Source organism: Shewanella sp. SM95 (genome assembly GCF_025653595.1).
Lineage (GTDB): Bacteria > Pseudomonadota > Gammaproteobacteria > Enterobacterales > Shewanellaceae > Shewanella > Shewanella oncorhynchi.
On sequence record NZ_JAKKSE010000010.1, the window covers coordinates 115,343 to 163,923 of the forward strand.

At 44.2% G+C, this 48,581-nt stretch carries 36 protein-coding genes, 1 pseudogene and 1 riboswitch (1 of these 38 cut by a window edge); of the genes and pseudogenes, 22 read left to right on the plus strand and 15 right to left on the minus strand.

Translation table 11 applies throughout. The annotated features are described in order from the left end of the window. Positions 1 to 390, minus strand: partial view of a PLP-dependent aminotransferase family protein gene (locus L5M29_RS12690; RefSeq protein ID WP_263168087.1) — the start only. The gene continues 1,050 nt to the left of window position 1, outside the view; 390 of the gene's 1,440 nt are visible here — the first part of the coding sequence; the start codon lies at positions 388 to 390; its stop codon lies beyond the left edge, outside the window. Between the two features lie 158 nt (positions 391 to 548). On the opposite strand from L5M29_RS12690, the gene L5M29_RS12695 reads away from it, so the two are divergent. From L5M29_RS12695 to L5M29_RS12710, 4 genes are all read left to right on the plus strand, one after another. Beyond that, positions 549 to 1,883 (plus strand): cytochrome ubiquinol oxidase subunit I, encoded by a 1,335-nt coding sequence (locus tag L5M29_RS12695; RefSeq protein ID WP_011790509.1) that lies wholly within the window; start codon positions 549 to 551, stop codon positions 1,881 to 1,883. A gap of 60 nt (positions 1,884 to 1,943) precedes the next feature. Beyond that, a complete protein-coding gene (cydB, locus tag L5M29_RS12700) occupies positions 1,944 to 2,951 on the plus strand; it encodes a cytochrome d ubiquinol oxidase subunit II (RefSeq protein WP_168824951.1) in 1,008 nt (335 codons plus the stop codon). Between the two features lie 101 nt (positions 2,952 to 3,052). After that, entirely contained in the window at positions 3,053 to 3,187 is a 135-nt protein-coding gene (locus L5M29_RS12705; RefSeq protein ID WP_105250029.1) for a DUF2474 domain-containing protein, read from the plus strand. A gap of 597 nt (positions 3,188 to 3,784) precedes the next feature. Beyond that, entirely contained in the window at positions 3,785 to 4,189 is a 405-nt protein-coding gene (locus L5M29_RS12710; RefSeq protein ID WP_028759523.1) for a GreA/GreB family elongation factor, read from the plus strand. A gap of 775 nt (positions 4,190 to 4,964) precedes the next feature. Here the strand turns inward: L5M29_RS12710 and L5M29_RS12715 are convergent. Beyond that, on the minus strand, positions 4,965 to 5,741 hold the full coding sequence (locus L5M29_RS12715; RefSeq protein ID WP_263168088.1) for an AraC family transcriptional regulator: 777 nt from the start codon (positions 5,739 to 5,741) through the stop codon (positions 4,965 to 4,967). A 211-nt stretch (positions 5,742 to 5,952) separates the two neighbouring features. On the opposite strand from L5M29_RS12715, the gene L5M29_RS12720 reads away from it, so the two are divergent. Both L5M29_RS12720 and L5M29_RS12725 read left to right on the plus strand, forming a co-directional pair. Continuing rightward, positions 5,953 to 6,843 (plus strand): DMT family transporter, encoded by an 891-nt coding sequence (locus L5M29_RS12720; protein ID WP_263168089.1) that lies wholly within the window; start codon positions 5,953 to 5,955, stop codon positions 6,841 to 6,843. A gap of 153 nt (positions 6,844 to 6,996) precedes the next feature. Then, on the plus strand, positions 6,997 to 8,628 hold the full coding sequence (locus L5M29_RS12725; protein ID WP_173496925.1) for a methyl-accepting chemotaxis protein: 1,632 nt from the start codon (positions 6,997 to 6,999) through the stop codon (positions 8,626 to 8,628). Positions 8,629 to 8,909: 281 nt separating this feature from the next. Here the strand turns inward: L5M29_RS12725 and L5M29_RS12730 are convergent, their stop codons facing one another. Further along, entirely contained in the window at positions 8,910 to 9,755 is an 846-nt protein-coding gene (locus tag L5M29_RS12730; RefSeq protein WP_263168091.1) for an FAD:protein FMN transferase, read from the minus strand. Positions 9,756 to 10,477: 722 nt separating this feature from the next. Between L5M29_RS12730 and L5M29_RS12735 the strand changes: the two genes are divergently transcribed. The 3 genes from L5M29_RS12735 to L5M29_RS12745 all read left to right on the plus strand — a co-directional run bounded on the left by L5M29_RS12735 (position 10,478) and on the right by L5M29_RS12745 (position 13,407). Then, on the plus strand, positions 10,478 to 11,809 hold the full coding sequence (locus L5M29_RS12735; protein WP_263168092.1) for a Na+/H+ antiporter NhaC family protein: 1,332 nt from the start codon (positions 10,478 to 10,480) through the stop codon (positions 11,807 to 11,809). Positions 11,810 to 11,989: 180 nt separating this feature from the next. Continuing rightward, a complete protein-coding gene (locus tag L5M29_RS12740; protein WP_263168093.1) occupies positions 11,990 to 12,688 on the plus strand; it encodes a hypothetical protein in 699 nt (232 codons plus the stop codon). An 8-nt stretch (positions 12,689 to 12,696) separates the two neighbouring features. Next, positions 12,697 to 13,407: a 23S rRNA pseudouridine(2604) synthase RluF gene (locus tag L5M29_RS12745; RefSeq protein ID WP_263168096.1), complete on the plus strand. Its 711-nt coding sequence runs from the start codon at positions 12,697 to 12,699 to the stop codon at positions 13,405 to 13,407. 162 nt (positions 13,408 to 13,569) lie between these two features. Here L5M29_RS12745 and L5M29_RS12750 read toward each other — a convergent pair whose 3' ends face one another. Then, positions 13,570 to 15,027, minus strand: coding sequence for an OmpA family protein (locus L5M29_RS12750; protein WP_263168098.1), 1,458 nt, complete (start codon positions 15,025 to 15,027; stop codon positions 13,570 to 13,572). A 509-nt stretch (positions 15,028 to 15,536) separates the two neighbouring features. Between L5M29_RS12750 and L5M29_RS12755 the strand changes: the two genes are divergently transcribed. Both L5M29_RS12755 and L5M29_RS12760 read left to right on the plus strand, forming a co-directional pair. Further along, complete coding sequence (locus L5M29_RS12755; protein WP_263168099.1) at positions 15,537 to 16,307, plus strand: FRG domain-containing protein; 771 nt, start codon at positions 15,537 to 15,539, stop codon at positions 16,305 to 16,307. Between the two features lie 31 nt (positions 16,308 to 16,338). Then, on the plus strand, positions 16,339 to 16,644 hold the full coding sequence (locus tag L5M29_RS12760) for a hypothetical protein (RefSeq protein WP_263164258.1): 306 nt from the start codon (positions 16,339 to 16,341) through the stop codon (positions 16,642 to 16,644). Positions 16,645 to 17,378: 734 nt separating this feature from the next. On the opposite strand, the gene L5M29_RS12765 is transcribed toward L5M29_RS12760, so the two are convergent. The 3 genes from L5M29_RS12765 to gbpA all read right to left on the minus strand — a co-directional run bounded on the left by L5M29_RS12765 (position 17,379) and on the right by gbpA (position 22,990). Further along, positions 17,379 to 19,535: a S46 family peptidase gene (locus tag L5M29_RS12765; protein ID WP_263168101.1), complete on the minus strand. Its 2,157-nt coding sequence runs from the start codon at positions 19,533 to 19,535 to the stop codon at positions 17,379 to 17,381. Positions 19,536 to 19,804: 269 nt separating this feature from the next. After that, positions 19,805 to 20,980, minus strand: coding sequence for an aromatic amino acid transport family protein (locus tag L5M29_RS12770; protein ID WP_173248682.1), 1,176 nt, complete (start codon positions 20,978 to 20,980; stop codon positions 19,805 to 19,807). Positions 20,981 to 21,544: 564 nt separating this feature from the next. Next, positions 21,545 to 22,990: an N-acetylglucosamine-binding protein GbpA gene (gene gbpA, locus L5M29_RS12775; protein WP_168824930.1), complete on the minus strand. Its 1,446-nt coding sequence runs from the start codon at positions 22,988 to 22,990 to the stop codon at positions 21,545 to 21,547. A 123-nt stretch (positions 22,991 to 23,113) separates the two neighbouring features. Continuing rightward, a riboswitch (cyclic di-GMP riboswitch) is annotated at positions 23,114 to 23,213 on the minus strand. A 410-nt stretch (positions 23,214 to 23,623) separates the two neighbouring features. On the opposite strand from gbpA, the gene L5M29_RS12780 reads away from it, so the two are divergent. Continuing rightward, complete coding sequence (locus L5M29_RS12780) at positions 23,624 to 24,178, plus strand: TMEM165/GDT1 family protein (protein ID WP_131524629.1); 555 nt, start codon at positions 23,624 to 23,626, stop codon at positions 24,176 to 24,178. 50 nt (positions 24,179 to 24,228) lie between these two features. On the opposite strand, the gene norR is transcribed toward L5M29_RS12780, so the two are convergent. Continuing rightward, entirely contained in the window at positions 24,229 to 25,836 is a 1,608-nt protein-coding gene (gene norR, locus L5M29_RS12785) for a nitric oxide reductase transcriptional regulator NorR (protein WP_263168103.1), read from the minus strand. Between the two features lie 226 nt (positions 25,837 to 26,062). Here norR and norV point away from each other — a divergent pair, with 226 nt between their 5' ends. Continuing rightward, on the plus strand, positions 26,063 to 27,592 hold the full coding sequence (norV, locus tag L5M29_RS12790) for an anaerobic nitric oxide reductase flavorubredoxin (protein ID WP_263168105.1): 1,530 nt from the start codon (positions 26,063 to 26,065) through the stop codon (positions 27,590 to 27,592). After that, on the plus strand, positions 27,585 to 28,751 hold the full coding sequence (gene norW, locus L5M29_RS12795; RefSeq protein ID WP_263168107.1) for an NADH:flavorubredoxin reductase NorW: 1,167 nt from the start codon (positions 27,585 to 27,587) through the stop codon (positions 28,749 to 28,751). The genes norV and norW overlap by 8 nt, the downstream gene beginning before the upstream one ends. Positions 28,752 to 28,866: 115 nt before the next feature. On the opposite strand, the gene katB is transcribed toward norW, so the two are convergent. The 6 genes and pseudogenes from katB to fkpA form a co-directional block, all read right to left on the minus strand. Next, positions 28,867 to 30,342, minus strand: a complete 1,476-nt coding sequence (gene katB, locus L5M29_RS12800; protein WP_173246491.1) for a catalase KatB — start codon at positions 30,340 to 30,342, stop codon at positions 28,867 to 28,869. A gap of 334 nt (positions 30,343 to 30,676) precedes the next feature. Beyond that, positions 30,677 to 30,919: a YgjV family protein gene (locus tag L5M29_RS12805; RefSeq protein ID WP_028761593.1), complete on the minus strand. Its 243-nt coding sequence runs from the start codon at positions 30,917 to 30,919 to the stop codon at positions 30,677 to 30,679. Between the two features lie 82 nt (positions 30,920 to 31,001). Beyond that, positions 31,002 to 31,439, minus strand: a complete 438-nt coding sequence (locus tag L5M29_RS12810) for a PaaI family thioesterase (protein ID WP_028761594.1) — start codon at positions 31,437 to 31,439, stop codon at positions 31,002 to 31,004. Between the two features lie 105 nt (positions 31,440 to 31,544). Next, a pseudogene (locus L5M29_RS12815) lies at positions 31,545 to 32,001 on the minus strand (hypothetical protein). Between the two features lie 110 nt (positions 32,002 to 32,111). After that, entirely contained in the window at positions 32,112 to 34,724 is a 2,613-nt protein-coding gene (exeM, locus tag L5M29_RS12820; RefSeq protein WP_263168110.1) for an extracellular exonuclease ExeM, read from the minus strand. A 618-nt stretch (positions 34,725 to 35,342) separates the two neighbouring features. Further along, complete coding sequence (gene fkpA, locus L5M29_RS12825; protein ID WP_105250047.1) at positions 35,343 to 36,110, minus strand: FKBP-type peptidyl-prolyl cis-trans isomerase; 768 nt, start codon at positions 36,108 to 36,110, stop codon at positions 35,343 to 35,345. 154 nt (positions 36,111 to 36,264) lie between these two features. On the opposite strand from fkpA, the gene L5M29_RS12830 reads away from it, so the two are divergent. The 7 genes from L5M29_RS12830 to L5M29_RS12860 all read left to right on the plus strand — a co-directional run bounded on the left by L5M29_RS12830 (position 36,265) and on the right by L5M29_RS12860 (position 45,401). Next, a complete protein-coding gene (locus L5M29_RS12830; RefSeq protein WP_263168112.1) occupies positions 36,265 to 37,215 on the plus strand; it encodes a WD40 repeat domain-containing protein in 951 nt (316 codons plus the stop codon). A gap of 9 nt (positions 37,216 to 37,224) precedes the next feature. Then, on the plus strand, positions 37,225 to 37,437 hold the full coding sequence (locus L5M29_RS12835; RefSeq protein WP_006080410.1) for a SlyX family protein: 213 nt from the start codon (positions 37,225 to 37,227) through the stop codon (positions 37,435 to 37,437). Positions 37,438 to 37,502: 65 nt separating this feature from the next. Beyond that, a complete protein-coding gene (gene def, locus L5M29_RS12840) occupies positions 37,503 to 38,060 on the plus strand; it encodes a peptide deformylase (protein WP_263163753.1) in 558 nt (185 codons plus the stop codon). Continuing rightward, positions 38,060 to 39,463, plus strand: coding sequence for a COG3014 family protein (locus L5M29_RS12845; protein WP_263168114.1), 1,404 nt, complete (start codon positions 38,060 to 38,062; stop codon positions 39,461 to 39,463). Before def ends, L5M29_RS12845 begins: the two co-directional genes overlap by 1 nt. Positions 39,464 to 39,532: 69 nt before the next feature. Then, positions 39,533 to 40,126 (plus strand): penicillin-binding protein activator LpoB, encoded by a 594-nt coding sequence (lpoB, locus tag L5M29_RS12850; protein WP_173246506.1) that lies wholly within the window; start codon positions 39,533 to 39,535, stop codon positions 40,124 to 40,126. A gap of 251 nt (positions 40,127 to 40,377) precedes the next feature. Beyond that, entirely contained in the window at positions 40,378 to 43,011 is a 2,634-nt protein-coding gene (gene pepN / locus L5M29_RS12855; protein ID WP_263168116.1) for an aminopeptidase N, read from the plus strand. A gap of 497 nt (positions 43,012 to 43,508) precedes the next feature. Next, the gene (locus L5M29_RS12860) at positions 43,509 to 45,401 is read left to right on the plus strand and encodes a methyl-accepting chemotaxis protein (protein WP_263168118.1); all 1,893 of its coding nucleotides are present in this window, start codon (positions 43,509 to 43,511) and stop codon (positions 45,399 to 45,401) included. A gap of 134 nt (positions 45,402 to 45,535) precedes the next feature. Here L5M29_RS12860 and L5M29_RS12865 read toward each other — a convergent pair whose 3' ends face one another. Further along, positions 45,536 to 46,963 carry a GGDEF domain-containing protein gene (locus tag L5M29_RS12865; protein WP_212601310.1) on the minus strand — a complete coding sequence of 476 codons (1,428 nt, stop codon included), beginning with the start codon at positions 46,961 to 46,963 and terminating at the stop codon, positions 45,536 to 45,538. 281 nt (positions 46,964 to 47,244) lie between these two features. Between L5M29_RS12865 and L5M29_RS12870 the strand changes: the two genes are divergently transcribed. Continuing rightward, positions 47,245 to 48,198 carry a DUF72 domain-containing protein gene (locus L5M29_RS12870; RefSeq protein ID WP_263168119.1) on the plus strand — a complete coding sequence of 318 codons (954 nt, stop codon included), beginning with the start codon at positions 47,245 to 47,247 and terminating at the stop codon, positions 48,196 to 48,198. Positions 48,199 to 48,581 lie beyond the last annotated feature (383 nt).

The window sequence follows — 48,581 nt, forward strand, 5'->3', positions numbered from 1 at the left end:
TGCTTGTTGCGGAAATAAACTAGGATCGGGAAATCCTGAGCCAAAGGGCACTATGTCCGCCTGCTTCGAAGCCTGCAGAACATTGAATACAAACTCATTAATATCCACGCTATCGGAAAGATAAATCGGCTTTTGTCGCTCGGGATAACGAAAAGCTTCTCCCTGGCGCGCGATTAATTCCGGCTTTGGCGCCACTAAATAGCCAGACTTAGCCTGCGCCGAGATCACGCCTTGGCTTTCCAGTAACTGATAGGCATTGAGCACTGTCATCAGACTCAAGCCCGAATCGGCCACAGTTTGGCGCAGCGATGGCAACTTGTCCCCCGCCTGCCAGACACCTTGGGCTATTCGTGTCTTTAATTCCTGCGCTAACTGCTCATACTTCGTCATCTGTTATAGCCAACCCAAGATATTCTGTGTCTGTTATAGCTAGCATATCCCATGGTCTAATAGCACACAAGCTTTCACCGTCAAGCCAATTTAGGGTTCAGTGAACGCGACTAGAACAATGCCTTTGTAACGAGAAATGCCTATCGCTCGAGGAAATTATGTTTGATTTTGATGCCACAGTACTCGCTAGGATCCAATTTGCTTTTACCATCTCTTTTCACATTATTTTCCCTGCCATCACTATCGGCCTCGCCACCTATCTAGCAGTATTAGAAGGTTTATGGCTGAAAACAGCGAATGAGGTTTACCAACAACTCTATCAATTTTGGTCGAAGATTTTTGCCATAAACTTTGGCATGGGCGTGGTCTCGGGCATAGTGATGGCCTATCAATTTGGTACCCATTGGAGTGCTTTTTCCGCCTTCGCGGGCAGCGTAACTGGGCCACTACTCACCTATGAAGTGCTTACCGCTTTCTTCCTCGAAGCGGGGTTTCTGGGAGTCATGCTATTTGGTCAGCAGAAGGTAGGTAAAAACCTGCATTTCTTCGCCACTTGTATGGTCGCCACGGGCACGATTATCTCGACCTTCTGGATCTTAGCTTCAAACAGCTGGATGCAGACGCCCCAAGGTTTTGAAATCGTGAACAATCGCGTTATTCCAGTGGATTGGTTTCAGATAGTGTTTAACCCTTCATTTCCCTATCGTTTAGCCCATATGACAGTGGCGGCCTTTATTTCATCGGCTTTCTTTGTGGGCGCATCGGCGGCTTGGCACTTACTCAAAGGTAACGATACACCCGCGATCCGTAAGATGTTGTCTATGGCGATGTGGATGGCGTTAATTGTCGCTCCGCTGCAAGCTGTAATTGGTGATTTTCACGGCTTAAATACCCTTGAATATCAACCTGTAAAAGTCGCGGCGATGGAAGGCCATTGGCGTAATGAGGGTGACAAACCCACACCGCTTATCTTGTTTGCGATTCCCGATATGGACGCAGAGAAAAACCACTTCAGCCTCGAAATCCCAGGGCTCGCGAGCCTGATCTTAAAGCATGATTTAAGCAAACAAGTGCCAGCCTTGACTGAGTATCCCGCCGAGGACAGACCCAATGTGTTGTTAGTGTTCTGGAGTTTTAGGCTCATGGTCGGCTTAGGCTTATTGATGATTTTTGCTGGACTGTGGAGTGCTTATCTCAGGCGCAAAGGCAGCCTCTACAGCAACAAACACTTTCTGCGATTTGTATTGGTGCTCGGCCCCGCCGGATTACTCGCCACACTAGCGGGCTGGTTCACTACCGAACTTGGCCGTCAACCTTGGGTGATCCAAGGGTTGATGCGTACTCAGGATGCCGTGTCTTCCCACAGCGTTACCCACCTGAGTATCAGCCTAGGGATTTTCATCGTCAGTTACTGCGGCATCTTCGGCGTGGGTTATCGCTATATGATGCGACTCATCCGCAAAGGGCCTGATATCGCGGCAACAAGCCATTAATTTTAAAGAAAATAAATCTAGGTTTACTTATTCAATCTTAAACATATTTAAGGGCTCACCATGGAATTCGATCTACCCTTGATTTGGTTCGGGATCATCATTTTTGCCACCTTAATGTATATCGTGATGGATGGCTTCGATCTCGGCATCGGCATACTGTTTCCCTTCATTCACGACGAGGACGACAGGGATATTATGGTTAATACCGTCGCCCCCGTTTGGGATGGTAACGAAACTTGGTTAGTGCTCGGCGGCGCTAGTCTGCTCGGTGCCTTTCCCCTCGCCTATGCCATAGTGCTCGAAGCGCTAACCATACCGCTGCTCATCATGCTGCTGGCATTGATTTTTCGCGGCGTGGCATTTGAGTTTAGATTTAAGTCGGGCGCAGAAGCTAAACCATTCTGGGATAAAGCGTTTATGTTCGGTTCTATCACGGCCACCTTTTCACAGGGCGTAGTGCTGGGGGCGTTTATCTCCGGCATTTCGGTGAGTAACCAACAATTTAGCGGCGGTAGTTTCGATTGGTTAACGCCCTTCTCACTTTTCTGCGGTTTTGGCCTTATGCTGGCCTATGCTCTGCTCGGCGCAACTTGGTTAGTAAAAAAATGCCAAGGCGAGCTTAAAACGACCATGCAACAACTCGGCAGAGCACTGACCTTATGCCTGTTGATGACCATAGGTTTAGTCAGTTTATGGACGCCTTTTGTGCAACCCAATATTGCCCTGCGCTGGTTTAGTTTACCGAATTTATTCTACTTCGCCCCAGTGCCAATACTGGTATTAGCCTGCAGTTGGGCCTTGATAAAATCCCTAAATCGTGATGATAACTATCAGCCATTTCTACTCACTCTAGGGCTGATTTTCTTAGGATTTAGTGGCTTAGGGATCAGCATCTGGCCACACATTATTCCACCCAACATCAGCCTTTGGCAGGCAGCAGCCCCCGACAGCAGCCTAAGCTTTATGCTCGTCGGCGCCCTGATGATCATCCCGCTGATTTTGGTTTATACCTTTTGGAGCTACTACGTGTTCCGCGGCAAAGTAACCAAGGATGCAGGCTATCACTAGCCATGACTCAGGTAAAAGAGGCTTCCCAAAACGCGACCTAAGCTAACTTGGCTTAGGTCGCTGATTCACCTTAGATGACTTTACATATGCAGGAGATCAACATGACGACCCAAACGAAATCCCTCGCCTATCGACTCGGCTGGTTAGTGCTGATTTGGTGTACAAGCGTAAGCTGTCTGTTCCTCGTCTCTATGTGTATCAAAATACTTTTAAAAGGTGCGGGCTTAACAACCTAAGTAAATATTGACTTTAGAAGCTTATATTAAGGCTTAATTCAGTTAGTGCCCATAGCATCTAGCAACAATGCACTAGAATATTCAATGGTTGAATTAATTTGCGCCAAATTAACAAGTGCTCAGTTTACTTTACGAGTGCTAGCATTAAATTGACGAAGACTAGCCCCCAATGTGGCAAAGTTAAAAAAATGTTAAATCCAACTTTACTGTTATCAGTATATTCAGCAAGATTAGCTTAGTTAGGCTTGCTTTATATTTTTACTTGACCTATGGTATCAGCCAAGCAATTACTTATTTAGTTAATGGCAAGACCGATATACTAAATCGATATACAAAAAAATAAATAATCAATCGAATATCAACTTTTGACTGGAGATGTAACACTATGTTTAGCACTGCATTTTCATCACTATTTTCCCATGTGTTAGCTAACACATCTAGTTCAGTAAGCTCAATCCGCCTCTCGCTCAAATTCCCAGTCTAAGCCGAGCGTCACTCGCGCTCGGCAGAATTATAACTTCTTGTGAAATAAGCACAGAGTAATACTCATTTTAATTTCTATGCTTATATTTTAACTTTGTTATTTCAGAGGCGGCAATGGCATATTCTTTTTTTAGTGGTCTTTTCCAGAATTTTATTCTAAAAACTGAAACCTATTATTTACAAAACAGTTTTAATGCCTCTCTACGCCCAACGGCTTTGGCAGGCGTGATTAGTAAGCTTGAGCAGCTAAAGCATGATACGACGAGTGATAAAGTGACTGTGGGACGAGAAATTCACTTAGTTAATCTGCAGGATCAGCAAGAGTACCAAATTGAACTCGTGTATCCACCAAGGCATAAACCCAGTGCAGGACGTTTCTCTGTCATATCAGATTTAGGCGTCAGCTTACTTGGGTTATCAAAGGGCGAACTGGCAGAGGTGAGCATTTTAGGCAAACCAGTTCTGTTTATGATTAAAGATGTCAGTTTAACGAAAAAACAACCTAAAAAGTCTGTATAGAAAAAATCATTTGGCATACTTTTTGTAAATGGCTATTGAGTATTGCTACTTGATAACATTTCAGAAAATTTTAAAGATATGATTATTAGGCTGTAAGCATTTTAAAATAAAGCATGTTCAATTCAGTGGCAACATGCTTTGAACTCGCTATTAGCGGCGGCTTATAGCGGCATTTTCAACATAATATAATAAGAGGGAATGTTATTTTGAAGTCATTAACTGGCCGCGATATTTATTAAAGAGACACTTTAGATAAATTTAACACTACAATTAACGACTCTTTGCAACTATTTACGTATAAGTCATGGCAGCGCTTTAGAGTAAAACAGCAAAGGGGTTAAGAGGTTTAGCACGGCACCTCAATCGTTAAATTTATTTTTATACTCTTTATAAATAAACCGTCTCAATTAAAGCCTGAAATAAAAAATTGAGCCCAACTATCGAAACCGATTTGCGGCGCGGGTTCGGATAGTAACCTTCACTTTGGAGTTTATATCTATGAGTAAAGAAAAAAACAAAAAACCGCCAATGAAAACCTTAAAAGAGAAGCGTCAAGATAAACGGAACCGCCAAAAGGCTTCCGACTAACTTATCTAACTCTGTAAAAAACCTTAAATCCTCTCTTTAAATAGGCCGAAAATAGGGTGTTAATACTTTAGCACCCTATCTTATTTCACAGCTTCCCCCCAATATTTTTAGTGCATCATCTAGCGCGACTTTCGCATAGGATCTCATCATCTCGCCCTTATTAAGCCTTGCTCCATCAGCCACTCAATCACAATCGGCGGCGATACTGCTCAGGTGAGCACTGAGCATATTTTTTAAACATCACGATATAAGGCGAAGTTTGGTTATAGCCGAGCGTCAATGCCACTTCTTTGATCGCAAGTCCCTGACGTAATAGTTGTAATGAATAGATAAACTTATGCCTTTGTCTTAGCTCAGTAAAACTCATCCCCAGAACCTCTTGGCAGCGACGAGCTAAAGTACGTTCTGTGGTATGTAATTCACTCGCCCAAGATTTAAAGGTTTTCGAACTCGCAGGGTCGGCTTCAAGTGCCAGCAACAACGGCTGTAACAGTTTATCTGAAACGGTGGGCAGAAATTGCGGTAGAGCTTTACCCAAGGTCAGCTGATCGAGTAAAACCTCAACCAGTCGCTTATCCGCCGCAGTTTCTGCCACAGTGACTTGCCGTTCCCGCAGATCGTTAACGATCGATTGGGCAATGGGTGTCACGGCTAAAAGACAGGTCTCTATGGGAAAAGCCGCAGCCCGCTCAGCAACTATATTCATCGAGCAATAATGAATACTGCGCCGAGTATAACTTTCATGTTCTATCCCCGCAGGAACCCAAATCGCATATTGTGACGGCGATAAAAACCTTTGCCCTGCAGCATGTAACTCCATAATTCCACCGCTGATTAACTGCAGTTGTCCCCAAACATGTTGATGTTTTGGCGTTACCGTATTTGGCAGGAAAGCTTCATAGTTGAAGAAGATATCTGCAGCAGGCTCTTGCTCTGCCGTGAGCGGATGGTAAACCGTGCGCATTTTGATGCCCTCAAAGCTATGGTGGTCCAAAACTCAAACGAAATCGCTAACCCAGATTACGCTTGTCCGTAGAGGAACTGACCTTGTCTGATAAGCGATATTTATATCATAACCGACCATGGATAATAGCCACTAATCTATTATCTGGATGCTTAAGTGATAAGCCATAAGCTATGGCCAGTCACTTTAGCCAGTACCTAAAGGCAAGACCATGCTGTATTTGTTTCCCCTGTTGGCCGTATTAATTTGGGCAGGCAATTCGATAGTCAACAAGCTCTCATTTAGGATTATCGATCCTGAAGCCATAGCGTTTTACCGTTGGTTTTTCGCTATGTTATTGTTAACCCCCTTTGTCGCAAGTCGCGTCTGGCAAAAACGCCAAGTGATACTACCTTTGTTACCTAAGTTTGCTACTTTGGCTTTGTTAGGTATGGTGCTAAACCAAAGTCTGGCCTATTTTGCAGCGGCTACCACCACGGCAACAAATATGGCATTAATCACCTCTCTCGTGCCTATGATCAGTCTGTTTTTAGCCGTGCCATTACTCAAGCAAAAATTATCACCGTTAGCCTTTGGTGGCACCTTAATCTCGCTATTTGGATTGATTTTTATGCTCAGTCACGGCGATATGATGAACCTTGCCATCGGCGTGACTCAAGGTGATTTACTGTTGCTCTTTAGCGCCTTTGTGTATGCGCTCTATGGCGTATTACTGAAACGCTGGCAACTGCCACTACCGACTTGGGAATCGGTTTATATTCAAGGACTCATAGCCGTATTCATGCTGACACCACTGCTGTTTACAAGTCCCAGCATGGCGATCAGTGCCCAATCGGCACCACTGATACTTTACGCTGCTATCGCTGCCTCACTTTTAGCGCCGTGGGCTTGGATCAATGGCATAAGCAAACTCGGCGCCGATCGCACCAGCGTATTCTTTAATTTAATGCCTATTATTGCGGCGATACTGGCGGCCATCATCCTAGATGAAACCTTAGCCATTTATCATTATATTGGCGGTTCTATGGTCATTATTGGCGTCATGCTAGTGCAGATAAAACCTAAGCCTAAAGTCATCCCTACCCTAGCTTGTCCTGAATAATCCAAAGTAATGCGTCAACGCCTTGGTAACAGTGACCAAGGCGGTTTCGCTTATTTCAATGTGTACAAAATCCCATCGCAATCTGCTGCATGCAAAGGCAATTCTATAAATAACGGCTAAGCTATTTATTAAGTTATTAATGGAGATCGTCCTATGTTTAACAGTATTCGCGTTAAGTTTTCACTGATGTTTGCCATTATGGCGACAGCGCTCATTGTCATGGCGGTCACCGATGCTATGCAAAGCCGTGCTACTGTGAAACAGATGCAGGAATTTAGTCAGTTATTTAATCCCGCAATTTCGGCAATTCTCAATGCAGATCGCGACCTTTATCAAGCGCAGCTAAGTGAAGAAGTGTTATTGAGGGAAGAATTATCTGCCGATAATCGCAAGAGTGAGATTGATAACTGGCAAGAGAATGTCGATCAAGCCCGTGACAGAATGGGCGAATTTAAAAAAATCCTTACAGATCACCTGCAAGTACTGCAATCAACTAATGGCTTTGAGGCGCAGTTTTCGCTCTGGTATCAAGCCTCATCAGAGGTCATTAATGCCGTCAAAAGTAATGATTTTGAACGCGCGAAACAACTCCACGAAACCAAATCCAAGCAAGAATTTAAGGCATTAAGAGATATCTACAATGCCGCGGGCGAAGCCGCCGATAACAGAGTAAAAGAGCTAGATTTACAAGCAACTGAACAGGCAACCACCCAAACCCAAATATCCTTAACGATAGCGAGCTTAGTCGCCATTGTGGCGCTGTTGATTGCCTACTTCGGCCCTAAAATTATAGTCAATGCAATTGAAGATATCACTAGCAGGATCAATGACATTGTCGATGGTGACGGTAACTTAACCCAAAGGATCCCTATCACACGTCAGGATGAAATCGGCGAGCTCGCCCATGCATTTAACTTATTTGTAGAGCAGCTACAGCAAATGGTCATCTCGATTATTGGTCAAACTAAAGATGTGAGCCAAACTGTTGAAAGCCTTGCAACTAAGTCAGCCACCACAATCAACATCAGCCATGAGCAAGAGCAGTTTGTCGATACTATTGTCACAGCAGTAAATGAAATGAGTGCAGCCGTAAGAGAAGTCGCTAGTAACGCTCTTCATACAGCCACCGAAATCACTAAAGTGAATGACCAAACAGTAGAGGGTAAGAATATCCTCGCCCAGTCCGTTAATCATATTCAGCAACTGTCTGAATCAGTTAAAAATGCAGTGACAGTTATTGAAAAACTTTCAGTCAATTCTGCCAATATTGCCTCAGTGCTTGATGTGATCCGCTCAATCGCTGAGCAAACTAACCTCCTTGCCCTTAACGCGGCCATTGAAGCGGCGCGTGCTGGCGAACAGGGCCGTGGCTTTGCCGTCGTTGCCGATGAAGTACGTACACTGGCGAGTCGTACCGAAACCTCAACCCAAGATATTCAGCGCATGATTGAAGAGTTGCAACGCGGAGTAAATGATGCGGTTAAAAGCATTGAATCGGGAGCTAGCCTGACCACATCAACCGTGACCCTCGCCAGCCAGACCCAAGATGCATTAGATGAAATTCTAAACTCCACCTCTAAGGTCAGTGAGATGTCCACTCAAACGGCGACTGCGACCGAAGAGCAAACCCATGTAACCGAAGAAATTAATCGTAACTTGACCGAATTATCCGATAAAACAAGATACTGCAACTTAGTGATCCAAGAAACGCAGCAAATAGTCGTCAACACTAAAGCCATTTGCAGCAACCTACAAAAAGAAGTTGCGCGATTTAAAGTCGCTTAAGATAAATGACTAACGACACATAGTTAGCGATAAGCTATTGAAACGAAAAGAGTGCCCAATGTAGGCACTCTTTTTAATGGAAATAATACCAAGAAAAGCTTGAAGACAATAAAAGCCCACAACCGTATGCAAGTTGCAAATAACGGTAACGAAACCCAAGTTGTATCGATTCACCCGTTAAAGTGCGAATAACAGTACTAACTGCTTAATGTTAACTCACAGTAATGATTGAATTTCTAATTCAATCATCTGCAAAAGCTGTAAAACAACCAAAAAATACATCAATCAAAACTGACTAATTGACCACCCAAGTGAGCAATTTTTTCAGCGGCCAAGTCGGGATTAAGATAGCCTGCGACTTTCGTTAAGGCATCGGCGCGCCAAGCAAAAGAGGCGCTCACACTAACAATACGCTCGCTTTCAGCATCGACGTTCGTATCGGCAACATTGCCAGTTGGCAGTAATAGTGCAGGGTAATCATGACTTAAGGTTTGTGAGACCCTTGAGCTGGCGAGCGCCATATTGCTAACGCAGAGCTTTTGGCTCGCTCCTAATGGACCGCGGCACACTACATTTAAAGATGCACTGCCAAAAACTTTTAAATCGCCACCCGCATTGACCCAACCTCCGCTCACGCCAGCGCGACGCAGCTCACTCACTGCCATATCAACCGCATAACCTTTAGCTATACCATCTAAGGTTAAAATTAGCGGTCTAGCTAATCGCGCTTGATTACCTTTTATTTCAATATCTTGCCAGTCACCTTGCAATAACAATGGCATACCAAGGTAAGCAGGCAAAGCGCCGCGAGACATCATTTCGCCGCCAACGGTACAATTGAATAAGTTGTTGCTCGCCTTACCCAGCCCCTTAGCCAACTTGAGCACTCGTAAACTATCTTGGCTTAACGTTACCCAAATTCCAGGCTGCCGATTTAACTGATTTAACTCGCTGTCCTGTTGATGGAAGCTCAGCAACCGCCCAATATGGGTCACACGCGAAAAAGCCGCGCTAATAGCCGCTTCCAATGCTTTATCTTTAAGTTGTACCTCACCGCTTTGATTTGGCAGTGACTCGGCAGCAATTTCCACCAGCGTTCCGAGTAATGGCTTAGCGCGACGTATCATGATAATACCCACTGTAGTAGGAAGATCTGAGGGATCAGCAATAAACGCTTCATCCAGTTAAATTTAAACAAAGCACTAAGAGTAATTAACATAATTTGTGCGGATTCTATTAAAGTCTCTACTTCAATACAAATTGTTGCCATTAGTTTTTATGGGGATTTTAGATGCTTGAAACTGTTTTACATTTAAAAACAATAGATTGCTTATTAAGGTTTTATTAAAGTTATTTGACGTATCATTGCTATCACGACGCTGCACAAGCGAACTAAGTCAATACGTCCCCAAATGAGCCCTATTGATTAATGCCACTCATCATTTACGTTATTTATGCTGGCTTACCCACCAACAACTCACACTAAATGGAGCAATAAATAGCCGACTTACTCCATCACACCAGTCATCCGCTTAAATTTCATGCAATTCCGTTCAGTTGAAATACACGCTAAATCAGATATAAATCCTCTAACTCAACCTGAAAAAAACAATTAAAGCATTGATTAATAATTAAAATACAGACTAAGCTTCATCTTATACAACCTATTAATAACCTAGCGATCACAACGGAAGTAAAAACATCTAGACGTCTAAATTGACAGGTTGTCAGGGATCAAATATGCTTTGCCTCAAGTTGCTAGGATACGATGCCGAGGCAACACTGAATTTAAGCGAGTTTGACTGCCAAGGATCCTGCGGAAAAACCCTAAGCGAAAGAGAGATAACATTTGAGCAATCCAACAGCAGCACAGCACAGCCCGGCATCTTTTATTGCCCTGTTGCCATTATTTGTTTTCCTTGGTCTTTTCATTGGCGCGGGTGTGTATTTCCAAAGCCAAGGTGTCGACTTTGCCTTCTATCAATTACCCAGCGTTATCGCTATTTTACCTGCAATCATTCTGGCGTTGATTTTATCAAAACAGAAATTAAATCAATCGATTGATACCTTTATTGGCGGTATTGGTCACAGCAATATTATTGCAATGTGTTTAATTTACTTACTTGCAGGCGCCTTCGCTGCAGTCGCTAAAGCCACTGGCGGCGTCGATGCTACTGTTACTCTTGGTTTATCGTTAATCCCATCGAACCTGTTACTACCTGGTTTCTTCGTGATTGCCGCTTTTATCGCAACGGCCATGGGAACCTCTATGGGGACAATCGCTGCTGTCGCTCCCATCGCCCTAGGCGTAGCCGACCAAGCGCAAATCGACTATGCACTGATGGCAGGTGCGGTCATGTCTGGCGCTCTATTTGGTGACAACTTGTCGATTATTTCCGATACCACGATTGCAGCTACGCGCACCCAAGGCTGTGATATGAAAGATAAATTTCGTGAAAATTTGATTTTCGCTATCCCCGCATCACTGCTAACTTTAATCGCCTTTGTATTTGCTGGCCAAGGCCAAGCAGAATTAGCAACGCAGAATATCGATCTTATTAAGGTCATTCCTTATCTGACCATTTTGATCTTAGCTGTGGCAGGTCTGAACGTATTTGTGGTCTTGACCTTAGGTATCTTATTAGCGGGCGCAACCGGCCTGTTTACTATGGATTACGGCGTGATCCAATTCGGTAAAGATATTTATGCAGGCTTTAGCAATATGCAGGAAATTTTCATTCTATCTATGCTAGTGGGTGGTTTAGCCGCACTCATGCAGCAGCAAGGTGGTCTCGCCTTTGTGAGTAAACAGATTGAAAAGCTGATCACTCGTTTCTCCAAGGCGCAAGGTGAAGCTTCATGCCGCGCTGCTGAGCTAGGCATGGCAGGTATAGTCGCAGTGACTAACTCTTGTGTGGCTAACAACACAGTTTCTATCGTGGTGACGGGTGATATTGCAAAAGACTTAGCAGAGAAGCATGGCGTGAGTCCGAAACGTGCCGCCAGCATACTCGATATTTTCGCCTGTATTATCCAAGGTTTAATCCCGTATGGTGCACAGGCACTCTTGATTGCTTCGACCTTTAGCATCACGCCATTAGCAGCGGTATCACACGCTTGGTACTGTATGATTTTAGCCGCAGTGGCTGTTGCGATTGTAATTTTCCGCAAACGACACTAAATGATATTTGAATGCATGAGTAGAATCTAACGTTTATGACAAGGAACGCACTAGGCGTTCCTTGTCATTTTAAAGCCCTCTTTTGGCCAAAAAGCATCAACTCGCTTGCCTTCATTAAACAATTCAGGCAAGTTACCGCATTCAATGTGGTCATATCCCGTCAGTATATTTTTAGTCTCCATGAATCCTCTTTATCACCAAGAACCAAGTTATTACGATCTACATCGTCTTATTACATGGTTGATTGTAGGCGCAGCCTTTATTAGTGCTTCTGGAGTATTAATTGCTATTTATGATGAATATCAAAATGTTGGAGTTCAAGTCTTACAAATACGAGCTGATTTTTTAGGTAACTATATCAACTCCCCCCTCGCTTATGTGTTTAATTTAAGCTTATTGGCTGCGGGGCTCTGCATACTCATTTCAATGACCGGGCTCTACTTACTAAAACTAGATACGTTTAGCCAATGCATAGCACTTACAGGTGCTTGGGTAGGAGTCTCTGTGATTTTGATGGGAATATTCCCCATTAATTTTTTGAGCATACACAGAATAGTTTCAACGAGTTATCTATTAAGCACCCTCATCTTACACAGCCTTGTGATTATAGCGGGGATAGTGCCTCGGTTTATTTGCCCAAAGCCACTGTTCTATTTGAGCCTGATCAGCTTTTGTAGTGCAGTGAGTTTAACCTTGCAATTAGATTGGACAATATTGGATTTCCCTCCCTGTGTGCCCCAAACACACTTTTGTACTGTTTCAGCCAATATGTGGCTCCAAACTAACTTGAATATTATTTGGTGTTTAAGCCTAGCCTTTGCAATGCGGCGCCTATCAAAAATACTGTATCATCGCGCCCAAGAACGCCAAATACTTTAGGGTAATCCATGCGCTTAGCAAAATACCTCGCCCAGTGTGGCATAGGCTCACGCCGTGAAGCCTGCCGTTTGATTGAGGCTGGGCGCATCACACTCAATGGCGGTATCGCCCGCCACACAGATCCCATCTGTTTGGACGAATTATTAAACTGCCTCGACCGTATTGAGCTTGATGGCGCACCAATCACTCAAACCGAAACCCTCACCTACTGGGTATTTAACAAAGCAGTGGGCACAGATTGCCGTCTGCTTGAGCAGGATGAAACGAGTCTTGTACACTTGCTTCCCAAAGCGCCAAGACTGTATCCCGTCGGCAGGCTCGATAAGGATTCCCGCGGCCTACTGCTGTTAACTAATGATGGTGAGCTAACCCATAAACTCATGCACCCCAGTTTTGCCCACAGCAAAACCTACCATGTGCGCCTCGACAAGCCATTCACTGATGAATTTGTTGAACAAATGGCCAGTGGAGTGCGTTATAAAGACCTGCAAACCCTGCCCTGCCAAGTCCGCCGCCTCAGTTCGAACAGCTTTGAAATCGTGCTGACTCAGGGACTAAATCGACAAATTCGGCGTATGTCCAGCGCCTTAGGCTATAAGGTAATTGACTTACAGCGCGTCGCATTAATGACATTAACGCTAGAATCCTTAGCCGAAGGAGCGATGCGGCCACTCACCCCACAGGAAGTTGCAGTGCTTAAAGCCGCAGTGACAATTTAGAGAAAGACAAGTGGCGAATACACTCAAGCTACTAACCTCAATTTTAGACAAATGCCCGCGCGAACAATATCTTCCAATGAACTCCAATGAAGATAGAAACGCCTGAGATGACTCAGGCGTTTCTATAAAACGAAGCTCCCCTTTCAAGCTTATTAATATGAGCTACTTTTTATCGGAACGAAGTACTAACTCCACTCTGCGATTCAGTTTTTGTCCGGCGTCATTAGTATTGCTGGCGACAGGGCTATATTCCCCGTTACCGTGGGCGGTTAATTGGGCCGACGGAATTTGAAACCCGTCACTCAACTGCTTAATCACAGCTGCGGCGCGGCGCTCCGACAGGCTTTGATTGTAACTCCGCTCGCCCTTGTCATCGGTATGTCCAACCACATAGAAACTCAGTGTCGGATGCTGCTTAAGATAGCTTGCCAGCACCTCCAGTACAGGTTTGGACTCAGGCAACATGCGCTCACTGTCATAATCAAACAGCAATCCCTCCAACGTCGCCTTGCCAGTTTGGCTAATCGCATCGGTCAAAGCATTGAGGTCAATCGCCACTCGATCATCCTTCAGAGTAGAGAGTTCCATTACCCTGAGGGTAGTATCGGCAGGTGTGCCATCGAAATATCCTTGGGAATAGATATCGAAGTAAACATCGCCCTTTGCGTGACTAAGCTTAAACAGCTGATACTCCTGCCATTCGTCCTCTTTATCGTCCTTGATTAATTTGATGGCATTAATCAGGCTATCATCGTCGCCGCAAGCCGTGCCTTTGCAATGGAATACCCGCTCTGCTGCAAGCTTTTGTGCGGCTGCGGCATAATTGCTGTTAATTTCAAACAGGGAATAGCTTTCAGGCATCTGATAACTTATTTGGGTAAGCTTGGCGTCCAGCGATTTGGTTTGATAATTTGCGCCCGAGATCCCCACTAATACAGGCACTTGGGTAAAGTTAGTTTGTTTGTAACTTGTAATATAACTGCCGGGCATACGTCCCAGCAAAGGATGGTCTGTCGAGCCTTGAGCATCGTCACTACGCCTATCTTTAATCTCAATGTTCTTCGGCGCCTGCTGTAAAAAGTCACTATTCGCTTGGATTAAGTCCAGCGGCTCAGGGATAGCGTCGAGAATATCGACTTGCAGATAGGTATATCTGTCCTCGCGATTGACGACATAGATACTGGTGTAAACCTCACCGCGAGTACCTTTCAGTTTTGCCGCCACGTAAGCACTGTGATAGTCGGCATTCACGCTTTTAAGCGGCTTTAGCTGAGTTTGCATGGCTTGACCATCACCGCAGGTGACGGCCTGACAACTAAATAACACTTCAGCATTCAGCTTTTTTAGCTGTGCCAAATAGTTATTGATAACATGCTCAGGACTATACCCCTCTGGTAACTCAACGCTTTGTCGAGTCAATTTCCCCGATACAGGCAACAGAGTGAACTTGTCACCATTCACTGCGGTGATAAGTTCAAAGGGCGTAAAGTGGATACGCTTTTCTTCAGGCGATTTGGCGTCAGGAAAGGGAGTAAACAGCGATTCAGCATTCACCGCAAAAGTGGCGACACCGCAGGTCGCGGTCAAAAGTACAGCACTCAATAACGTCTTATGTCCCATAAAAAATCCTTTTCTGTGGGGAATCTAGCTCTCGCGAACCAACTAGATAGATAAAGAAATAGTGATGGAATAATACGATAAAAATTTATACCTAGGTATTAAACGGCATAAAAGTAATACTTTTTATTGAAAAGGAAATACAGAGACAGAAATAAATAGAGAAATATAGAGATACCCATTTTTAAATAGCGTGGTAGCCCTTCGACTATGCTTGGTTAAGCATTGAACAAGGAGGTTTATATGCCACATCCTTGCAGAACTCAGATAAGCCTTGAACTATCTCTTTAAATTAGTCCCTAATACCACTTTTTGACTCTGATGTAGTCCTCCTACTTTTGTCGCCTCATATTCAAGCCATTTTATCCATAGCGTGTTGTTGGCAAATCGAAAGTGCATTATGTTGGTGATTAAAAATGAGTGGCAAGTTTTTATTACTGGTCTAACGTGATAAACACGCATACGCACTAATAAATGTTATCCATCTTTAGTTCGACGAGATACGAAATTATATGGAACAAAACTGGAATACTTATAAAAACTGGATAGCTGATGCTACCAAAAACAACAAAAAACTATACTATCGTGGGCAAAGTAACAGCGACTGGAAGCTTGAAACGACTTTTCACCGAAATGCAAAGTTCAAAAATATCTCACTTCAAGATTACTTTAGCACCATCATAAATGATGTTCATTACCAAGTTGCTGCGTTTGAAGCCCCAATTAACTTTCAAAATAGCGTTGAATACGGCTCATTTTTAGGAAAGTTACAACATCATGGCTTTCCCACACCCTTGCTTGACTGGACATTGTCAGGTTACGTGGCTGCATATTTTGCATTTAAAGGCGCTTCTTTGAATACTAAGCCCACAGATAAAGTAACGGTGTTTATATTTGATATCGAGTGTTGGAACAAAGAATTTGGAGCTGATAGTAATTTTCTTGGAGGGGAAGAATTTGTTAGCAACTTTGTCCCTTATGCAACGGGTAATCAAAGAATGGTGCAGCAAATGGGGGTTACTACATCAACTAACGTAGTAGACATTGCAGGCTTTATAATGAAGAAGGGAGCAGAAAAGAATCGAACGTTTTTATGGCGTTACGATATGCCCGCGAGTGAACGAAATATCGTTATGCGTGAGCTCAATTCTATGGGGATCAACGATATGACAATGTTTCCTGACTTTGATGGCTTATGTCAGCATCTTAAAGAAGTGCATTTTACAAGTCAGCAACCAATATTACCTCCGCCACCTCCTCTATCTATTAGTACAGAGGCATAAAATGTGGCGCTGAATGTCGGAGGGATTCTGAGTGATTGCTAAGAAATACTTAGTGGAAAACTATGATTGCTTAGAACTCATATCTAAGTACGAAGAAGGCTATTACGATAGACAGTCTTTCTTGCAGTTGGTAGTTCCAATAGCTGAAGTTTCAATTGACAAGAATCACCACCACTTAGTTATCGGTCATGCTGGCACTGATGGTATCGAATTTTGTTTACGCATCCACAATCAAGGGGTATGGGTTTTCTATCCAATAGAAACTAGGTTTCATAAAGTATCTGATAGTATCAGTCAGCTCATAACTGGGTGGACTAACGGTTCTATCAAAGTGTGAGCATTTAACAAACAAAGGCAACATCGTCCTGCGGACTAGACTAGTTAACACGCTCCCTAATTTGGGCGTTAATCCATCGAAACTTTCATCCCGAAATTTATGTGTTAGAACCCATGAACTAACTATGAGTTGTCCTCAAACATGCTACGTTTGTCTTTAAAACTTACTGACTACGCCAATGCTAGAAAGGTGAGCCATGGTGATTTGCGAGACGACCGTCCGCCCCATGGACGGGGCGGTCGAGCATCCAAGGATGGACTTGAACAACATCCCTGTTTAACTGCCAGTTCGCCGTCCATGGCTCTCGTTCATAAGCTCAGAAACCCTAGGTTTCTATTCACCGTGTCGACGAGTCAATGCCATGGCGAGCCTATATGCGTGGATACCTGCCAATGCTAACCCACTAAAAACTCTAACTAAAGATGCAGGTCCTCCGGCACTACTTTCCAACACATTTCAGTCTAAAAAATATGTTGCGTATATATTTTCAATCCACTGGTTACGCTAATGCTAAAAAGGTGAGCTAATGCCGTGGCGCGCCTATCACGGAAGCTATCTTAACAGCCGTCAGCAGGCCATTACAGCTACAAAAAAAGCGATAAACCCAGTGAGTTTATCGCTATTTTACTGTCTTGTTATTTCAGTATTCTTAAAGCACTAAATCGCACTTGAATGCTGATAATCCAAATTCACTATGCCACTATAGGCCGCACCATTGCTGATGCGGCAATGGATTACTTAACGATTTCCATCTCAGCTAATAAATTGTCGGCATGATCTAAATACTTCATGACCCACAGCATATAACGGCTGTCGACATGAATAGAACGGTTAATTTCATTATCAAATGCCCAACCGCCAATAATGCTTTCATATACACCGTCGAACAATAGGCCGACGAGTTCAGCGCGGCCGTTTAAGGTCGGTGAGCCAGAATTTCCGCCAGTAGTATCTAAAGTTGATAAAAAGTTTACTGGTACAGAATCTATTGATTTCATATAGAAATCACCATATTGCTTCTGCTTAATCAGCTCTAACTCTTTCTTCGGTGCATCGAATGGGTCAACACCCGTGTCCTTTTGCACTATGCCTTCAAGGCGAGTGAATGGCACGGCCACTAAACCGTCTTTTGGCGAATAGCCTTTCACATGACCAACCGTGACACGTAAGCTTGAGTTAGCATCGGCATACACTGGCTTACCTTGCTCTAGGTTGTAAGCAATAATGGCATCCATATATTGCGGACGCACCTTCATTAGTTCACCCGCTAATTCTTTTTCTTTCTTTTCTTCAGCCATATCAGTGTCATATATAGCGACAGCGAATTGAATGAAAGGATCTTTAGAGGCTTTAAAATCGGCAACGGATTTATCCATCCACGCCAGACGAACGTCTTTCTTACCTAACTCAGTTTTGGCGTACATTTTATCTAAGGTTTTCGAAAGCTTAGCTTCACTAAACTTTTTATCGATACCAAAGGCTTTATCCAATGCGGGTAGGCGCTGATCTTCTGGCAGTGCGGCGTAGCGTTTTAGCATGTCGAGCAATACCGCTTTATCAACGCTCGGCGCATAACGACGATCAATACGCTCCATGCTGGCTTTTAGACGTGTCATATCACGATCTTGGAAGCCCGGTTCACGCTGCATATCTGGCAGTTGTTTCTCGTTCGCGAGGCGATATAAGCTACGCGCCGTCGGCAACATAGTCGTGCTGCCTATATAGCTTAAGATCATGTCACGCTCTTGATGCGTTTTGCCTTTGGCAATCAAGGCATCTAATTCCGCTAAGGTTTTACCGTATTTCGCTTCACGACTGCTGTCTTTGGCTATCCACGCCGCAAGCTTAGCTTCGAGGGCTTTACGGTCAGCCAACATGGTTGATTTGCCGTAAAACTCGATCATAGAAGTGAAGTTTTTCGCGTAATTTGCAAGGCCAGCAATTTGACTCTCGTACTTAATACGCTCGTCGCTGCCCTCTGGCGCGGTTTCTTTAATGATCTCTATAAAGCGTTCACGCAGCATTTTGCCTTCGGGATAAGCCCACTCAAACTCATTTTGAACTTCAGTAGCTGTGCGATATCTGTTGGTACGACCTGGGTAGCCTGCAACCATCACAAAATCACCCTCACTCACGCCTTTAGCCGAGACTTTTAAGAAACTTTTTGGCTCGTATGGCACGTTGTCGCTGCTAAATTCTGCTGGTTTACCCGCTTTAGATACATAAGCACGGTAGAAAGAAAAATCGCCTGTGTGACGTGGCCACATCCAGTTGTCTACGTCGCCGCCGTATTTACCCACACTCGCGGCTGGGTTATAGACTAAACGCACATCACGGATTTCCAATTGCTTAACCAGATAATATTCGAGGCCGCCGTGAAAGCTATACACTTGGCAACGGTAACCATCTTCTTTTTCACATTCAGCAACTAACGCTTTTTCTTGGCTTTCAACGCCTTGATAGAAGGCGCTGCCCACTTTACCTTCAAGCCCGTTTTTAACTCGCTCAGTGACATTAGTGACATCTTCAGTCACATAGACACGTGAGCCAGGGGTCGCAGGTAATTCATCGGCGAAGGTCTTAGCTAAAAAACCATCCTGCAGCAGATTTTTCTCAGGAGTGGAGTTGTATTGAATCGCCCCATAGGCACAGTGATGGTTAGTCACGACTAGGCCCTTTGGCGATACAAATGATGCAGTGCAACCGCCAAGGCTTATCACGGCATTCATTGGGAATTCGGTGAGTTTAGAAATCGATTTTGCATCAATTTCAAGGCCTTTTGCTTTCAGCTCATCAGCCATAGCAGGCAGTTGATGGGGCTGCCACATACCTTCGTCAGCCTGTGCGCCAAAACTAGCGGCCACGGCAACTGTGAGTAACCATTTTTTCATTGTGTTAAGTCCGTTTTATGTGAATGAAGCCACGCGCAAGCTGGGCCATTTTCTCGTTTTAATAGCGTTGTTTTAATTTTAAATAACTGTGCTAAAACCCAGCATCACTCGCTTTAAAACCTAAAAAGCAAAAAGTCAGGCCGGGGCCTGACTTTATCACATGCGACACTCTCTATAACAGACTCTGAAAAACTCGCTTACAAAGCAAATACATTTAATCAAAGTTACCCAGATGTATTCGCTAAAAAGCCCTCATCTATCGCAATGAATTAGATCCCAACAAATAGTTGGGCACCCACAATCACGGCACCTAACAAACCTGCAATGACTAACGCAACAGATCCGCCAGACACTTGATAACCTCCCAGCTGCGACTGACGTTGACGCAGTGCCATAACAATTGGCAAGAAGATGATCATCACGACCAATGGCACGGCCGCAAATCCCAGTACCGCCACAAAACCTTCAGGCAAATACAAGGCACACAAAACAGGAGGAATAAAGGTCAGTAACCAAGTTTGAATACGGCCGGCAAACGTTTCTTTGGCGCGAGTTAATTCGGCGATAAAGTCATATAAACTTAAGGTCACACCGAGGAATGAGGTCACTAAAGCTAAGTCAGCGAATAATGAAATACATTTGCTGATCCAAGGCGTATGAGCAATATCCTGCAATGCCGTGACGAGTGAAGGTAGTGAACCTTCAAAACTATTCACCTCATATCCGCCGACTGTGCCCAAAGTCACCAATAACCAAAGCACATAACAAGCGAGTGGGATCGTCGAGCCGATTAACAACACCTTACGCAGTGATACCGCATCGCCATCGAGATAACGCACTAAAGTGGCGATACAGACGTGGAAACCAAACGAAGTAAACACTACGGGAATCGCCGCCATCCAATTGCTGGTCATAGACTCGGCAATCGCGCCAGTTGCCATGCTAGCAATACTGACTTCGGGCAATAAAAATAATACCACCACCACGAGCAATAGAATCATTAACGAAAATAGGAAACGTGACACTTTATCGACCCAAGCAACACCTAGCGCCGCAAAGCCACCGAGCACGAGTGTAAATAACAACACTGCGACTTGATTATCGAGCACGATATCGAACATGTTCTTCGCTTTAAGCACTAATAACGAAGAGCCGCCGGTGAGATAAGCCGCGGTCAAGGCAAATAATAAACTCAGGAAAGAAGCACCTTGAATTATTTGACCTTTTTTACCCAGTAACTTACCCGTAATAGCATGCACGTTATCCCCCACGCCAGTGCGTAAGTTAATTTCGAGCATAAGTAATGAGGTATAGGCGGACACGCCCCAAATAACGACGAGTAACACTAAAGCAGGGATAATACCTAAAGCCGCTGTGGCTAAAGGTAACGCTAACATACCTGCGCCAATGGCCGTCCCGGCAACGATGGCGATCGAGCCTAACATTTTTGAATTCACACAATAGTCCTGTTCAATAATTAATTATTATTTTATTTGAGTAAGATTTGAACCGATAAAGCCTTGCGTCTTAAATCGAAATAAGCGACACATCACTTAAAGCATCCAATCAGATCTCGACCTAGCAGATCAATTGGCCCCAATAGCTTTTGAATGTTTCAACCCAGTAGCCATTGAGGCTAACTAAATCGATTATTGAAAAATGGCATGACTTTCAATTGTGATAGCCCAAATTAATGTACCGATATAAGCATCGATTAAATAGATAGTTTGGGACATTAACAGAGCCAAACCCAGTGGGCAAGCCAGTTGTGAACAAAGAAGGGTAGCAAACGGTACGGTAACAACTTAATAGCGCTGTGATAAACGAAAATAAACAAGCCAACAAAATCGCTACCTTTGTTGAAAATATATGGGATGCAGCATTGAGCTTAAACCGAGGTAAAGCACATCTTTCACCATCGAGAGCGTGCAAAATATGGGCTTAAACACAGCAAATATGTTTAAGCCCAATCACATCATGTTGAGAATTAATTAACTCAGAATGTTAATTTACAGCTCAGTCCACGCCATAGCCCAAGAAGCGCCAACACCTGGCTCAAATCCTGTGGCAGAAGCCGACCACTGCACGCAATAGCCGCTATAAGGGAATGGCTTACATTGATACACTTTGCCATTTTTAGGCTGTAGCACTGTAGTACCTGCAACGTAACCTTTCACGCCTGCTGGGAATACAAAATCAGCTTCTGGTGCAGGAGCTTGATCCTTTAAGAAGAGATCAAAGTTCTGCTGAATAACATCACCTTGTTTAGGCTCAGCTTTTACCTGCAAATGATAATGCCCAGCTTTAGGCTCAACGACGTCTAACACTAAGCTAGCACTGGTATTGTTAACAGTTTGGCTCACAAAACCTGCCGCTGTGCCATCATGGCTAAACAAATACGCTGACACTAGCATCTCGGCGTTACTGGTCACATCAAAGCTGACCTTCGCCGCACCATCGATAATTTGATAATCGTCGGCAAGTGAAGTGACTTCTAAGCTGTTGCCCGGAGCAGGAGCTAAATCAAATCCCACTTCGACACGCTCAATACCTGAGTTTTTCGCTGTAAAAATGTCGTTCTTGCCATACACAGGCTCAATCACACCCGATGCATTTTTTTGTCCCGCTTTTAACTGGGACTGCTGGGCATTAATCGCGCTCGCTAATAGGAAAGGCCAATTTTGTTTATCACCTTGAGTCGCATCACTAATGGTAATGACTGTTTGCTTAGCCGCTTGCTCACCATTGGCGTCAAACACCCGGGTCATCACTTTATCGCCTGCTTTTAGATCGAGTGACGGATTGATATCCCCCACATCTTGCCATTCACTCGGCACAACAGGACCCGAGCCCAAGTTCACATCGATAGCATTGTAGAAACTATTCGTCGTATCTCCCACTTCCCACACGGCCAAGATCACTTGATAACCACTGCGACCTTCTGGCACGTAGCAGTCATGGGTCACTAACTTAGGCGGCTGTTCCATACCACCATCAACTACGCAAAAGGGGGCTAAGTCAAAGCTCGCTCGGCTCAAAGCTTGGTTTGGGTTCCAATCTTGGCGAGTTAAATAGTAACGCCAATTACGGGTGACATGGTTTGCTGTGAACTGCCAACTAAATTTATTCCAGCCCGCTTTAATATCCGTCTTTGCCCAACGGCTCGGACTTTGTTCATCCAAAGGTGAAAAAGCACCATTGCCAGCACTCGCCAGTTTGCCATCAGCAGGACCTGATTCAGGAAAACCCGATGGCCCCTCAACACTTTGCGGCTCCCATTGCACCGCGCCACAATTGGCATTTTTACCTGTTTTACAGGCATATGAACGCGATTCAGGTGCCACAACATAACCGTGCGCCTGCGCAGAGATACTCACAAACGCATTCGTCGCCATTACTGCCGCGGCCAATAAACTCAATTTAGAAATAGGGGAAAAAACAGTAGGATTTGCCACTTTAATGCACTCCATTGATTGCCTATCATCCTAAACATAATGATAGGCTTAGATATAAAAGTGGTATTTGGGCAAACAACAGCATTAAACAGCAGTCGTTTATCTTTCACAGAAATCGAATTCTGCGGCAACTCCGCTATCTTAGTTCACTAAAAAATCCATTTACAACCTTAGACCGGAAGCTTTGCGTCCTAACTTTTCAATTAGTTTGCCAAATACAGTCGTTATCATTGAGTCACTACAAGTTAACAGTATGTAACCAAGTAGAAATGACTTGGCTAAATTAGCAACAAAAGACAACGTTGTCAAAAAATAATTCATTTATATTCATTGAGTTACAGAATATGAATCGGTATTTTTCTGACACCTGTCAAACATTTATCAGCACCTACTGTTATAAACTCGTGCTTGAAACTAAATCTTACCTAGGTATAATGCCCACCTCGCTTCGGGGGAGTAGCTAACTGGATTTCGAGCCATCGTCATCTAGGGTGAACATCAACATACTTGGCAACATGCCATGGTGTTCACAGCAAATCATAGATTTGCCCAGCAAGACCTGAGCACAATGACCGCACCTAGGGGTGGACGGTTTATTGTGCTTATGTCATAACCACCCCTAAAGGATCACACTTGGAAGCCCTACTTGCCTCAACCTTTACGGTTGCTATCGCCGAAATTGGTGATAAAACTCAATTGCTTGCACTAATCCTCGCCGCAAGATTTAAAAATAAAACCGCCATTATTTTAGGTATTTTGCTGTCGACATTATTTAACCATTTTGCCGCCGCTTGGATTGGTCAATGGGCCATTAACTGGGTAAGCCCAGATCTTGCACGTTATTTAGTGGCTGCGTCATTCTTTGCGATCGCTCTTTGGGTGTTAATCCCCGATAAAGTCGATGCAGAAGAGAGCCGTTTCTATAAAATGGGCCCCTTTCTCGCCACCTTTATTCTGTTTTTTATCGCCGAAATGGGGGATAAAACACAAATCGCAACTGTGGTATTAGCCGCAAAATACGATTCATTAACTATGGTGGTTGCTGGCACAACCTTAGGCATGCTGCTTGCTAACGTACCCGTAGTGATTGCAGGCCACTTCAGCGCCGAAAAATTGCCTATGTTGTGGATACACCGTGGCTGCGCCGTATTGTTCGCACTACTGGGTGTCGCGACCCTGTTCTTCTAAGAATCGAGGCAGGGGTTTTGCTACAGAATAAAATTTCTTCACGCAATATTTTATTCTTTTAAACCTAACCGTTTTGCAAGTCGGTGCAAATTACCTGTATCGATTTGCAATATTCTTGCACACGCAGCCCAATTTTGTTGATTCGCGGCTAAAACTTGACGAATAAGTTGACGCTGATATCTCTCAGTCGCAGCCTTAAGCCCAAGCATAACACTGGAATTATCTTGCGATTGTCCCTCACGACAGGCCGACTCAGACCTAAATGCTAATTCACTGGCTGGCGTTGCGGCATCTGATGGTTTATCTTCGTCGACTGTTCTGTGTGCTTGATTCATCAAAGAATCGAGCTGAAAATGTTTATCACTTAAGCTGATATAAGCCGTTTTTAGCTCGGCTTTCGCCAACACCGCAGCCCTGTGTATCGCATGCTCTAGCTCACGCACATTACCCGGCCATGTGTATTGCTCTAATAACTGCTGCGCTGCGGGTGTGATATTGATATGGGTGAGTCCTAACTTCGCTTTACAACGTTCAAGAAAAAAACCTGTCAGCATGACAATATCTTGCCCACGCTCTCTTAATGGTGCTACGTGGATAGGAAATACGCTCAACCTATGGTAAAGATCGAAACGAAAGCGCCCTTCCGTTGCCTCTTGGTGCAAAATTCGATTAGTGGCAGCAATAATCCGAGTATTCACTTTTAGGCTCTTATCACTGCCAACTCGCTGTAATTCACCGTATTGTAAAACCCTCAATAACTTAGCTTGCAGCCCCAAGGGAAGCTCCCCGATTTCATCTAAAAACAAGGTCCCCTTGTCAGCGAGTTCAAACTTGCCTTGCCTATGACTGATTGCCCCCGTAAATGCCCCTTTTACATGCCCAAATAACTCGCTTTCGGCGACGGACTCAGGCAGTGCAGCGCAGTTCAAATAGATAAGTGATTTATCGGCTCTGGTCGATTGATTATGTATCGCCGCAGCCACTAACTCCTTACCCACCCCAGTTTCGCCGGTAATTAATACCGATAAATCAGTGCCTGCCACAGCACTTATCTGCTGCTTTAGCGATTGGATCTGTGTGGATTGCCCTATGATCTCCTGCTGACTAGCAGGACGATTGAGCACCTCAGTGCCATTGGAAACTTCAACAACTTGGGATTCTAGCTGTTGCATCAATAACGCAGTATTAAGACTGGCTGCGGCCAGTGCGCTGATCACACGCAACTCGCTATCACTAAAACCATCAAACTGATGAGGGTTGAAACCATCAATGGTGAGCGCCCCAATTAAGCGATCGTTCGCGATTAGTGGTAAACCAATGCAAGCATGTACATGTAAGTTCGCACTATGATGTGGAATTAAACCATCATACGGATCAGGAAGTTCACTGTCGGCCGGGAAACGAACCACATCGCCAGCACGGGCGATAGCCTCTAATCTCGGATGCTCACTAATTTGAAAGCGCCGCCCTAACACTTCGGCAAAGAGCCCATCTATCGCCAAGGGGACAAATTGCTGCTCCCGAAATGCCAATAATGCCGCAGCATCACAATTGACACGCCGCCTGACCACTGCCAACAAACGCTCAAATCTGTCTTGCGTCGACACGCCGACAGTTAAATCTAAGGCTAACTGAGTTAAATCAGCATGGGCACTCATAGCACATCCACAGTCAAATAAAGTCATATTGACAACAGTGTAATGTCAATTTGACCAATATCAAATTGTCATTATGACATCAGCAAGTGATTTAAAATGTTGAAATACGCTAATACCAATAAAAATCAAAACCTTAAAATATTGGCATGGTGAGTGCAATAAGAGATTTAACTAAATAAGCAAGATTTACGTAGCGCATTCATTATTAATTATCACAGGTGTATTTATGACTATTCATGTAAAAAACAATATCCACTGGGTGGGTCAACGCGATTGGGAAGTGCAAGATTTTCATGGTACTGAGTACAAGATAACTAAAGGCACAAGCTACAATAGCTACCTTATCCGTGAAGAAAAAACCGTGTTAATTGATACAGTTGATCATCGGTTTAGCCAGCAATTCTTACAAAATCTTGAAGCTGAAATTAATTTAACCGACATAGACTATATTGTGATGAACCATGCAGAGGAAGACCACTCAGGCGCCCTGACTGCATTAATGGCCAAAATTCCTAACACTCCAATCTACTGCAGTGAAAATGCGGTCGACTCCATTGTAGGACATCACCACCACCCAGAATGGAATTTCATTACTGTAAAGACAGGTGATAGTTTAGCAATAGGCAATGGTAAGCAGCTGATATTTATCGAAGCACCTATGTTGCATTGGCCAGATAGCATGATGACATACCTCACCGAAGATGCGGTTTTATTCAGTAACGATGCCTTTGGCCAACACTATTGCGACGAACATTTATTCAATGATGAGGTTGATCAAAATGAATTAATGGAGCAATGCCTACGGTACTACTCAAACATTTTAACGCCCTTTAGCAGCCTAGTGACGGCTAAAATTCACGAAGTATTAAGCTTTAATTTACCTGTAGATATGATCGCAACTTCACACGGCATTGTGTGGCGTGATAATCCAGCCCAAATTATTCACCAATATTTAGCTTGGGCCGACGCTTATCAAGAAGACCGTATCACGATTTTCTACGACTCTATGTCCAATAATACTCGCATGATGGCCGACGGTATTGCTCAAGGTATCCATGATGTTGACCCCAATGTAGCGGTAAAAGTGTATAACGTCTCACGTCATGATAAAAACGAAATCCTTGCACAGGCATTTAGATCAAAAGGTATTTTAGTCGGCTCATCCACCATGAATAATGTGATGATGCCTAAAATTGCCGCCATGCTTGAAGAAATTACGGGCCTGCGTTTTCGCAATAAAAAGGCGGCAGCTTTTGGTAGTTATGGCTGGAATGGCGGCGCAGTCGATAGAATTCACACTCGTTTGATGGATGCTGGTTTCGAAACCTCGGTGGGATTAAAAGTCAAATGGCGTCCCGATCGTGATGCGATGCAAGAATGCCGTCAGCACGGCCAGCGAATCGCGCGAGAATGGGCATTGCGTCCCCTCGATAGCGCGAATAGTCGCTCTATCATTAATCAAGTCATGTCAAAACCTAGCCAAGCCACCACGGCCAGTCAAACAGCTGAAAATACTGCTACTAATAACGTCCCTGTGACGGCACCGATTGCAACAAAAGCGTGCGAATTAAATGATACACAATCAATGATTTGCACCGTTTGCCAATGGGTTTACGACCCTGAAAAAGGAGAACCTAATCAAGATGTCATTGCTGGCACACCTTGGACTCAAGTGGCCGAAGACTTTCTCTGTCCCGAATGTGGCCTAGGTAAAAGCGTTTTCGCTGTCATAAAAAATGAGGTGACTAATGCCTAAGCCAATCGTCATTATCGGCAGTGGATTCGCGGCATATCAGCTAGTCAAAACACTGCGACGTTTAAACCGCGAACAACCGATTACAGTTATCACAGCCGACTCTGGTGACGAATACCATAAACCAGATTTAAGCCATGTGTTTAGCCTTAAAAAAATGGCGTCAGACCTAATAAAATTGACCGCGACTGAATTTGCACATGAGCAACAAATTGATGTGATAAATCACTGTGAAGTCATAAAAATAGATAAAGTTCGTCAGGTAGTCTGTTGCCATCAAGGACGCGAAATTGCGTACAAAAAATTAGTGCTTGCCACGGGTGCACGACCCTTTATTCCGCCTATAGAGGGGGATGGCGTCGATATCATCCACACAGTTAACAGCTTAATGGAGTATCAGGCCTGCGAAGCAGACATCCATGGCGCGAGGAGAGTACTGGTTATCGGTGCGGGTTTGGTCGGAGTTGAACTGGCAATGGACTTAGCAACTGCGGGTAAGCAAGTGTTTTTGGTCGATCCACAAGCGAGCTTAATGCCGAATATGCTACCCGAAATGTTAAGCCATAAACTGACCGCTGTACTAACGCAGCATAACGTCACAGTGCAATTGCAAACCCGAGTCAGCCAACTGCAACACCAAGATGGCAGTATCTCTGTGTGCCTAGATAATGACCAGCGGTTTATTTGTGATGCGGTTATCTGTGCAGCGGGACTTCTCCCTAACAGTCAACTTGCCCAGCATGCGGGGCTAGAGGTCAATAAAGGTATCGTCGTTAACGAATGCTTACAAACCAACGATGCCCATATTTATGCGCTAGGTGATTGCACCCAAATCAACGGCCAAAATAGGGCCTATTTGCAACCTGCGTTACTGAGCGCCAATGCGCTGGCGAACACATTACTGAACCAACCGACAGCAGTGAATTTTCCCGCCATGCTCATTAAAGTGAAAACGCCACTGTTACCTATGCAGCTCAGCGGTATAACAGTGAATGGCGTCTATCGCTGGCAAGTCGATATTGATGCTCAAGGAAGCTGTATTAAAGCATTCGACGTGGATGAAACATTTATAGGATTTATCGTAACCGAGGATAAAATGCAGCAAGCATTTGGATTGTTAAAGCAGCTAAATAGCCCTAAYGCAGCGCTCATCGCGGCCTAAGAGCACATTAACGAGAATGTTAATATTGTTGTCGCTGATAATAAAAACTGAGTAGAGGCTTTCTACTCAGTTTTATCGTTTCTACTATTATTCAAACATTCGCAACAGCAATAGTTTAAAGACCTAATGCCAGTTTAATACGTTGTCCGTAATCCGCATCGGCTTGAGTAAAATGCGCCACCATACGTTGCTGCACATCTAAACTCGCTTGACTTAATGAACCCGAAATTGTTGCCACTAGGCGCGCTTTCTCAGCTTCAGAGAAGATGCGATACAAATTACCCGCTTGGGTATAATCGTCTTGGTTATAACGACTATAACGCGCCGCTTCACCTTCTAAACGCAATGGTGGTTCGCTAAAGTTTACTGGCTCAACCAAGGCATCAGCAGTGCTGTTCGGGCCATAGTTTGCCGAAGCGTCGCCACCCGTTTGACTGCCATGGTAAGGGCATTGTGTACCCGCCATCGCACCTGCACGTTGATGGTGATTTGCCTTAGCGGCATGCGGGCAATTCACTGGCAATTGGTTGTAGTTAGCACCAATGCGGTAACGCTGCGCATCGGCGTAGGCAAATAAACGCGCTTGTAACATCTTGTCAGGTGAAGCCCCGACGCCTGGGACCAAATTACTAGGTGCCAATGCCACTTGCTCAACTTCAGCAAAGTAGTTTTGTGGCAGACGATTCAGCTCTAATACACCAATCTCAAGTAATGGATAGTCGCTATGCGGCCAAACCTTAGTTAAATCAAATGGATTGATATGGTAAGTATTGGCATCCGCCTCAGGCATAATCTGCACATTAACAGTCCAACGCGGGAAGTTACCATCAGTAATAGCAACCACCATATCGCGCTGCGATGAATCGGGATCAATCCCTTTTAATTTATCAGCCTGTTCATTGGTTAAGTTGACCACGCCTTGCTGCGATTTAAAGTGGAACTTCACCCAGAAACGCTCGCCCTTGGCATTCCACAGCGAGAAAGTGTGTGAACCATAACCGTGCATTTGACGGTAGTTCGCTGGAATACCGCGATCCGACATCAAAATGGTCACTTGATGCATAGCTTCAGGATTCAATGACCAAAAGTCCCACATAGCCTGCGGATCTTTTAAGTTTGTCTTAGGATTACGCTTTTGCGTATGGATAAAGTCTGGAAACTTAATCCCATCTCGCAAGAAAAAGGTCGGCGTATTGTTACCCACGATATCGTGATTACCACGGGCAGTATAAAAACGTAAACCAAAGCCACGTGGATCGCGCTCTGCGTCGGCAGAACCCATTTCTCCACCTACGGTTGAGAAACGAATAAAGGTTTCGGTTTGCTTACCAACACCATTGAAATGGTCGGCAATGGTATAATCGCTTAAATCTTTAGTCAGCGTAAATGTGCCATAAACCCCAGTACCTTTAGCATGCACGATACGCTCAGGAATACGCTCACGGTTGAAATGGGCTAACTTTTCAATTAAATGCCAATCTTGTAATAGCAGAGGACCACGTTCACCCGCCGACAGTGAGTTTTGATCGTCGGCCACTGGGGCGCCGTTTTGGCTCGTTAAGTACTGACTTGTTTGATGTTGTTGACTCATGCCCTGCTCCTTAGTCTTGATTGCTGGTTAACCAGGTTTCAATTAAATCGTAAATGGTGGCCATGGTTTATCTCCTTGGCTGGCGACGTGTTGTCGATAGAGCAAGAATAGAGAATTACCACTTTAGAATAAAACGATTAAACTAGATTTATATAATCTAAAAAAAAGATTAAGAATGAGTTTGGCAAGACAATTAATGAATTACACGGACTCACAGCCAATGGTCCGCTCACATCACTTATCACTTAGGATGCTGTTGAAAAACCAAATAGCTGCTCAGGACAATGGAGCGAAGTGCGGTGCGAGAAAGCGGAGTTAAGCTGATACACTGCCATTAACTGCTGGATAAGTCGGCTTCACGATAAAGCTTAACCAAATAATAAGTGTCAATCAGCACGATAAAAAAGTTAACTAAGGCAACAGGATAAGCCCCAATTGCCACACCGTAGGCCACAAATAAAGCCGCACCAATGAGATTCCACCAGCGCAGTTTCTTAATGTTTGACATCATCAATGATATTGCAACGACCACTGAAGCTAAATAACCAACCCATTCCCAAATTGTAGCGTTATCCATATCCAATCCTTATCTATATATTATTTAAATCAAACGATTGATACGCCATTCACACCACAGGTAATAAGCTGGCTCATTGCATTTAGCGTTTAACGACAGCCGCCGTCATCCGTGAAATACAAGTCAGTTCACCCGCACTGTTGTGGATTAAAATCTCCCATACAGAGCTGCGCTTCCCTAAGTGGATAGGCTTAGCCGTGGCGGTTAATACCCCATTACGGGAAGCCCGTAAGTGGTTAGCGTTAATTTCTTGACCGACACAATAGTACTGCTCAAAATCCACCGCGAAATTTGCCGCATAGCTAGCAACGGTTTCAGCAAGCGCGACATTCGCGCCACCATGCACTATGCCCAAAGGGTTATGCACCGCCGGACTGGCTGGCATAGTGGCCTTCATGTAATCGTCGCCAATCTCACTGATCTCAATTCCTAAAGTCTGCATCAAGGTGCCTTTGCCACCCATACCGGCGTCTAAACGCGCGCAATCCTCTAACGTTACAGCTCTAAACCAAATACTCATTGCAACTTCCTAGTCAATAAAACCAATCAGCAGTTTACTGTGAAGTGGATGAAGTTCAACTAGTTTACTCTCAGCTGGTCACATCAATATCAGCAAAAATAAGGCTCAAACTAACCAAGATTTAACGGTACTTAGCTGACTAAACCAGACAAGAAATAATCCCCACACCACGACTACACTTGGCATAATTAACGCGTCAGCTCCTAGCATCACAGCCGCTTGCTGAATGCAAAATACATAGGTCATTTGCAACAAAATAGCGATAAGCGAGGCGACCAACACTTTGATAAGCAATTAATTTTCTGAATAACAATAATAGGCATCCTAGAACCCCTGAAACCACGGCAAAGCCAAACACAGCATCAACCCAAATTGGCGTCGTTTCATAGAGTTTAATTTGATCTGGGCTCATCTGTGCGAGTGCATCTGGCGTCATAGTCATTTGCATCACAAAAGCCATCAGCCCCATGATATTCCACAACAAACTGAGCGTTGCGACAAAGTAAAACCACAGTGGCGCCTTGATATTCATGGTTTTCAGCGGATTTGAGGTGGTATCCATACTCACTCCTAATAAAAACTGAAAAAAAGAGATAAAAAAGGGATGGTTAACCATCCCTTTGTTTCAGTCTAGCTCACAAATTGCACTTGTGAGTTAACCCCATATACAGGTTAACGGCGACGACGCTGCAAACCAAACAAGGACATCAGTGCTAAACCTAAATAACCTAAAGCACCGCCATCATCTTTAGGCTTTGGCTCAGGTTTTGGCGGCACTACTGGCGCAGGATAACTTAAAGCAACAATCACAGGATCATGATCCGATGCAGAAAAAGCATTTTCAGATTTAGCCAGATCACCAGAGAACTTCTTACCGTATTCAAACAGGCTAGATTCCACTGAGTTGATATGCCAATCTTCAATATCCACTAAACGTTTGGCTAAGCTAGCATTGGCTAAAGCATGATCTAAGTTACCTAACTCGCCGTTATAGCTATAAGAGAAAGTGCTTGCACCGTGGGCTTTCGTGTTCAAGTTGATAAAGCCATAACCTTTTTCAATCTTGCTGCCTTGGCGTTCAAACACTTTGCCGTCGAGCGTCGTCCACGAAGCGGTCAGGATGTCACGCTCTGACTTGCTCGCATCGAAGTCGGTTAGTACACGGATAGGATCCTCCATACCATAGGCATTCATATCACCGATGATCAGTAAGTCGCCTTTCACGTCTTTTAGCGTTTCACCCAAGACTTTGGCTGCAGATACGCGGAAAGCATTACACTTGCCCTGTTGATCGGCAGGATCAACTGACTCTTCAAAGTTAGCCCAATCTTCTAAACAGCCTGAGCCTTTAGATTTCAAATGGTTAACGACTACGGTCAGAGACTCATCATGGATTTTAAAGGTTTGCGCTAAGCTGTGACGTTGATAAGCATCATTGCCAGGGTTAGTCTCAGTTTTACCATCTTTAGTGCGAGTCACGCTGCCAGCACTGGTGTGCTGTTCTGGAGTACCGATAACTTGTGCAGCCCCTGCTAAAGCCACTTTACCACCACGGTATAACATGCCGACAGTAATCGCATCTGTGCCAAAGTACTTGCCGTCATACTTATCAGCATCGGTGATTTCAACAAAGCTATAGGCGTTTTCAGGCGTCTGCTTGTCATTTAGTGCATCGACTAAATCCTTAATCGCACTCTTCTCACCAAAACCGTTGTTAGCAATTTCCATCAAACCGACGATATCGGCGTTCATGGCGGTAATAGCGCTAACGATTTTAGTACGTTGTAGCACCATTTCTTCCAGCGTTAGGGCGCCACGGTTACTGCCTGATGGATTGGTATCGCCACCATCAACATCGTTAAAGAAGTTCAGCACGTTAAAGCTAGCCACGCGCAGATCACCCTTAGTTGCAACACTTGGGGCTTCGGTTCTATCGTCACCACGGATAAAATCACCCGCTGTAATAGTATTAGTCGCCACTAAACGATAAGCGCCGTAGCTATAACCAATCACACCTTGCAGGTTAGTCAGTTGGTCGCCAACACGGATGTAACCCGTTTCCACATTGAAATCAGGGAAGTATGGAATAACACCATTGGCAGGCTTGTAATCGGATTCGATAAAGAGTTGGTTTTCGCGGTTAGATTTAACTAATGCCGTTGCTTCAGCAGAAAGCGCTGGATACAGCTGTGTAGGCTTCATCAAAGGTGCTTGATATGACACTAGCATGTTATTGCGACTACCCGCATAGTCGAAGCTGAAGGTGCGGCTGATTTTAAGATCGCTGCCCGCATCTAAGGCCACATTCATGCCTTCATAGCGCTCTAATGCTTGCACTAAGGTTTCGCCATCGGCCACATAGAAAGGTGCGGCAACAGGGACTTCACCCTTAGCGCCAACATCAAATTTCTTATCGGCTTTAATATCGATTTGAGTTAAGCCAAAGTATTCTTTCACTTTACCCTGCACACACACTTCAACCCCAGGTTGAATCGCTTCAGGTGCAGCTTCACCTAAGAATACAAATACACCATCAGAGGTATACGGTGAGTTATCACCCTTAACTTCTTGTAAGTAAAAACCTTTAAACAAGCTTTCACCACGGGCAGTCACTACGCCACGCACAGTCACTTCGGCTTCAGATTCGAATGCCCCTGCTGGTACAAATGGGCTCGACTCGCCCGCACCTTGTACTTGATAAATAGGCACAATTTTAGCGCCAGTACAGCTAAAGAGCGGCACTTCTGGCTCAGCAGGCGTTTCTAGAGAACCTAAACCAGAGAAGGTATCTTTAGGTAATTGTTCCCACTGGGCGGCATTAAATACTGTATTCGCCACTAACGCATCTAATTTACGTTTTAAGGTAACGTCTAATCCCCAACCCGTTGGCGTCGGCACATCACCAATAATATCGATGACTGCATCATCTTTCATTAAGGCAACCGCATCACCGCCATTAAAACTTAAACTACCAGAGTAACTATCAACCCCTTGAGCAACAGTAATAGTACCGCTAGTATTTAAAATAACTTTTGTCGATTTTGCCGCAATAGTTTGACCACCTAAAGCCACCATATCCGACGCAACAGTAGCACCATCTTTATAACGAACCAGTTTATAACCCGCGAGATCAATTGCCGTATCGCCGCTGTTATACAGTTCAATCGCTTTATTATTTGAGCTACCTTCAACATATTCGGTGATCATCACATCTGCGCTTGCCATCATAGGCAAAGCCGCTGCAACAGCTAAAGAAATAGCCGTTAATTTATTAACATTATCCATATCATCAACCCCATTATTATAATATTGCCGCTAACTTCTATTAACGTGCGAGCGGATTATTTCAGAGTTGAATGCGTAAAAAAAGAGGGCAAGATCGCACATTGCCAATGTAACACATTGATGAGTAACTAATTATAGACACCTCACTGTTCACCTAACAGAACAGAATGATAAATCAAAAGTATTAGCCATGTAAAAACAAACAGTAAGAGCAATACACATAAGCTCAAAGCATTTGGCATCCTGCTTAAATAACAATCAATATTTTAATGTGATATTTTGATGATATTATTCAGTATGCAATACCCAATAAAATATAAGGAACACGGGTCCTTAAAAGGTAATGGATATAATTAAAACTTAATTTAGCATTCATTATTTTGAAATAAACATAACAGTCAAACTGCTAAAGTGGATGATTTATACCCTTGGTTATTGCAGCAGATTAATGTTGATGATGGGTATAAAAATGAAACACAGAGCCAGTCTGAGAACCAACGGCTGTAAGATAGTGAGCTAAATATTAAAACAATAATGCGAATTTTACAGACAAAAAAATACCGCTCATTTAGGAGCGGTATTTTCAATTGCGGCGTATTACACGTCGCAGCTAATCAATTACTTTTTAGCAGGTTCAGCTACTGGCGCCGCAGAAGCTTTCTCGATTGATTTCAACTCAACTTCGAAAATCAACGTAGAGTTTGGTGGAATAGTACCAGTATCACGTACGCCATAGGCTAATTCTGATGGGATCACAAACTTGTACTTAGCGCCAACAGGCATTAATTGCACGCCTTCAGTCCAACCAGGAATAACGCGATTCAAAGGGAACTTAGCCGCTTCGCCGCGTTTATAAGAACTATCAAACTCAGTACCGTCAAGTAAAGTACCGACATAATCCACTTCTACAGTGTCTTCTGCGGCAGGCTTTTCACCCGTGCCTGGAGTTAATACTTCATATTGTAAGCCAGACTCAGTTGTCACTACACCAGGCTTAACCTTGTTTTCTTCAAGGAATTTTTTACCATCTTCGATATTTTTCGCAGAAATCGCTGTTGCTTGTTCCTGACGTTTATCGTTTAACTTTTTATCTAGACCTTGAAGAATGGTTTGCATTTCTTCTTCGGTTAAACTTAATTGGTCATTCAGACCATTAGTGAAACCAGTGACGATCAGAGTGCGATCAACTGGCAGGCCTAATTCTTCTTGCTCTTTGATATGGCCAGACATATAACGACCGATTGAAGCGCCTACACTGTAAGCTTCTTTTTGAGCTTCAGTCGTTAATTCAACATTTGTACTCGTAGCTGCTTTTTCTTCTTGATTACAAGCAGATAGGCCAATAATAGCCAATGCAACTAACGATAATTTATAAATCGATTTCATTAAAGCTTCCTCAGCATCCTCAAGCGGTTACAATAACCTAAGCGTGACAACTTTATACTAGTTATCTCGGTTATACCAACTAGATTCTTTATGGGTTAACAGTGATTAATGTCACTTGATCAAGTCTAAAGACAACAACTTAGGGAGCAAGTTCATGAAGAAAAATCTACTGCTGGTAATTTGCACAGTTTTTCTAATCGCTTGCCACCCCAAAGCAGAAGATATCAGTGTTCTCACAACAGAGCCCAGCTATAGCGCGAGCCTATCAAGTAATGGGCAATTCGCCTTAGTTGCCACTCAAAGTAGTGGAGTTCAATGCTGGGATCTCAGTACCCACACCCTCAAATACCAATGGATACATGGCGATATTAATACTGGCGTCACAGGTACAGCGATTTCTCCCAACGGGATATTTGCAGCATCGTTAAGCAGAGATTCAGTTGCTATGTGGAAAATAGTCGACGGTAAGCCTTTGGGCTGGTGGTCCTTACCTTCATCCGGTGAAAGTGTCGCGGTAGCCGATAATGGCGCACTACTTATTGGTTTAAATGATGGTTCAGTCATGTCGCTTAATGCCGAAAAATCTGCCTTAATCAAGTTCCTTGGACATAAAGAGCGCGTCAATAGTGTTGCCCTCTCTGCTGATGGCCGATTAGCATTAACGGGGTCAAATGATATGCAGGCGATTCTCTGGCAGGCACAAACTGGCCAACCGCTTCATACGTGGACACTCGGCAGCCGTATAACCAAAGTGGCACTTAACGACAGTGGTAGTTTAAGTTTTACCAATGGCAGCACAGATGAAGCAAAAATCTGGGATAACACAAGCGGTAAGCTATTAAACAAGCTGGATATTACCCGTCGTCAAATGAACTTTTCAGCGGTGAGGTTTATCAAACAAGACAGCCAGATATTAACAGGTACGCCAGCGCGGGAAGTTATACTCTGGCAACGTGACTCGGGTAAACAAATTGAAAAATGGCAGGTTGCACTCACTAAAAACAGCCAAAATCGAGGAGCCGTTGTATACTCTGTGGCAATTCGAGATGCCAATAAAGTCGTTAGTATCAGTAGCCAAGGCTTAGTTGAAACTTGGCAGAAATAGAGGTTAGCCATGCAAGGCGTACAAGCACAGATTGAAGATCTAGAAACCAAATTGGCTTTTCAAGAGCTCACAGTCGAAGAATTAAACCAAGAAGTCATCAAATTGAATCGACTGGTGGCTCACCAGCAACACCAAATTCACATGTTAATTGGTAAGTTGCAGGACATGGAACCGAGTAATATGGCGACCCAGGCTGAAGAAACGCCACCACCACATTATTAACACTGACGCTTTAGATGTTAACTTTGATTAAAAAAACAGTTACTGCAAAATATCCAGGGAATGCGATGTTTAAACATTTAATGCCAAAAGAAACCCCAACTCTATTACCCATAGCGTTAGTGGGTGAACCCATTCTAAGGCAGACTGCAATCACAGTGCACCATTTCGATGCAGAGCTCGCGCATCTTGCCGAGCAAATGTCTGCCAGCATGGACGCTGCCAATGGCGTTGGTATCGCAGCCCCCCAAGTTCACAGCCCTTTAGCCTTATTTATTATGGCTTCTCGCCCTAATGAGCGTTATCCCGACGCGCCTAATATGGCGCCTGTGGTCGTGGTTAATCCGCAAATCATTAATGCATCAAGCGAGTTGGTCAGCGGAGAAGAAGGCTGCTTATCTGTACCGGGGCAAAGATTTACGATACAAAGACATCAAGCCATTGAAGTACGCTATCAAAATTTACAAGGCGAGTGGCAACAAACCGAATTAACGGGCTTTATTGCACGGATTTTTCAACATGAATTTGATCACCTTCAAGGGATCACATTACTCGAGCGTTCACTTATGCCAGAACAGACTCAGGCGATTTCAGCCCAATCCATCAAAAAAGGTGAAGCGCAATAATGAAACTGTCCTTCATAACACCTTTTTCTCGCGCATTTATTGCACCAACCTTGGCAATGGGATTGGTTTTAAACTTATCTGGCTGCGCTTATAACAGTATTTTCATTAATTATCCTGCGCAGATCGAACCACTCAAACAAGAACTTAATAGTGCGACTCCCATGGCCGATATCGACAAACTTGCTAGTAATATCAATGGCAATGACGGCTTACTCTATGCCCAAGAAGCGGGACGAATTGCTCAAGTCGCCGGCGATTTTGCTGCCAGTAAAAAATATTATCAGCAAGCAGTAGATGCTTATACCGCCTTTGATGATAAGGCCAAAGTCAGCGTTAGTGACATTGGCGCAACAGCCAGCAGCTTAGTGTTAAACGACAATGCGATTCCGTACCGAGGCCCTGGGTATGAACGCATTATGCTGCACCAATACCAAGCTCTTAACTATTTGTTTAGTGGCGACTATCAGGGGGCTCTCGTCGAAGTTCGTCGCAGTAACGAACTACAGAGCAGCGAGCAAGAACGTTATCAAAAATCACAAAAGTCAGTTCAAGCCATGGCAAACGGCACCATAGATGCCGAGGTTAACAAACTAGGACAAGCCGCGGGCACAGTCACCAGTTCTTTCTTAAACGCTTACAGTTATTACACCACTGGCGTACTGCACGAAGTGCTGGGTGAGCCGAACGATGCCTATATCGATTATCGTAAAGCAGCACAAATCACTCCAGATAACACCTATTTACAGCAAGATCTGGTCCGCCTCGCCAAGCAACTCGGCATGCCACAGTATGATGAGTTTAAGCGCCGTTGGGGCGATGCTAAATTGCCCAATCCCAAAGATGGTCAAGTGATTTTGATGGTCGAGCGCGGCTTTGTGCCAGCAAAACAAGCTCTCACTGTACCTTTTACTATCCATGGTAACTGGCAGACAGTGTCACTCGCTACCTACATGCCAAACAATACTTTTGTGCCAGAGACGCAAGTGCAAGGTTTAGGTACAGTGCTGAAAACTGAACCTATTGCCAATATCGATGCCTTAGCCATCACAGCACTCAAGGAAGATCTGCCCGCGACGCTAGTTCGTCAAGTCGCTAGGGTCTATGCTAAATCTGAGATGGCCTATCAGATTGAGAAGAGTGGTAAACCAGGGAACAATGCTGCCGATATTGGCAGTATAGCGATGCAGATTTTTAACGTAGTAACAGAACAAGCGGATCGTCGTAGTTGGCTGACGCTCCCTAAACAAGCACAGATCGGGCGGCGTTATTTGAGTGCAGGTGAATACACTTTGCAGTTAGACAAAGCGCCACCGGCTAAAATTGATGTTGCAGCAGGCAAAACCACCTTAGTCTGGGCAATTGATACTGGTAATTACACCCGAATTTATTCAATAATCATTTAGCCTAGCGGTTGTGGTATTTGAATAAGACGTGTGTCATTAAGTTTATACAATCACAAAATGGAACTGACTATGAAACAATTTAAACTGATTTTTGTACTGGCTGCCGTTATGGGTCTAGCTGCATGTCAATCTAAAGTCGAATATGGCGATGCCACAGAAGTTGAAACCGTCAATGAGAACTTTGGCTCGACGGATCTACAAGCTATTGCAGCCAAGATGGTTGATAGCATGATGACTTTCCCTCCTATCGTGGCAATAACAGCCAATGACCGCCCGATTTTATTTGTTGACAGCATCAAAAACAAAACCTCAGAACATATCGACACTGAGTCTGTCACTGACTCTATCAGTAACAAATTATTGCGCTCAGGCAAGTTCCGTTTTATCGACATGACTAAAGTAGATTCAGTCCGTAAACAACTGGATTACCAAAACAACACTGGCATGGTTGACCCATCAACCGCCATCAAGTTTGGTCGTCAAATTGGCGCTCAATACATGTTATATGGCAATTTATCTAGCATAGTGAAGCAAGACGGTAGCACTAAAGATGTCTACTATAAGATGACAATGCGTTTAATGGATTTAGAAACAGGCCTTATCGAATGGTCTGATGAAAAAGAAATCCGTAAGATGAAGTCTAAGTCTTTCTTAGGCATGTAATTGTCCTATTGGCACTTAATTCTGCCAAGCAGTAATCTCAAGAAGCCAGCGTTAACGCTGGCTTTTTTTTACATTTTTAACATTGGTAATCCAAGGTAAATAAGGTAGTGTACTCGGCCAAAATACACTGCGATGATGATGCTCAAAATTGGCGCTGGCGCGAGGGATAATTTGCCACAAAGGCAAACCTACACACACGATATTGAATGCAAACATCCAAGCAAAAAACAAATCGTTGAAGGATTTAAGTTGTGAACTTGTTTAAAGCCAGTCTCGTTGCCCTTACCTGTGGCACATTAATGTCGTGCGCAACCCAAAGTACACTCAATACGGGTCCACGTGATGCTAGCGCTTATATTAGCCAATATCAGGCTGCGCTTCGCTCGCAGGTCATCTCCGATATTCACTATGACTTGGATTTTCAGCTCACAGGGGATGCCGAGTTTTCCGCCACCTCCAAAGTGACATTTCAATTAAGTGAAGTGCCAAAACAACTGAGCTTAGATTTAAACAAGGCGCAGATAAAACGCTTTATCATCAACGGTACCGCCATATACCCCAATTACAATGGCGCTTACATCAGCTTAAATACGCGTTTGCTCACCTCAGGCGAAAATACCATTGAAGTGCAATTTAGCCGTGCCCACAGCACCAATGGTGAAGGTTTACACCGTTTTAAAGATCCAATCGATGGCAAGGTCTACCTCTACTCTCATTTTGAACCCGCTGCAGCTCAGCAGATGTTCGCAGTATTCGACCAACCGGATCTCAAGGCTAACTATCAAATTACGGTAACAGCGCCCAAAGACTGGCAAGTCATTAGCTCGATGCGTGAAAGCCAAATCACCCCAGCAGGTGCTTACAATCGTTGGACTTTCCCACAAACACCTAAGCTAAGCCCATATAACTTTTCGATGCACGCGGGCCCTTATCACATGTGGCAAGACAACTCAGGCCGCTATCCTATGCGCCTGTTCGCCCGTCAATCCGTTGCTAATCAAGTCACGGAGCAAGATTGGTTTACCTATACAAAACAAGGGTTAACTTTTTTCGATAATTACTTTGGTATTCCTTATCCCTTTAAGAAATACGATCAAATTCTAGTGCCCGACTTCCTTTATGGCGCGATGGAAAACGCAGGCGCAGTGACCTTTTCCGAAGATCTCTTCCTTCATAAAGCGGCTATGACAGCGGATCAGAAGCAAAATCTTGCGGGCGTGATCATGCACGAAATGGCGCACCAGTGGTTTGGCGATCTCGTCACCATGAAATGGTGGAATGGCTTGTGGTTAAATGAAAGTTTTGCTTCATTTATGGGCACACTTGCGACTCAAGAAGCCACAGAGTTCACCAATGCTTGGCGTACCTTCTACGCTAAAGGCAAGCAAAAAGCCTATGAGCAAGACAGCTTAGTCACCACGCACCCCATTGAAGTACCCGTAGCAACGACTCAGAACGCCTTCGACAATATCGATGCTATCACTTACCAAAAAGGCGCATCAACGCTAAAACAATTACGCCATTTACTCGGCGACATGGTGTTTCGTCGTGGCGTCAGTAACTATTTAAAACAATACAGTTATCAAAACGCTGAGTTAGACGATTTTATCAATAGCCTAGGGAAAGCCGCTGGCCGCGATTTAAGTGCATGGACTCAAGAATGGCTCTACAGCGCGGGCGTTAACACCATCAAGGCGGAATATCGTTGTGAGGGCAACCGAATCAGCAAATTTAGCCTACGACAGCTCCCTGCAAGCGCAGAACTACCCACATTACGTGAACAAAAAGTCCAAGTGGCTCTATTTACCCAAGGTCGCTTTGATCTGCGAAATGACATTACAGTGCCAGTGACTTACAAAGGCGAGCGTACCGAAGTTAAACAACTGATTGGTGAGCGCTGCCCAGACCTAGTCTATCCAAACTTTGATGATTGGGGCTTTGTGAAAGTCGAGCTTGATGACAAGTCATTTAATACCGCAAAACAACAACTGAGTAATATTTCCGATCCACTACTGCGATCTATGCTGTGGCAAAGTCTGTGGGACAGCGTCCGCGAAGGTAAATTGAGCTTAGATCAATACCTAAGCACAGTGTTTGTTAACGCGCCAGCTGAGACGGACTACACGATTGTTGGTCAGATCATCGATAGCATGTTGCGCTCGAAGGAATATCTCGCTCAGATCGCCCCTATTCAGCAAAACTACGCTGAAAATGCAATTAAAGGCTTAAGCCAAATGAGTCTGAGAAAAGCAATGGAAAATAAAGGCGATAATGACTTCCAACGGATCTGGTTCAATGCCTATGTCAGTTTAGCAAGCGACAGAGATTCACTGCGTCATTTAGCGCAACTCATTGACGGTGAAACAAAAATCAAGGGATTAACCTTAGATCAAGATTTACGATGGGCAATCATCACCCAGCTTAATCGCTATGATTTTCCTAACGCGCTGCAGCGCTTAACCAAAGAAGCTGCCAAGGATAATTCAGACTCTGGTGAAAAAGCGGCACTTGCGGCACAAGTGATCCGCCCTGAAGCGGCCGCAAAACGTCGTTGGTTAAGTAAAGTCCATCTAGACAGCCTGCCTTTCTCCAAACAGCGGATTATTATGCAAAATCTTTATCCTGCTGAGCAAAAACTATTAAGCGCAGCTACAGCGGAAGAGCGTCTGACGAGCTTAATGGATATGGACAAAAAAGGGCCAGTATTTATGCGTAATTATAGCCATTTCCTCATCCCAACCGATTGTAATTACACTAGCATAGCGGCATTGGACAAAGTACTTGATCGCCAAACTGGGCTATCTAACCTTACCCGCCGTAATCTACTGGAAACCCGTCAAATAGAGCAGCGTTGTGTGCTGATCAAAAATAAGATGACCCACTAATATTTAGGTCATTTTAAAATGAACAAGGGGCTCCTAGGAGTCCCTTTTTTATGCTCTGTTACAGATGAGTCTTAAACTTGAACCAGCACACAAGATGCTACCTGCGCGAAATTAAGCTCACTAACCTTTGATATAAACAAGCCAGCATTCTGAATAATGAATTAATCACACTCACAACCAGAGACATATTTAATTAAATTGTTAGCTTGAGCTTATGTATTTTAACGGCTTACTGACGATAACTAATGTTATTTATCACCTGTAAAATATTATTCATCTCTTCAGTTTAGTCTGCTAAGTTCCATCCGTTCATCAAATAAACAACCGCTGACGCAATCGTTATTGATATAAAAATCATGTAATTATTAAATTCATAAATTATGGGCGTCACTTCTAAATTTATTACTATAATTCTTCAATGATTTAATGTTTTGCCCCGTACTGCCGCTATACTAAAACAACGTTAGAGAGCTAACGGAATATAAAGGATATAGATTATGCGATCGACACTCAAAACGCGGCTGCTGTTTAGCAGTCTTTCCGCTGTACTGATCACTATTGCTGTACTCGTAAGTATCTCTAGTTATTTCATTAGAAATAATGCGTTAGAAAACACCCAACATGAAATTGACCAACTGGCGAATACCTTTTCATCCGGCATAGGTCAGTGGATGCAAGACAGAAAAATGGCCATTACGAGCCTAAAGCAAACCATTGAAGCCGATCCTAGTACCAACGTTACCCCTCATTTGTTGCAAGCGCATACTGCGGTTGACTTTGCCCTCACTTACTATGGTGACGAGCAAGGCAACATGTATCGCCAAGATCCGTCGCTGAATACCGCAAATTATGATCCCCGCGTTCGCCCTTGGTATATGGATGCTAAAACGGCGGGTAAAATGATCATGACGGCGCCCTACGTCAGCGCCACATTGAAAAAACAAGTCGTAACTATAGCTGAACCTGTGATGAGCTCAGGCCAGCTCATAGGCGTAGCGGCTGCAAACTTAACCATAGATCAGTTAACAGATGCAGTGCAGCGCCTCCAAGTACCAGGCAAAGGTTACACTCTGATGGTCGATAATGCAGGGCTCATTATTAGTCATCCCAATAGCCAGCTAAATACTCAACAACTCACTAAAATCGATAGTAATTTTAGTAATAACTGGTTATCACAGCGCACTAATGCCAATACGATGGAAGAGCGAAACCTCGATGGTGCCACTAAGTTAGTCTATGTTGCGGCAATACCCTCAACAGACTGGGCGCTGATTTTCGTAATGGATAAGCAAGAAATCATGTCACAGGCAACCGATCTTGCTTGGTGGATGTCAGCCGTAGGTGTTGCACTATTGGTGCTGTTTGGTTTGATTTTAATCGCCATCTTTAAAATTCAATTCAAAGATCTCGAACGCGTTGCCCAAGCACTCAATGATATTGCCGAGGGCGATGGCGATCTCACTGTGCGCATTCATACTGCCAACAGTCACGATGAAATTGGTATGTTAGCTTCGGGTTTTAACCGCTTTGTAGAACGTCTACACGGTATGATTTCCCGCATGCACAAGATTGCGGGTCAATTGGAATATCAAGCCAAAGGAAGTAGTGCGTCGGCAACGGATAACAGTCAGCGCATTGAAGTACAGCAAGATGAAGTGACTATGGTTGCCACTGCGGTGACCGAAATGGCCAGCGCCACCGAGGAAATTGCCAGTAATGCGGAGCATACAGCGCAGACCGCTCAAAATGCGGTCGGACTTTCAAACCATGGCCATAAACAGGTAATGCAAAGCCAGCAATCTATCCGTAATTTAGCCAGTGAAGTCGAAACTGCAGGGCGAATTATCGGTGAACTGAACGAGCACTCACAAAAGATCAACAGCATTTTGTTGACCATTAGTGGCATCGCAGAGCAAACCAACTTACTTGCACTCAATGCAGCCATTGAGGCGGCACGTGCAGGAGAACAAGGTCGTGGCTTCGCTGTAGTTGCTGATGAGGTGCGTGTACTGTCACAACGTACGCATTCATCGACACAAGAAATTCAAGCGATGATCGAAACCCTACAACAAACCGCAGGCAAAGCCGTTAAGTCTATGACTCAAAGTCATGAAATGGCAGAAACCAGTGTGGCCGATGCTAATTCAGCCAGTGAAAGTCTGTTGCAAATCAGCAAAGCCATTAATGATATTTCAGATATGGCGAGCCAAATTGCCACTGCAGCCGAGGAGCAAACCTCAGTCACCAGCGAAATCAACCGTAATACAGAGTCGATTCGTGAAGTGTCAGAGAATCTCTCGATTGAGGCACAAACGTCTATGGTCCAAGCTCAAGAGCTCGCCCATTTAGCCGCATCATTGCAGCAGGAAGTTAATCGCTTCAAACTGTAATCAAAAGCCTTATTTTATATAAAGATTACATCAACAGTTCCATACAATAATGCCCGCAAGTGTCAGTGACATTTGCGGGCATTTCTTTACATATTATTTCTTTATAGACTTACAATGGCTTACCTAAAGCAAGCTTAAATGATCTTCATCGCTTTATTTTCAGGAATATTGGCCTCAGGTCGAAGCTCAGCATGTACGTTTCTTAATCCTTGATAACCCATTTCAATTCGATTTCCGCCATTCTTTTTAGCTTTATACATAGCGGCATCGGCACAGGAAATAAGCTGTTTCTCATTTTCACCGTGCTCTGGATACAGAGCAATACCGATACTCGGCAGAATATGGATCTGCTGTTCGGCAAGCTCGAAGGGGTGCTCGAATACTTGCAATATTTTTTGCGCGGCCAGCAGGGTATTATGTGCTGAATCAACTCGCTCAAGTAAGATGACAAACTCATCCCCCCCAAAACGCGCAACGGTATCTGAGCCCCTCACACAACTGACTATTCGCTGCGCTGTCACTTGCAGTAATAAATCGCCCACGCTATGACCAAAAGTATCGTTAACCCACTTAAATTTATCTAAGTCTAAATAAAGCAAAGAGAAATAACTTGATTCCCTATGGGCTCGAGATAGCGCCTTTTGAAATCTATCGTAAAAAAGCTCACGATTGGGTAACAAGGTTAACTGATCATAAAGTGCAATATGCTCTAATCGCGCGAGCATTTGTCGACGCTCAATCGCAAAGGCTATTTGCGTAGAAACAAACTCCAATAACTCACGGTCTTGATGTGTATATGAAGCCGAAGTGGGCAAGCTATGCATAATCAAAGCGCCGATAACGCCTTTCTGTAGCTTTAGCGGCACACCCAGCCAACTTAAACAGCCATTACCCAAATCTTCACGAATCGCTTGGGGATAATCAGTTAAGGTCACGGGACACAGGAGTAAAGACTCAGCACTGCGGATCACTTGGTCAGTGAACACACTGAAACTTGCAATATCGATAAGCGAATCCTCGCCAGTAGCGGCTTTATAAGGAAAACTTAATTCATTTAAATCTTGATCGTACAATGCAATAGCAAAGTTTGCTGCAGGCAATAATTTAGCAATAATTTCATGAATTCTACGATATAGGGCTAGCAAGTCCTCAGCGACATGCACAGCCTCTGAAATCTCATATAAGGCTGCTTGTCTACGTTCGGCATTTTTGCTCTTAGAAATATCTCTAGCGACTGCGACACGTTGTTGATAAGCATCGGACCAACGTGCAGACCAAAGAATATCGACGATAACACCATCTTTACGCACATAACGGTTTTCAAAATCGACTTTAAAGCGACCAGCCATAATTTCATTGGCCGTTGCGAGAGTGCGTTCCCTATCCTCTGGAATGACAAGATCTAGCATCTGCATACCCATCATTTCTTCTGGGGTATAGCCAAAAATACGTTCTGCCCCAGCACTCACAAATTCAAACCTCCCCGTTTTATCGACGACACAAATAGCATCCAAGAGAAGGTCGATAAAATTGCTTAAGGAAGTGTAGCCATCATTATTCACGTAATTCTCCAATAAACGTCCGTCTTTGGCTAAGTCCTAAGTTTGATCATAAGCATAAAAATAATAATAACGCACTATTAGAGTAGGTTAATTTTCAATGTCATTCCAGAGTTGGCTAAGTTAAGTCCGACTTTTACAGAGTTAAATTCAAACACAATACTTAAGGCCATCGGTGGCACTATTTGACTCTGGACGACAGATATCGGCACAATGCCCTAAAATGTTGGTCAACATCAGGGCGCAGCTTTGGTATGCGCAAATCGCATTAAAGGAATTTATTTTTGGACCGATTGTGCTCTCCGTTACATCAACCCAACCATTTTCGCCTTGGGCTTGCCATGTGGTCGCACTCGAATTGGCAAGAAAGTGTGTATGGTCACGGAACTAAACAAGCGGAGCGACTCGCCCGTTACGCGACAATATTCAATACTGTCGAAGGGAACACCAGCTTCTACGCAACGCCTGCACAGCAAACGGTAATGAATTGGCACAGTGCCACGCCAGAAAACTTTCGTTTTACCTTCAAACTACCGCAAACCATCACTCACCAAAGATTATTGCAACACTGCGGCCAAGAATTGAAAGATTTTTTCCAGATAATGACACCATTAATCGATAAAACAGGGATCTGGAAAATTCAACTGCCCGCCCATTTCGGCCCAGAGAACTTGCCTGCGTTAGCGCAATTTCTAGATCAAATCCCCCAAGGGTTAACCTATGGCGTCGAAGTCAGGCATGCTGCGTTTTTTGCTAAGGGAGATGCCGAGCGTGCGCTTAATCGATTACTCATCGATAAAAAAGTGAATCGCATCATCATGGACAGTAGGCCCTTGTTTGCACTGCCGCCCTGCAATGTCGCGATTATCGACGCTCACAAGAAAAAACCTCGAGTGCCAGTGCATGCAATTGCCACCGCCAATAATCCAGTGGTGCGCTTTATCGGCCAACCAGACGATGCCGTCGCACAACTCGCACAGCAAGGCGTTGCTGTTTTACCTAAGGATAACGATACCTTTTTTGATAATTGGCTCACCCAACTCCCGCAGTGGCTCGCAGAAGGTCGTGAACCCTATCTGTTTATCCATACTCCCGACAATGAAGCCGCGCCTGAACTGGCCATCCGTCTCTATCAAAAATTGCGCAGCCAAATTGCAGCGCAAATTCACCTCACCGAGCTAAGACTACTTGATAAAAAACCTGAGGAGACAAGCACGCAGCTGGGACTTTCTTGGTAAAACGGACGCTAAGTAAAATGGACGTAAGAAGAAACCCACGGCAAACTCGCCGTGGGTATATACCCAAACAACCTGAAGATGCAGGATTCAGCGGGAATTTAACGCACTTTAGGCAAGGCCATTTATTGCTCCTGCATAAATGGCATTCACGCCATATATGGACCCATCCGGTTTGCAAGACATTCGATAGCGATTATGAGAAGAGTTCATTGCACCCATATATTCGGCCTGTTATTGAGGTATGCCTCTGGCCCTGATGGATATCTGCTTCTACTGTCCTTATCATCCTTGCGGCTTCATTATGAGCCTATGGCGAGCTAAGGTTTTCAGTAGATCAGTCTGACTGTCTCATCATCAAATCAATTGTCATAGCAACTTGCTGG

What these genes read in the sequence shown, in the direction of transcription:
- L5M29_RS12695 (WP_011790509.1), top strand. Translation starts at nt 549, where the DNA reads ATGTTTGATTTTGATGCCACAGTACTCGCTAGGATCCAATTTGCTTTT.
- cydB (WP_168824951.1), top strand. Translation starts at nt 1,944, where the DNA reads ATGGAATTCGATCTACCCTTGATTTGGTTCGGGATCATCATTTTTGCC.
- L5M29_RS12705 (WP_105250029.1), top strand. Translation starts at nt 3,053, where the DNA reads ATGACGACCCAAACGAAATCCCTCGCCTATCGACTCGGCTGGTTAGTG.
- L5M29_RS12710 (WP_028759523.1), top strand. Translation starts at nt 3,785, where the DNA reads ATGGCATATTCTTTTTTTAGTGGTCTTTTCCAGAATTTTATTCTAAAA.
- L5M29_RS12715 (WP_263168088.1), bottom strand. Translation starts at nt 5,741, where the DNA reads ATGCGCACGGTTTACCATCCGCTCACGGCAGAGCAAGAGCCTGCTGCA.
- L5M29_RS12720 (WP_263168089.1), top strand. Translation starts at nt 5,953, where the DNA reads ATGCTGTATTTGTTTCCCCTGTTGGCCGTATTAATTTGGGCAGGCAAT.
- L5M29_RS12725 (WP_173496925.1), top strand. Translation starts at nt 6,997, where the DNA reads ATGTTTAACAGTATTCGCGTTAAGTTTTCACTGATGTTTGCCATTATG.
- L5M29_RS12730 (WP_263168091.1), bottom strand. Translation starts at nt 9,755, where the DNA reads ATGATACGTCGCGCTAAGCCATTACTCGGAACGCTGGTGGAAATTGCT.
- L5M29_RS12740 (WP_263168093.1), top strand. Translation starts at nt 11,990, where the DNA reads ATGAATCCTCTTTATCACCAAGAACCAAGTTATTACGATCTACATCGT.
- L5M29_RS12745 (WP_263168096.1), top strand. Translation starts at nt 12,697, where the DNA reads ATGCGCTTAGCAAAATACCTCGCCCAGTGTGGCATAGGCTCACGCCGT.
- L5M29_RS12750 (WP_263168098.1), bottom strand. Translation starts at nt 15,027, where the DNA reads ATGGGACATAAGACGTTATTGAGTGCTGTACTTTTGACCGCGACCTGC.
- L5M29_RS12755 (WP_263168099.1), top strand. Translation starts at nt 15,537, where the DNA reads ATGGAACAAAACTGGAATACTTATAAAAACTGGATAGCTGATGCTACC.
- L5M29_RS12765 (WP_263168101.1), bottom strand. Translation starts at nt 19,535, where the DNA reads ATGAAAAAATGGTTACTCACAGTTGCCGTGGCCGCTAGTTTTGGCGCA.
- L5M29_RS12770 (WP_173248682.1), bottom strand. Translation starts at nt 20,980, where the DNA reads ATGTTAGGCTCGATCGCCATCGTTGCCGGGACGGCCATTGGCGCAGGT.
- norR (WP_263168103.1), bottom strand. Translation starts at nt 25,836, where the DNA reads ATGAGTGCCCATGCTGATTTAACTCAGTTAGCCTTAGATTTAACTGTC.
- norV (WP_263168105.1), top strand. Translation starts at nt 26,063, where the DNA reads ATGACTATTCATGTAAAAAACAATATCCACTGGGTGGGTCAACGCGAT.
- katB (WP_173246491.1), bottom strand. Translation starts at nt 30,342, where the DNA reads ATGAGTCAACAACATCAAACAAGTCAGTACTTAACGAGCCAAAACGGC.
- L5M29_RS12805 (WP_028761593.1), bottom strand. Translation starts at nt 30,919, where the DNA reads ATGGATAACGCTACAATTTGGGAATGGGTTGGTTATTTAGCTTCAGTG.
- L5M29_RS12810 (WP_028761594.1), bottom strand. Translation starts at nt 31,439, where the DNA reads ATGAGTATTTGGTTTAGAGCTGTAACGTTAGAGGATTGCGCGCGTTTA.
- exeM (WP_263168110.1), bottom strand. Translation starts at nt 34,724, where the DNA reads ATGGATAATGTTAATAAATTAACGGCTATTTCTTTAGCTGTTGCAGCG.
- fkpA (WP_105250047.1), bottom strand. Translation starts at nt 36,110, where the DNA reads ATGAAATCGATTTATAAATTATCGTTAGTTGCATTGGCTATTATTGGC.
- L5M29_RS12830 (WP_263168112.1), top strand. Translation starts at nt 36,265, where the DNA reads ATGAAGAAAAATCTACTGCTGGTAATTTGCACAGTTTTTCTAATCGCT.
- L5M29_RS12835 (WP_006080410.1), top strand. Translation starts at nt 37,225, where the DNA reads ATGCAAGGCGTACAAGCACAGATTGAAGATCTAGAAACCAAATTGGCT.
- def (WP_263163753.1), top strand. Translation starts at nt 37,503, where the DNA reads ATGTTTAAACATTTAATGCCAAAAGAAACCCCAACTCTATTACCCATA.
- L5M29_RS12845 (WP_263168114.1), top strand. Translation starts at nt 38,060, where the DNA reads ATGAAACTGTCCTTCATAACACCTTTTTCTCGCGCATTTATTGCACCA.
- lpoB (WP_173246506.1), top strand. Translation starts at nt 39,533, where the DNA reads ATGAAACAATTTAAACTGATTTTTGTACTGGCTGCCGTTATGGGTCTA.
- L5M29_RS12860 (WP_263168118.1), top strand. Translation starts at nt 43,509, where the DNA reads ATGCGATCGACACTCAAAACGCGGCTGCTGTTTAGCAGTCTTTCCGCT.